Source organism: Verrucomicrobiia bacterium (genome assembly GCA_035765895.1).
In the GTDB taxonomy this organism is placed as follows: Bacteria; Verrucomicrobiota; Verrucomicrobiia; order Limisphaerales; family DSYF01; genus DSYF01.
Genome location: DASTWL010000053.1, coordinates 1 through 57671, shown reverse-complemented (window position 1 = coordinate 57671; position 57671 = coordinate 1). Strand labels below are relative to the sequence as shown.

The 57671-nt window shown below is 63.3% G+C and carries 49 protein-coding genes and 1 pseudogene (1 of these 50 running past the window's edge); 30 read left to right on the top strand and 20 right to left on the bottom strand.

The features are described 5' to 3' along the window. The 3 genes in view from VFV96_11240 to VFV96_11230 are tightly spaced (at most 7 nt apart) and all read left to right on the top strand, a layout consistent with a single transcriptional unit that may run on beyond the window. Positions 1-156, top strand: the 3' portion of a protein-coding gene (locus tag VFV96_11240; GenBank protein HEU5070969.1) for an ABC transporter permease. The gene continues 846 nt to the left of window position 1, outside the view; only the last 156 of its 1002 coding nucleotides appear in the window; the start codon falls outside the window, past its left edge; its stop codon occupies positions 154-156. A 7-nt stretch (positions 157-163) separates the two neighbouring features. Continuing rightward, the gene (locus VFV96_11235; GenBank protein HEU5070968.1) at positions 164-1090 is read left to right on the top strand and encodes an SCO family protein; all 927 of its coding nucleotides are present in this window, start codon (positions 164-166) and stop codon (positions 1088-1090) included. Next, positions 1087-1533 (top strand): putative zinc-binding protein, encoded by a 447-nt coding sequence (locus VFV96_11230; protein ID HEU5070967.1) that lies wholly within the window; start codon positions 1087-1089, stop codon positions 1531-1533. The genes VFV96_11235 and VFV96_11230 overlap by 4 nt, the downstream gene beginning before the upstream one ends. A gap of 94 nt (positions 1534-1627) precedes the next feature. On the opposite strand, the gene VFV96_11225 is transcribed toward VFV96_11230, so the two are convergent. Next, entirely contained in the window at positions 1628-3415 is a 1788-nt protein-coding gene (locus VFV96_11225) for a chloride channel protein (GenBank protein ID HEU5070966.1), read from the bottom strand. A gap of 107 nt (positions 3416-3522) precedes the next feature. Between VFV96_11225 and VFV96_11220 the strand changes: the two genes are divergently transcribed. From VFV96_11220 to VFV96_11180, 9 genes are all read left to right on the top strand, one after another. After that, positions 3523-3942 carry a MarR family transcriptional regulator gene (locus VFV96_11220; protein ID HEU5070965.1) on the top strand — a complete coding sequence of 140 codons (420 nt, stop codon included), beginning with the start codon at positions 3523-3525 and terminating at the stop codon, positions 3940-3942. Positions 3943-4017: 75 nt separating this feature from the next. Next, positions 4018-5256 (top strand): multiheme c-type cytochrome, encoded by a 1239-nt coding sequence (locus VFV96_11215; protein HEU5070964.1) that lies wholly within the window; start codon positions 4018-4020, stop codon positions 5254-5256. Further along, on the top strand, positions 5240-6058 hold the full coding sequence (locus tag VFV96_11210) for a hypothetical protein (protein HEU5070963.1): 819 nt from the start codon (positions 5240-5242) through the stop codon (positions 6056-6058). The genes VFV96_11215 and VFV96_11210 overlap by 17 nt, the downstream gene beginning before the upstream one ends. Before the next feature lie 495 nt (positions 6059-6553). Next, the gene (locus VFV96_11205; protein ID HEU5070962.1) at positions 6554-11350 is read left to right on the top strand and encodes a LamG-like jellyroll fold domain-containing protein; all 4797 of its coding nucleotides are present in this window, start codon (positions 6554-6556) and stop codon (positions 11348-11350) included. 86 nt (positions 11351-11436) lie between these two features. Continuing rightward, positions 11437-13884: a beta-galactosidase gene (locus tag VFV96_11200; protein ID HEU5070961.1), complete on the top strand. Its 2448-nt coding sequence runs from the start codon at positions 11437-11439 to the stop codon at positions 13882-13884. Between the two features lie 250 nt (positions 13885-14134). Then, entirely contained in the window at positions 14135-15103 is a 969-nt protein-coding gene (locus VFV96_11195; GenBank protein ID HEU5070960.1) for a glycoside hydrolase family protein, read from the top strand. A gap of 97 nt (positions 15104-15200) precedes the next feature. Further along, positions 15201-17150: an alginate lyase family protein gene (locus VFV96_11190; protein HEU5070959.1), complete on the top strand. Its 1950-nt coding sequence runs from the start codon at positions 15201-15203 to the stop codon at positions 17148-17150. A gap of 5 nt (positions 17151-17155) precedes the next feature. Next, entirely contained in the window at positions 17156-18790 is a 1635-nt protein-coding gene (locus tag VFV96_11185; GenBank protein ID HEU5070958.1) for a glycoside hydrolase 43 family protein, read from the top strand. Positions 18791-19120: 330 nt separating this feature from the next. Beyond that, positions 19121-19351: a hypothetical protein gene (locus VFV96_11180; protein HEU5070957.1), complete on the top strand. Its 231-nt coding sequence runs from the start codon at positions 19121-19123 to the stop codon at positions 19349-19351. 33 nt (positions 19352-19384) lie between these two features. On the opposite strand, the gene VFV96_11175 is transcribed toward VFV96_11180, so the two are convergent. Continuing rightward, on the bottom strand, positions 19385-19762 hold the full coding sequence (locus VFV96_11175) for a DUF2750 domain-containing protein (GenBank protein HEU5070956.1): 378 nt from the start codon (positions 19760-19762) through the stop codon (positions 19385-19387). Between the two features lie 490 nt (positions 19763-20252). Here VFV96_11175 and VFV96_11170 point away from each other — a divergent pair, with 490 nt between their 5' ends. The 3 genes from VFV96_11170 (at position 20253) to VFV96_11160 (ending at position 24765) form a co-directional block, all read left to right on the top strand. Beyond that, positions 20253-20672 (top strand): secondary thiamine-phosphate synthase enzyme YjbQ, encoded by a 420-nt coding sequence (locus VFV96_11170; protein ID HEU5070955.1) that lies wholly within the window; start codon positions 20253-20255, stop codon positions 20670-20672. Positions 20673-20787: 115 nt separating this feature from the next. Next, complete coding sequence (locus tag VFV96_11165) at positions 20788-21432, top strand: DUF2959 family protein (GenBank protein ID HEU5070954.1); 645 nt, start codon at positions 20788-20790, stop codon at positions 21430-21432. A 570-nt stretch (positions 21433-22002) separates the two neighbouring features. Then, positions 22003-24765, top strand: a complete 2763-nt coding sequence (locus VFV96_11160) for a beta-galactosidase (GenBank protein ID HEU5070953.1) — start codon at positions 22003-22005, stop codon at positions 24763-24765. On the opposite strand, the gene VFV96_11155 is transcribed toward VFV96_11160, so the two are convergent. Further along, positions 24740-25105, bottom strand: a complete 366-nt coding sequence (locus tag VFV96_11155) for a substrate-binding domain-containing protein (protein HEU5070952.1) — start codon at positions 25103-25105, stop codon at positions 24740-24742. The genes VFV96_11160 and VFV96_11155 overlap by 26 nt on opposite strands. A 109-nt stretch (positions 25106-25214) precedes the next feature. On the opposite strand from VFV96_11155, the gene VFV96_11150 reads away from it, so the two are divergent. After that, a complete protein-coding gene (locus VFV96_11150) occupies positions 25215-25946 on the top strand; it encodes a platelet-activating factor acetylhydrolase IB subunit (GenBank protein HEU5070951.1) in 732 nt (243 codons plus the stop codon). A gap of 49 nt (positions 25947-25995) precedes the next feature. Here the strand turns inward: VFV96_11150 and VFV96_11145 are convergent, their stop codons facing one another. Both VFV96_11145 and VFV96_11140 read right to left on the bottom strand, forming a co-directional pair. Next, positions 25996-26673 (bottom strand): response regulator transcription factor, encoded by a 678-nt coding sequence (locus VFV96_11145; GenBank protein ID HEU5070950.1) that lies wholly within the window; start codon positions 26671-26673, stop codon positions 25996-25998. 65 nt (positions 26674-26738) lie between these two features. Further along, positions 26739-29876, bottom strand: coding sequence for a two-component regulator propeller domain-containing protein (locus tag VFV96_11140; GenBank protein HEU5070949.1), 3138 nt, complete (start codon positions 29874-29876; stop codon positions 26739-26741). Between the two features lie 199 nt (positions 29877-30075). Between VFV96_11140 and VFV96_11135 the strand changes: the two genes are divergently transcribed. From VFV96_11135 to VFV96_11115, 5 genes are all read left to right on the top strand, one after another. Beyond that, the gene (locus VFV96_11135) at positions 30076-30441 is read left to right on the top strand and encodes a hypothetical protein (GenBank protein HEU5070948.1); all 366 of its coding nucleotides are present in this window, start codon (positions 30076-30078) and stop codon (positions 30439-30441) included. 9 nt (positions 30442-30450) lie between these two features. Then, a complete protein-coding gene (locus tag VFV96_11130; protein HEU5070947.1) occupies positions 30451-31338 on the top strand; it encodes a prepilin-type N-terminal cleavage/methylation domain-containing protein in 888 nt (295 codons plus the stop codon). A gap of 246 nt (positions 31339-31584) precedes the next feature. Further along, on the top strand, positions 31585-33615 hold the full coding sequence (locus tag VFV96_11125; GenBank protein HEU5070946.1) for a hypothetical protein: 2031 nt from the start codon (positions 31585-31587) through the stop codon (positions 33613-33615). A 108-nt stretch (positions 33616-33723) separates the two neighbouring features. Next, on the top strand, positions 33724-34635 hold the full coding sequence (locus VFV96_11120) for a prepilin-type N-terminal cleavage/methylation domain-containing protein (GenBank protein HEU5070945.1): 912 nt from the start codon (positions 33724-33726) through the stop codon (positions 34633-34635). A gap of 52 nt (positions 34636-34687) precedes the next feature. Continuing rightward, positions 34688-36850 carry an alpha-L-arabinofuranosidase gene (locus tag VFV96_11115; GenBank protein HEU5070944.1) on the top strand — a complete coding sequence of 721 codons (2163 nt, stop codon included), beginning with the start codon at positions 34688-34690 and terminating at the stop codon, positions 36848-36850. Here VFV96_11115 and VFV96_11110 read toward each other — a convergent pair whose 3' ends face one another. After that, a complete protein-coding gene (locus VFV96_11110) occupies positions 36851-38758 on the bottom strand; it encodes a glycosyl hydrolase (protein HEU5070943.1) in 1908 nt (635 codons plus the stop codon). It abuts the gene before it with no gap. A 226-nt stretch (positions 38759-38984) separates the two neighbouring features. Between VFV96_11110 and thiS the strand changes: the two genes are divergently transcribed. Both thiS and VFV96_11100 read left to right on the top strand, forming a co-directional pair. Then, a complete protein-coding gene (gene thiS, locus VFV96_11105; GenBank protein ID HEU5070942.1) occupies positions 38985-39188 on the top strand; it encodes a sulfur carrier protein ThiS in 204 nt (67 codons plus the stop codon). Between the two features lie 64 nt (positions 39189-39252). After that, positions 39253-40563, top strand: a complete 1311-nt coding sequence (locus VFV96_11100) for a mechanosensitive ion channel family protein (protein ID HEU5070941.1) — start codon at positions 39253-39255, stop codon at positions 40561-40563. A 50-nt stretch (positions 40564-40613) separates the two neighbouring features. Here the strand turns inward: VFV96_11100 and gatA are convergent, their stop codons facing one another. From gatA to kdsA, 10 genes are all read right to left on the bottom strand, one after another. Next, positions 40614-42080, bottom strand: a complete 1467-nt coding sequence (gene gatA, locus VFV96_11095) for an Asp-tRNA(Asn)/Glu-tRNA(Gln) amidotransferase subunit GatA (protein HEU5070940.1) — start codon at positions 42078-42080, stop codon at positions 40614-40616. Positions 42081-42104: 24 nt separating this feature from the next. Continuing rightward, the gene (gatC, locus tag VFV96_11090) at positions 42105-42392 is read right to left on the bottom strand and encodes an Asp-tRNA(Asn)/Glu-tRNA(Gln) amidotransferase subunit GatC (protein ID HEU5070939.1); all 288 of its coding nucleotides are present in this window, start codon (positions 42390-42392) and stop codon (positions 42105-42107) included. 95 nt (positions 42393-42487) lie between these two features. Continuing rightward, complete coding sequence (locus VFV96_11085) at positions 42488-42739, bottom strand: HPr family phosphocarrier protein (GenBank protein HEU5070938.1); 252 nt, start codon at positions 42737-42739, stop codon at positions 42488-42490. 84 nt (positions 42740-42823) lie between these two features. Continuing rightward, positions 42824-43777 carry an HPr(Ser) kinase/phosphatase gene (gene hprK, locus VFV96_11080; GenBank protein ID HEU5070937.1) on the bottom strand — a complete coding sequence of 318 codons (954 nt, stop codon included), beginning with the start codon at positions 43775-43777 and terminating at the stop codon, positions 42824-42826. 29 nt (positions 43778-43806) lie between these two features. Next, entirely contained in the window at positions 43807-44568 is a 762-nt protein-coding gene (gene lptB, locus VFV96_11075; GenBank protein HEU5070936.1) for an LPS export ABC transporter ATP-binding protein, read from the bottom strand. 26 nt (positions 44569-44594) lie between these two features. Further along, positions 44595-45146 carry an LptA/OstA family protein gene (locus tag VFV96_11070; protein ID HEU5070935.1) on the bottom strand — a complete coding sequence of 184 codons (552 nt, stop codon included), beginning with the start codon at positions 45144-45146 and terminating at the stop codon, positions 44595-44597. Beyond that, a complete protein-coding gene (locus VFV96_11065; GenBank protein ID HEU5070934.1) occupies positions 45143-45619 on the bottom strand; it encodes a hypothetical protein in 477 nt (158 codons plus the stop codon). The genes VFV96_11070 and VFV96_11065 overlap by 4 nt, the downstream gene beginning before the upstream one ends. Beyond that, complete coding sequence (locus VFV96_11060) at positions 45619-46155, bottom strand: HAD-IIIA family hydrolase (GenBank protein HEU5070933.1); 537 nt, start codon at positions 46153-46155, stop codon at positions 45619-45621. Before VFV96_11060 ends, VFV96_11065 begins: the two co-directional genes overlap by 1 nt. A gap of 8 nt (positions 46156-46163) precedes the next feature. After that, positions 46164-46508: a hypothetical protein gene (locus VFV96_11055; GenBank protein ID HEU5070932.1), complete on the bottom strand. Its 345-nt coding sequence runs from the start codon at positions 46506-46508 to the stop codon at positions 46164-46166. Between the two features lie 43 nt (positions 46509-46551). Next, on the bottom strand, positions 46552-47337 hold the full coding sequence (kdsA, locus tag VFV96_11050; GenBank protein HEU5070931.1) for a 3-deoxy-8-phosphooctulonate synthase: 786 nt from the start codon (positions 47335-47337) through the stop codon (positions 46552-46554). A 269-nt stretch (positions 47338-47606) separates the two neighbouring features. Here kdsA and VFV96_11045 point away from each other — a divergent pair, with 269 nt between their 5' ends. Next, entirely contained in the window at positions 47607-48659 is a 1053-nt protein-coding gene (locus VFV96_11045; protein ID HEU5070930.1) for a 3-deoxy-7-phosphoheptulonate synthase, read from the top strand. Here the strand turns inward: VFV96_11045 and VFV96_11040 are convergent, their stop codons facing one another. Further along, positions 48660-49652 (bottom strand): NADPH:quinone reductase, encoded by a 993-nt coding sequence (locus VFV96_11040; GenBank protein HEU5070929.1) that lies wholly within the window; start codon positions 49650-49652, stop codon positions 48660-48662. 181 nt (positions 49653-49833) lie between these two features. On the opposite strand from VFV96_11040, the gene lgt reads away from it, so the two are divergent. From lgt to hflX, 6 genes are all read left to right on the top strand, one after another. Then, positions 49834-50640, top strand: coding sequence for a prolipoprotein diacylglyceryl transferase (gene lgt / locus VFV96_11035; protein HEU5070928.1), 807 nt, complete (start codon positions 49834-49836; stop codon positions 50638-50640). 24 nt (positions 50641-50664) lie between these two features. Continuing rightward, positions 50665-51624, top strand: coding sequence for a tRNA (adenosine(37)-N6)-dimethylallyltransferase MiaA (miaA, locus tag VFV96_11030; protein HEU5070927.1), 960 nt, complete (start codon positions 50665-50667; stop codon positions 51622-51624). A 50-nt stretch (positions 51625-51674) separates the two neighbouring features. Further along, a complete protein-coding gene (locus VFV96_11025; protein HEU5070926.1) occupies positions 51675-52442 on the top strand; it encodes a TSUP family transporter in 768 nt (255 codons plus the stop codon). 79 nt (positions 52443-52521) lie between these two features. Then, positions 52522-52728 carry a 2-phospho-L-lactate guanylyltransferase gene (locus VFV96_11020; protein ID HEU5070925.1) on the top strand — a complete coding sequence of 69 codons (207 nt, stop codon included), beginning with the start codon at positions 52522-52524 and terminating at the stop codon, positions 52726-52728. A 32-nt stretch (positions 52729-52760) separates the two neighbouring features. Continuing rightward, positions 52761-52967, top strand: coding sequence for a type II toxin-antitoxin system HicA family toxin (locus VFV96_11015; GenBank protein ID HEU5070924.1), 207 nt, complete (start codon positions 52761-52763; stop codon positions 52965-52967). After that, the gene (gene hflX, locus VFV96_11010; GenBank protein ID HEU5070923.1) at positions 52964-54259 is read left to right on the top strand and encodes a GTPase HflX; all 1296 of its coding nucleotides are present in this window, start codon (positions 52964-52966) and stop codon (positions 54257-54259) included. Before VFV96_11015 ends, hflX begins: the two co-directional genes overlap by 4 nt. A gap of 378 nt (positions 54260-54637) precedes the next feature. Here hflX and VFV96_11005 read toward each other — a convergent pair whose 3' ends face one another. The 3 genes and pseudogenes from VFV96_11005 to VFV96_10995 form a co-directional block, all read right to left on the bottom strand. After that, on the bottom strand, positions 54638-55027 hold the full coding sequence (locus VFV96_11005) for a DUF559 domain-containing protein (protein ID HEU5070922.1): 390 nt from the start codon (positions 55025-55027) through the stop codon (positions 54638-54640). A gap of 496 nt (positions 55028-55523) precedes the next feature. Beyond that, the gene (locus VFV96_11000; protein ID HEU5070921.1) at positions 55524-56024 is read right to left on the bottom strand and encodes a BglII/BstYI family type II restriction endonuclease; all 501 of its coding nucleotides are present in this window, start codon (positions 56022-56024) and stop codon (positions 55524-55526) included. Between the two features lie 401 nt (positions 56025-56425). After that, positions 56426-57187 (bottom strand): annotated as a pseudogene (locus VFV96_10995) (site-specific DNA-methyltransferase). Positions 57188-57671 lie beyond the last annotated feature (484 nt).

The window sequence follows — 57671 nt, the reverse complement described above, 5'->3', positions numbered from 1 at the left end:
CTGGCGCTCAATCCGGTTGATGTGTTCCGTGCCATGAACCTGCCGCAGCCAACCGGCGTGCGCGTGCCCCGGCTGTTGCCGTGGCTGACGACGGCGCTGTGGTTGACGGTGGCCCTGGGCGGCAGTTTGTGGCGATTGCGCCGGGCCGATTTGTGATTCGCCTATGAAAACGAAAGTAATCCTCGCTGGACTGGGGCTGTTGACCCTCGTGGCCGTGTCGTCCGTGCTGGCGCTGCGCCATCAGCAATCAACCACCGCGGTGATGAACGCGGGCGTGAAGACGTTTGTGGTGCGGGGGCAGGTGCGCAGCCTCGACCTGACCAACCGCACGGTGCGCATCACGCACGAGGCCATTCCGGATTACATGCCGGCCATGACGATGCCGTTTGAGGTGAAGGATGTCGCGGTCCTCAACGGGTTGGCGCCGGGGGACGAGGTGCAGTTTGAACTGGCCGTGACGGATGATGATTCCTGGATCGCACGCGTGCAAAAGCTGGGCAGTGCCGCGCCCGCGGAAGCCGCTGCGGTGGATGCTTCCGCCGCGACATTGGCCGACCGTGAAGCGGAACGCGTGCAAGTGGGCGAAACCGTGCCGGACTTCCAACTGGTGGATCAGGACGGGCGCGCCGTCCGGCTCAGCGATTATCGCGGTCGGGCGGTCGTGCTGACGTTCATTTACACGCGCTGCCCGCTGCCGAATTTTTGCCCGCTCATGTCGAAGCATTTTGCCGAATTGGAGCAGCGTCTGAACAAGGAGCTGCCGGGCCGTTATCACTTGTTGAGCATCAGCATGGATCCGGAGTTCGATACGCCGGCCGTGCTCAAGGAGTATGCGTCGCGCTACGAGGCCCGCACGGCGGACTGGACCTTTGCGACGGGCGACGCCGGGCAGATTGACACGGTGGCGCAACTGCTCGGGCTTTATTACGTCCGCGAAAATGGCCTGATCTCGCACGACCTGCGCACGGCGCTCATCGGGCCGGACGGGCGGCTGGTGCATTTGTGGAAGAGCAACGTGTGGACGCCTTACGAGGTGCAGCGCAGGGTGCGTGAAACGTTGACCGGAAGTCAGGAGGTGGCGGTGCGATGAATCCGACAAATCCTCCCGCGACTTCGCCGGCGTCCGCGCCGCAGCCCGCGCTGCCCGCGAAACCGATTGTCTATGCCTGCTCCGGATGTTCGGATGCGGGTGAACTGGCCGACCGCATCGCGCGGCAGTTGAGCCGCGAAGGCGGCGGCGAAATGTCCTGCCTGGCCGGCATCGGCGGGCGCGTGAAGCCGTTGTTGAACAAGGGTGAAAAGGCGCAACGCATTCTCGTCATCGACGGCTGCCCGCTGAATTGCGCCCGGAAGACGCTCGAACTCGCCGGCCTGAACACGTTCGCGCATTTGCAATTGCACGAAATCGGCCTGCGCAAAGGAAACTGTCCGCCGAACGACGAGCGCATTGCCGCCGGCGTGGCGGCGGCCCGGCGCGTTCTGGATGCGCCGGGCCCCGCGCCCGCGCCGGCCGCCGGGGCGGCGGTGGGTTGAATTACAACAAGGCGAGAATGCCAAGGCCGAAGGTGACCGCGACGGCGAATTTCAAGCAGAGCATCATAGGTTCGGTGGGTGTTGGGCTGAAGGTTTAACCGGGAATCAATGAATGAAGCATGCGGCTGCGCTCCCGCACCTCTTCCTCGTCATGCTGGCGCAGGCGGGCGGCGAGAATGCACGAGCGGCCGAGATAACCCACCGCGTGCTCGGGATGGTCGCGCTCCACGACGGGCAGCCGGCCGATGTTGTGACGCAACATCCGGCCCAGCGCGTCGCGCAGCAGTTCGTCGGGGTGGGCGACGACCAGTTCGCGTTTGCCCACGGCCAGCACGGTGGTCGCGCCCGTGGGGTCGGCTTGCAGCGCCCGCACGACATCGCCACGGGTGATGATGCCCGCCAGGCGATTTTGCGGGTCCACGATGAGCGTTCCCTGCCGGCGGGACACGGACGTGTCGCCCCGGGCGATCAAATCCGACAGCCGGGCGATGGTGAGATCGCAGTGAATGGTCGGCGGCGACGGGTCCATGACATCCGCCACGCGCATCAGTTCAAAGGTGTCGACGCTGTATTCACGGGCGATGTGCTGGCCGCGCCGCGCCAGTTTTTCGGTCAGGATGGAGCGGCGCAGGAGCAGAATCGCGACGCCGAAGGCGGCGGTGCAGCCGATCAGCAGCACGGGCAGGGTGTTCAGATCGTGCGACAGTTCCAGGGCAAAAATCATCCCGGTCAGCGGGGCGTTCATCATGCCGGCCATCATTGCCGCCATGCCCGCCAGCGCCCACAGGCGCGGGTCGCCCGCGGGCAGCCATTGCCCCAGCAACGCACCCACCGCGCCGCCAATGATGAGCAATGGCGCCAGCACGCCGCCGGAAGTGCCCGAGCCCAGCGCCACGGACCAGACAATGGCCTTGGCAATCAGCAGGCCAATCAGCGCCGCGCCCAGAATTTCCCCGCGCATCAATGCGTGAATCGTGTTGTAGCCCACGCCCAGCACACGCGGATCGATGACGCCGCCGATGCCAACGACAACGGCGCCCAGTGCCGGCCACCACATCCAGTGAATGGAAAAGCGTTCGAACAGGTCTTCACACGCATACACCAGCAAAGTCAGCAGCGTGGCCACCAGCCCCACGATGATGCCGACGCCGCCGGCCATCAGCAGGGTCGAGCCGCTCAGGCTGTCATGCGGCAACACGGGGAAAATGGGACCTTCCCCGAGCAGTGGCACCCGCAACGCCGCGGCCACGACAGCGGCGACCGCCACCGGCACGAAGCTGCGTGGCTTCCATTCGAACAGCAGAAGCTCCACCGCGAGCAGCACGGCCGCCACGGGGGTGGCGAACACGGCCGCCATGCCGCCCGCCGCACCTGCGGCCAGCAGGGTTTTGCGCTCCGCTGCCGACAGGTGAAAGAACTGCGCGAACAGCGAGCCAAAGGCGCCGCCGGTCATGATGATCGGCCCCTCCGCACCGAACGGGCCGCCCGTGCCGATTGAGATGGCCGACGAAATGGGCTTCAGGATGGCGACGCGTGCCTGGATCAAACTTTTCCCCATCAGGATGGCCTCAATCGCTTCAGGGATGCCGTGGCCCCGGATTTTTTCCGAGCCATAACGCGCCATGAGCCCGATTATCAGGGCGCCGGCGACCGGCACCAGCACCACCCACCAGCCAAGGTGATGGTCCTGGGGCAGGGTGGGCGCGATCGACCAGCGGTGAAAGAAGGCGAGGTTGGTGATCAGCGCAATCAGCCACAGCAACGCTTTGGCAACGAGGGCGCTGATGGCGCCGATGGGCACGGCGAAACCGGCGAGCAACAACATGCGCCGGTCCGCGCGGAAATCCGACAGCCGATCCGGCGTAGCTTGAGAATGAGTCATGATGATGGCCGGGAGCACCCGGACGCCGGAAAAATATATCGTAGTGCGATATAAAACAACTGGATTTTGGACGGCCCGGATGGTTTGCTCGTTTGCTCACCGAAGCCATGCCGACGAAACCGACCCACATTTCCAAGGCGGAATATGAAACGCTGGCCGCCCTGCGGTATGCGCTGCGCCAGTTCCTCCACTTCAGCGAAGCGGCGGCCGGCGGCGCCGGGCTGACGCCGCAACAACATCAGGCCTTGCTCGCCATCAAGGGCTTTCCCGGGCGCGACCGTGTGACCATCAGCGAATTCGCCGAACGGCTGCAGCTCCGGCATCACAGCGCCGTGGGGCTGGCGAACCGGCTCGTGTCCGCCCGTCTGGCGCGGCGCGAACCGGACACGCAGGATCGCCGGCGCGTTTATCTGGCCCTGACCGTGCGCGGTGAGGCATTGCTGGAGCAGCTCTCGGCAGCGCACCGGGAACAGTTGCACCGCGTCGGACCGCAACTGGCGGATTTGCTGGCGCGCTTGCGCGGGTGACCGCTTCCGCGATGAAATGCGGCTCGCGGGGCAAAATGGCTTGACGCCATCAACGGGCGTCGTCAACTAAAGGTCATGCACTTCCGCGGCGTCTTCATCGCCATCGCCATGGCCACGGCCATGATCGTGGCGGCCTACCTGGTGAATTCCCGCCGGCCCCGCGTGGTGGTCGAACAGCCCAGCGCGGCGCTCATCCGGGCCAGCGGCAAATGCGCCGAATGCCACCGCAACGCGCAATACTCCATCGTCCACGAATTTGAGATGAGCGTGCATGCCCGGAAGGGTGTGAACTGCCTTGATTGCCACCAGGTGGCGGCAGGCCAGCAGGGCACCAACCACAATGGCTTTGTCATCAACACGGCGGTGACGCCGGCCAACTGCCGCACCTGCCACGAGGCCATCTACCAGCAATTCCTGCACAGCCGGCATGCGGCGGCATCGTGGGCCGCGGTGGCCGGTGACAAGGATTTCACGCCGGAGCAGGTGGCCTTTGGCGAACATTATCAACCGGGCGCTGTCAAGCGGCCGCCGAACGCGCTCACCACGCTGGAAGGCGCGGCCGCGACGACGAGCGGCTGCGCCAGTTGCCACAGCGTCGGGCGGCCCAACCCGGACGGAACCATCGGCAACTGCACGGCCTGTCACACGCGGCACACGTCCTCGGTGGAACTGGCCCGCCTGCCGTCCACCTGCGGCCAGTGCCATCTGGGGCCGGACCATTCGCAGATGGAAATTTACACCGAATCCAAGCACGGCGTGATGTTTGCGGCGCAGAGGCAGTTGCTCAATCTGTCCGCACCGCCGGACAAGCTGACGACGCATGACATGTTCGTTCCCACGTGCGCCACCTGCCACATGAGCGGCATCAATGGCACGGGCGTGACGCATGATCCCTCGGAACGCCTGTCCTACTATTTGTTTGCCGAAGTGACCAAGCCCCGGCCCGACGCCGCGCGGGCGCAGGCCAAGATGAAGAACATCTGCCTGCAATGCCACACGCCGGCGCTGGTGGACCGCGTCTATCGCGAGGCGGACGAAGTGGTCAAGTCAACGAACGAAAAAGTGCTGGCCGCCAAGGCCATCATGGACCAGTTGCAGCAGGACGGTCTGCTGAAGGGCGAACCTTACAGCCAGCCCATTGCGTTCAAGTATTTCGACCTCTGGCATTATTACGGCCGCACCGCCAAGCACGGTGCGTTCATGGGCGGCGCGGACTTCGTGCAGTGGCACGGCAATTACCCGATTTTGCAGCACCTCGTCGAAATCCGCGCGGAAGCGGAGCAACTGCGCCAGGAACATGCAGCCGGTCGTTAAGTGGTATCGCAGCCCGCGGATGTGGGTTGAATGCTTCGCGCTGTTCAACCTGGGCGGGCTCGCCCCGGACATCTTTCTGGCGCACAGCACCAACTTCTTCCGGCATCGCACGGAATACATCCCGCTGGTCTTCTCGGTCCTGTCGCCGCTGGTGCTGATTCCGGCCGTGGTCTGCCTGGCGCGCGGCAACCTGCGCTGGTGGCGGCGTCTGGGATTTGCGGTCGGCTGGGCCGCCATCTTGATCGGCATTACGGGTTTGGTGTGGCATCTCGAGAGCCAGTTCTTCCAGCGCTGGACGCTGGCGAGCCTGGTTTACGCGGCGCCGTTTGCCGCACCCCTCGCTTACACGGGCATTGGCCTGCTGCTCGTGATGAACCGCATGGTGGACGCGGAGGCGCTCGAGTGGCCGCAATGGGTCATCTTCCTGGCGCTGGGCGGATTCCTGGGCAACTTCGTTTTCAGCGTGACGGACCACGCGCAAAATGGGTTTTACCATGTCACCGAATGGATTCCCGTGGCCAGCAGCGCGCTGGCGGTCGGTTTCATGCTGGTGCCGCTGGTGATGCGCATCAACCGGTCCTATCTGCGGTTTTGTCTCGGCCTGATGCTGCTGCAGGCGCTGGTGGGCCTCGTGGGCTTCGGACTCCACTTGCACGCGGATGTGACGGGCGTGGGGCCGACGTTGTTTGACCGCGTTGTATATGGCGCGCCGGTGTTCGCGCCCATGCTGTTTCCCGACCTGGTGTTGCTCGCCGTGATTGGCATCTGGGGTCTCTACCGGCGGCTGCCGGAGGGATCGTGATTTAACCTGCCAACGGGTCAGCCGGTGGTCGCTACCAGCATTGCGCCCGGGCCGGACGGCTGGCCAACCTCCGCGCATGAACGCCGGCAAATCGGCCGCGTTTGCTTTCACACCACTTCGCTTCGCTGCGGCGGCAGTCTGGGCGTCGCCATGATGAGCAGCGTTTTATCATGATCCGTGCGTCCGCCTCTCGATTTGGGCAGGGCCTCTACTTTACAGCGTTAGTGGCGTGGTTGTTGTGGGCGTGGGGAGGTCGTGTGACGATGCCGCCACTGAAGCCATCGCCGTCACGCCCGTCGGACGGGTCGCCGTCTGACGGGCAGCGACTGGCTTTCCGAGAACCACGCACATCAAATGTCAGCCGTTTGCTGCAAACCAAGGCGCGTCCCGTCCTCCGTGCGGGCCTCCGAAGAGCGCGTGCGCACACCGCGCCGCAACACGGCCAGTCTGGCCAATGAATGTTTTGCCAGGCCCAAGTGCCGGCAAAGGGTGTTTGTGCCGCGTTCGGCATTGTCCGGGCTGTTGTTGATCGCTGCGTTGTTCATTGGGAACGTGTGTCCGGGAGCGGTCGCTTTGGTGGATTATTTCGATTTGCAGAGTTATGGCACGGTCGCCGGGGGACAGACGATCACGGATGCGCTGGGAAATGCCCAAGCCACGCTGAACCCGGATGCCAACACGTCCCTGACCAGCAGCGGCCTGACGATTTCCGGCGGCAATTCCCGCACCACCGGGCTGAATCTGGCGGCGGGCGCGCTCAACGGTTTCACCGGCAGCTTCACGATTCAGACTTGGGTCACCGTTCAGGGCGGGGGCGGCGTGGTCCTGTATGCCGCGAACAACGGCCCCGCCAATGGCTACATCGCGACTGGCTATGATGGCTACGCAGCCGTTTACGGTTTCAAATGGGGAAGCTGCCTCAGCGGTGGCGGAGCGGGCAATGCGACCGGCATAGCCTACAATCGTTACGGGCAGACGGCGGGATTGGCCTATTCAATGACGGCGGGAACGCTGTATGACATCGTTCTGACCTATGACGCCGGGACGCATATTTTCCGGCAGTATGTGAACGGGGCGTTGACGGGATCGCAGACGAATGATTTCAGCCAGAACAGCCTGGCCCAGGCGCAGAACTTCACCGTCGGCGGCGGCACGGCTACGCAAACGTGGGGGGATAATTCGGCCCTTTCCACGACCAAAAGTTTTCTGCTGTATCGCGGGGCGCTCTCGGCCTCGGAGGTGACGAATATTCATAACCTCGGAGTGGGTGCCAGCGTTGCAGCAATTCAAAGTCAGCTTCCGGCGGATAAGACTTTTGTTTGGAATGGCGCCGGCGCGGATAACCATTGGAGCACGGTGGAAAACTGGACTGCGACCAACGCGCCGGCTTACGACGACGTCGTGATTTTTGCGGGCAACACCCAAACGACGGTGAACCTGGATGCCGGCAGTTACGTTGGTTCGCTGACTTTCAGCAACAATGCGGGCAGTTACAACCTCACCAATGCGGCCAATACACTGGGACTGAATGGCGGGCTGACGAACAATTCGGCCAGTGCGCAAACCATCAATGTGCCGGTGACCTTGAGCACGACGCAGCCGATCAACGCGGCGGTCGGCAATTTGATCTTCGGGCAGAACATCAACAATAACGGCAACACCGTGACGTTCGCTGGCAGCGGCGACATTACGCTGAACGGCATGCTGACGGGTTCTGGCGGCGTGGTGCAGACGGGCACCGGCACGCTGACGATTTCGCTGCCATTCAATCCGCCGGCGTCTTACAGCGGCAACACCGTGATTCAATCGGGCGCGTTGCAACTGTTGAATGACAGTTTCCGACTCGTCACGAGCCCGTTTTCGGGCGCGGGCAATTTGGTTGTCTCTACGAACGGCGGGGTGGTTGGGCCAATGGTGCTCTGGGGCGCGAACAACCTGACCGGCACCACGACGGTGAGCAACGGGTCGCTGTTTGTCGCTTATGCGCCGAGTCAATCCATCGGCTCGACGATCTCGGTGCGGGACGGTGCGACGTTCGGTGTGCTGGCCCGGGCGGATACGAATTACGTGTCGCCGAATCATTTGATCATCGGCAGCAGCACAGGGGCGACGCTGCAGTTTGGCATGACGGGCATTTCCGAGCCGGGCCTGACGGGAACGAACCATGCGCCGATTGAAGCGGGCACGGTGACGATCCACGGCACGGCGACAATCAACATCGCCAACTGTCCGTTTGCGACGAACAGTTATCCGCTGTTCACCGGTTACAGTTCGGGAAATCTCGCGTTGGGCTCGCAGCCGCTTGGCTATTCGGGCCAGCTGACGGTGATTGGTTCGACGGTTTTTTACACGGTCACCAATTTGGATAGCCATTACGGGCCATTCGTGCATCCGGGCTGCATGAGCACGCAGGCGGACATTGATCGCATGAAGGCGAAAATTGCCGCCGGGGCCGAGCCGTGGGCGTCGGCTTATGCCGTGCTGACCAACAACGGCCATTCCTCGGCGTCCTACACGGCCAATCCCATTGCGTATCCCTCTCGCGGCGTCAACGACAACTACGCTCCCATGATGAACGACGCCGCGGCTGCCTATGAATGTGCATTGCGCTACCGCCTGACCGGGGACACGAACTTTGCCGAATGCGCGATGCGGAACATGGATTCGTATGCCAAAACGGTGGTGCAAATCCGGGGGAATTCCAATGCGCTGTTGTTGATGGGTGCGCAAGGATTTGATTTTGCCTGCGCGGCGGAATTGCTGCGGGATTACCAGCCGTGGGTGGACTCCGGCGGCTTTGCGCGGTTCCAAAATTTTCTGGTGTATCGGTTTTACACGGATGCGTTCAACGGCAACGGCATCTATTGGTTTCTGATGGCACACAATGGCACGTGCTGGTCGCATTACTGGCTGAACTGGGACGGGTTTGCGTTGAGCGCCGCGGCGGCGATTGGCGTGGTGTGTGACCGGAGGGACATTTACGACTTCGCCGTCAATTACTACAAGGGCAGCGGTGCGGGCAATGGCATGGTGACGAACGCGGTGTATTTCATGCATCCCGGCTATCTGGGGCAGAGCCAGGAAATGGGACGCGACATGGGGCATGCCTCGCTGGATCCGGTGTTGCTGGCGGAACTTTGCGAGGTGGCGTGGAACCAGGGCGACGACTTGTTCGGCTACGACAACAATGCCGTGCTGGCGATGAGCGAATACACCTGCCGGGCAATGACAACCAATGGCGTTCCCTGGGTGAATTACGCGGGCTGCGATGCCACCGCAACGGGGCCGGCCGTCGGCAGCAATTATCGCGCGGGCTTGGACATGATCTGGAATCACTACTTGAACATCAAAGGCTTGTCCGCGCCTTACACGATGGCCTCGGCCCTGGCCAATCGGCCCGAAGGCGGCGGCGGCAATTACGGCGGCAACAGCGGCGGCTTCGATCAAATCGGTTTCACGACCCTGACGCACGCGCTGGATCGCATCACGAATTCACCCGCGCCGAGCGCGTTGCAGGCGGATGCGCCGCTGGCCGGCACGGCAAGAGTCTGGTGGTATGGCAGCGCCTACGCCACCGGTTACAACGTCAAGCGCGCCACGAGCGTCGACGGACCTTACACGGTCATTGCTGCGAATCAATCCGCCACCGACTTTCTCTACACGGACACCAACCTGACGCCGGACACGGCGTATTATTATGTCGTTTCAGCGATCATTAACGGCGTGGAAACGACCAACAGTCTGCCGGTGAGCGTGACGGCGAATCAGCGGTTGACCGGAACGGTGATTGGCACGGACTCCGTCTTCGTCAACGGCCAGTGGAAAGATCAACTGTTCGACAACGCGCCGATCACCTGGTTCGACTGTTCCGCGCCGAGCGGCGGGTGGGCCGGATTGGACTTGGGCGCTTCGTATCGCATCACAAAGGTCGGGTATTATCCGCGCGCGAACTTTCCCGACCGGATGACCGGCGGCAGATTCCAGGGCTGCAACGTGGCCGACTTCAGCAGCGGCGTGGTGACGCTCTGCACGATTGGCAGCACGCCGGCGCCAGGAACGACCACGGTCCAGACGGTCACCAACACGGGCGGCTATCGTTATGTGCGCTACATCGGTCCGCCCAATGGCTATTGCAACACGGCGGAGTTGCAATTCGAGGGAATGCCCGCGCCGGCGGCCGCTCAGGTGCCACCCATGCTTCAAGCTTATTTGAAATTCGACGAAACCAGCGGCACGACCGCAGCCGACGCGACGGGTAACGGTTGGGACGGAACGCTGGTCAACTCCCCGACGCGCGTCGCTGGTTACAGCAACAATGCGGTGAACTTGAGCAGTAACTCCTTTCAATATGTGACCCTGCCCGGCGGCGTGGTCTCGAATCTGGATGCGGTCAGCATTGCCGCCTGGGTAAAGCTGACCAGCAGCAGCACGTGGTCGCGGATTTTCGACTTCGGCACGGGCCAGAGCGTTTACATGTTCCTCACCCCGCGCAACGGGACGACCAATAATGCCATTCGATTCGCCATCACCACCAGCGGGGGCGCCGGCGAGCAGATCATTGACGGCGCCAGCGAACTGCCCACCGGCGTCTGGAAACACGTCGCGGTGACCATCGGCGGCAACGGGGGTGTTCTCTACGTGGACGGCGTCCCCGTCGGCACGAACAGCGCGATGACTCTGGTCCCAAGCTTCCTCGGGACCACGACGCAGAATTACATCGGAAAATCGCAATACAACGATCCGTATTTGAACGGCCAAGTGGACGATTTCCGCATCTACAACGGCGCTTTGAGCGCGGCGGATGTGGCCACGTTCGTCACGCCGCTCGCCGCGCCGACCGGCCTGGCGGCGATGCCGGGCGACGGCCAGATCGTGTTGAGCTGGAATGGCGTCACGAGCGCCAGCAGCTACAGCCTCCTTCGCTCGCTTACGAATGGTGGACCTTACACGCAGATTACGAACGTGACGGCGACCACGTTCACGGATACTGCGCTGGCGAACGGTGTGATGTATTACTACGTCGTCCGCGCCGCGAATGTTGTGGGCGAAAGCCCCAGTTCGATTCAGGTCAGCGCCCGGCCGACATCGGCGGCGCGCCTGACGAGTTCCGCAACCTTGACTGGCAACCAACTTCAATTGAGCTGGCCGGCGGACCACACCGGCTGGCGTTTGCAGGTGAGCACCAATCTGAATACAACCAACTGGCAGGATATCGCCGGAACGGAGGCAACCAACGCGGTTTCGCTTCTGCCAACCAACGGCAACGCATTTTTCCGGCTTATTTATCCATGATCACTATGGGATCAGCGGTCGTGAGGCGATTGCGCAAGCCTTTTGGGATTCTGTGTGTTGTTGCATCGGCCACGAGCGCAAGCCTCATGGCACAAACAACGGCTGGGACGGCCAAATATTTTTCGCATCCGAATCGCATTCGTTATGACGGGCAATGTCTGACCATTGATGGCAGGGACACCTTCATCCGCAGCGCGGAGTTTCATTACTTCCGCACGCCCCGCGAGATGTGGCGCGACCGTTTCCAGAAAATTAAGGAAGCCGGTTTCAATACCGTGGACACCTATGTTCCGTGGAACTGGCACGAACGCGAAATGCCCGCCGGCTTGAACGATTTTTCCAAGGTGGACCTTTCCGAGTTCAAAGCGTGGCTGGACATGGCGCAAAATGAATTCGGATTTTACACCATCGTTCGTCCCGGCCCGTTCATCTGCGCCGAGTGGGCGGGCGGCGGTTATCCGCGCTGGCTCGCGAAGTTCGCACCGACTGCGGGCGATCATTTCTGGCTGCGCAGCCCGGAGGATTCCGACATTACTTGGAGCGTTCACTGGTATGACGCCGTGTGTAAGTTGATTGCCCGGGAACAGATCACCCGCAAGCCAAAGGGCGGCAAAGGCATCGTCCTGATGCAAATTGAAAACGAATACGACGCTTTCAAGTGCGGCCATAAACCGAAAATGCTGCGTGCCTTGTATGAGGCGGCGACCAATTCCGGCGTCAATGTTCCCATCTTCACCTGCCTAACCCGTGAATGTCGCCAGAGCAGCGATCCGGTGCTTTCGCAAGTGTTCGATTGCGACAATTATTACGTCGGCCTCACCGCCGCGCCGAGCTGCGCACAACGCATGATGTCGCTGCGCGCCAAGCAGCCGGATGCGCCGGGCTTTGTCACCGAATTGCAGGGCGGCTGGTTTTCGTTGGTCGGCGGCCAATTGAGCGAGGACAATTATTCCGATGCTCGCCATTACAATGCCATCAGTCTGATGTCGCTGCTGGGCGGCGCAACGGGGCTGAACACCTACATGTTTGTCGGCGGCACGCATTTTGGTGGCTGGCAGGCGCGCGGCCAGACGACCACTTACGATTACAATGCGCCGATTCGCGAGTGGGGCGCGCGCGGCGCGAAATACCTCGCGGCCGGGGGCGTGAACCAGTTCATTCGCGAAAACGAAACGCAATTGCTCCGCGCCAATGGCGGGCCGTGTGAACTGCAAGGCGCGCCGACGAATCTGTTCGGCGGTGTGCGCGTTGGCCCGGACGGCACGCGCTTTGTGTTTCTGGACAACAGCGATCCTAAAAATCCGGTCTCTGGCAAGGTTGCCGTGGTGCCGGGAAAAATCGTGAAGCCGACGGAGCCGATTTACAACATTGACCAGGACGGTAACCGCGTGATGATAAAAACAGCGGACGCTGTTGTGGCTTCCGCGATCATTCCGCCCTTTGATGTGGACTACGATCTTGCGCCGCTGGGCGCGAAGGTGCTGGTGATTGCGCCTGGGAAAACACCGGCGGAAGGCGTTTGGTATCCCAAGCAACAAGAACCGATTGCGCGTCCGGCCGCATTGCCCACGCCGGTGCGAATCGCCACGGCGCTCAAGCGGAACGATCCGCTCAACGGTCCGTGGCAGCCGTTGCCTTCCGGCAAATCGCTGCCGGAACTTGGCGTGAGCGACCAGCGTTACGTCATCTACCGTGCGCGGTTTGCGCTTGCCACTTCTCCGATCAACGAAGCGACGAATTTCACGAAGCTGCTGATCAACACATTCACCCGGGACATTGTTTCCGCTCAGGTGAACGGACGCATTGCGAAGCGCCTTTATCCATCGGATGAGTATGCTGCCGCTGCAACGCGCAACACGAAGAAATCCTTCGACCGCATCCTGCCAAACGAGTTCGACAACCGATTCGACGTCAGTGGACTGTTGCGCGCCGGAACGAACGAAATCGTGCTGCTCTACGAGAACATCGGATTCGAGCATGGCTACATTCCAATGGAGGAACTCAGCGGCATCCGGCGAGCGGGCCTGTCTGGCAATGACCAGGCCATCGCCGAACCGCTCGATTGGGAGGTCGCCACAAATCTTGGGGGCGTCACCGCCGGTTGGAACCAACCGAATCCGAATGTCTCCGCAGCTGATTGGGAAAAGATCCCGCTTGAAACGCAAACGCCGATTGCGCGCAGGGGAAATGACATTCAACCGAAGGGGCATCATGACGCGCTGCTGACCTGGTATCGCGTCGAATTTGAATTGCCGGCGACGCCGATGGACGAGTGGATTCCGTGGCGACTGCTGATCAACGCGTCGGGGAACGGCTTCATGTGGCTGAACGGCCATGACATTGGGAGGCATTGGGAGGCCGGGCCGCAGCGGGAATTCTATTTGCCGGAGTGCTGGCTGAAGTTTGGCAACGGTGAGAAGAACGTGCTGGTGTTCGCGCTGCGCCAGACGATCAACGGCGCGATCATTGGGGCGGCCGAGGTGTCACCTTATCCCGCCGCGGCGGAATTGGCATCGCGAGACTCGCGGCAATAGCGCATGTTTTCCATAACGCAGGACGAAACATAGAAATGAAAAGTTTTCCGCCTAATTTCCCGCGCTTGGCGTTCCAGCTCTGAAAGCCAAATGTATGGGGCGGCATTAATTCGCAAGTATAAATGTGACAATGATCAACCATCGAAAATTATGCTCCCTCGGAGCTGGTTTGGCTCTATTGGCCGCCAGCAACGGTGCTTGTGCTGCTGAACCAAAATCGGCGAAGACGTTCATCGACTATTTCCAGCCAATGCCGATTCTCAGTCTGTTGACTACTAATGTCTGGGGCGCGGCCAGCGTCGGGCCGCGGGACACGAAGAACGGACTCGAAGACGTGACGATGAAGCAATGGGATTATTGGGACGGAAAAATCATCAAGGGACCGGACGGAAAATATCATTTATTTGGCAGCCGTTGGGACCAGGCGCGCGGCCACAACGAATGGTGGAACTCCAAAGCCATTCACGCGGTCAGCGACAACCTTTACGGCCCGTATGTGGACAAGGGCCTTTGCTGGCCAGACAGCGAAGGCGGTCGAGGCCACAACGTCACGGCGTTGCAACTGGCCGACGGTCGTTACGCGATCGTCATCAGCGAAACACGGCCGGGAACAGTGTATGTTTCAAAATCGTTGGACGGCCCGTGGGAATTGCTCGGCAAAATTGCCGTGGCCGATAATCCCAAATGGCGCGCATCGAACGAAATCATTTTGCTTCGGCCGGACGGCAACTACGAAATGTTTGGACGCCCTGGCATTGTCATGATCAGCACCAACGGTGTGCTCGGACCGTATGTGGCCCAAGGCCCGAGTATTTACCCGGGCATCGCTGGAATGCCGCAACACGCCCGGCAAAATCTGGAAGATCCTGTGCTCTGGTTCAGCGGCGGTTTCTATCATGTTACCGTCAATAACTGGAGCGACCGCAAAGCGTATCACCTCACTTCCACCAACGGCATCGATGGCTGGATTTATCGCGGTCTTGCCTACACACCCGCGCAAGACTTTTTGCGCTACACCGATGGCACTGTCAACCGCTGGCCGAAGCTGGAGCGGCCTGGAGTTTACATTGAGAACGGTCATGTCGCGGCGATCACGCTGGCTGTGATCGATGTGGAGAAGGAGCAGGAACATGGCAATGATGGCCACGGCAGCAAAATCATCGTGATTCCGTTTGACGGTAAAGCGCTGGATCGTGATTTGAAAAATGCTTCAAAGTAGTCGAATCCAGGTGCGGCCAATCAATCGCATTTTCCTCAGCATGATCAAAATAATAGCGATATCGGCAGCATTATGCGTCGCTGGAAATCTCGCTGCCGTGCAGCCATTCGTGCATCCCGGCGGCTTGCACACGAGGGCGGATCTTGAGCGGATGCGCACCAACGTGCTGGCGGGGAATCATCCGTGGATTGACGACTGGCAGCAGCTCTTGCGCGATCCGCAAGCGCAAAGCAATTGGAAGCCCGCCGCGCAAGCCAATCTCGGTGTGAGTCGTCAGCGCGCCGACCGCGATGCCCACGCCGCTTATCTCAACGCGCTGCGCTGGGCCATTTCTGGCGACACCAACAACGCCGAGTGCGCCGTGCGGATTTGCAACGCGTGGTCGTCGTCGGTGGATCAAATTCCGCATGGCGCGGACATTCCCGGCTTGAGCGGCATTCCCATATTTGACTTCGCGATGGCCGGTGAATTGTTGCGCATTTATCCCGGGTGGCAGGCGAAGGATTTCAATGCGTTCACCAACATGATGGTGAAATACTTTTATCCCCAGTGCCACGGTTTCCTTTCCAATCATGCCGGACGATGCATCAGTTACTTCTGGGCGAACTGGGACGCCTGCAACATCGGCGCGCTGATCGCCATGGGCGTATTGTGTGACAGCACGAACATCTTCAATGAAGGCGTCGAATACTTCAAACACGGGCAGGGGAATGGCGCCATTTCCAACGCCGTGCCGTTTCTTTACTCGGAAAATTGCGGCCAGTGGCAGGAAAGCGGGCGCGATCAAGCCCACGCGCAACTTGGCGTGGGCCTGTTGGGCAGCGCGTGTCAGGTGGCGTGGAATCAGGGCGTGGATTTGTTTGGCTACGCGAACAATCGTTTGTTGGCCGGCGCGGAATACGTGGCCAAGTGCAACCTTTCGTATCCTGCCTCGGAAATTCCCTACACGTTTTACAACAACTGCGCCGATGCCCGGCAGTTTAATCTCACGATCAATGGGCGTGGCCGGATCGGCTGGCCTGTCTGGGAATTGATTTACAATCATTACGCGGTTTTGCGTGGCTTGCCCGCGCCTTACACCAAAAAAATGACGGAACTGGTCCGGCCTGAATTAGGCAGTTGGGATCATTTCGGTTACGGCACGCTGACGTTCACGCTGCGCGCCGACGCGTCGCCGCTGCCGCCCCATCCGGTGCCGCCGATTCCGGGGGGCTTGACCGCGACCGGCGGTGTCTCGCGGGTTTTCCTGCGTTGGGAGAAATCTCCCGACGACAGCGCCCAAGGTTACGTGGTCCAACGCGCGACGCGCGCGCGAGGCCCATTCGTTCCGGTCGCTGCGTGGAACAATAACACCGACCCGCAATACACCGACACCACAGTCTCGAACGGCACGGTTTATTACTACACTGTGGCGGCGACCAATCAGGCCGGCCTCGGCGGAAATTCCAAAGTCGTCGCCGCGCAACCGCTCGCCGCCGGGACGCTGCCGCCGGGCTGGACTTGTTCAACGATTGGCAAAACTGCGAAGGGCGTCGGCGCGACTTATTCCGCCGCAAGCGGGAATACATTCGTCACCGAAGTCACGGGCGGGGACATTGGAGGGAAATCGGATTCGCTTACTTTCGTTCATCGTAATGTAACCAACGATTTCGTGTTCATCGCGCGCTTGATCGAGGCGAAGTGGACCGGGCGCGACAAGGTCGGTCTGATGGTGCGCGACTCGTTGAAGCCCGAAGCGAAGGCGGTGGCGCTGACGCTCGGGGAAATCGGCGGACGCCAGTGCCGGTTTGGCGCGCGCTCAGAAACTTCCGCCAAAATGAACTGGCAGCCGGGTTGCGATTACACGTGGCTGCCCGTGTGGTTCAAGATCGAACGCAAGGGTGATACCTTCACCGGCTATCAATCCGTGGATGGCACGAATTGGTTCAAGGCAGGTTCAGCCGAGGCTGTGCTCTCGACGTCTTGCTCGGTTGGTTTTGCCGTGAGCACTGGAAGCGCGGAGAAGTCCATCAGCAACGTGTTCGATCATGTGAGTCTCGACCCATGAAGCAAATGAACCTTCTTATTTTCGCGTTGCTGTTCTCAGCCGGCGCTCTGGCCGCACCGATTCAATGGGGCGAATGGCAGCGTTGGGGCGACCAAGGCGACGGCACCTACCGCAATCCCGTGTTGCCGGCGGATTACAGCGACATTGACTGCATCCGCGTCGGCCCGGACTACTACGCCATTTCCTCCACGTTCCAATATTCGCCCGGCATGGTGGTTTTGCGGTCGAAGGATTTGGTGAATTGGAAAATTCTCGGGCACGTCATCGACGACGTGACGCAAATCGGGCCGGAGCTGAACTGGAACCGCATGAACCGCTACGGTCGCGGCGTGTGGGCGGGCGCGATTCGTTATCACGACGGAAGATTCTGGGTGTATTTCGGCACGCCGGACGAAGGTTATTTCATGAGCACGGCGACAGATCCGGCGGGCCCGTGGGCGCCCTTGCACTGTGTGCAACGTGAGGCGGGCTGGGATGATTGCTGTCCGTTCTGGGACGACGACGGGCAGGGATATTTCGTGGGCACCTGTTTCAAGGACGGCTACAAAACCTGGTTGTTCAAACTGACGGCGGACGGACGTGATCTCGTCCCCGGCTGGCGCGTATTACTGAATGAAGGTTCGGGGCGCGAGGCCAACAAGCTCTACAAGATCAACGGCACCTACTACCACCTTTACAGCGAACATCGGCCGGGCGTGGGCCGCTATGTGATGATGCAACGCGCGACCAACATTGCCGGACCCTATCTTGAGAAGCGTCAGCTCAGTCATGCGCAGCCCGAGGCGCACGAGCCGAATCAAGGCGGCATCGTGCAGACGGAGCAGGGCGGCTGGTATTTCCTCACGCATCATGGCGCGGGCGATTGGGAAGGCCGCTGCGCGAGTCTGTTGCCGGTGACGTGGGTGGACGGCTGGCCGATTCTCGGCGAAGTCGGCAGCGACGGCGTGGGCAACATGGTTTGGTCGGGGCGCAAACCGGTCGCGAACACGCCCATCCTCACGCCGCAGACGGATGATGATTTCAACGGTGCGAAACTCGGCGTGCAGTGGGAATGGAACTACCAGCCGCGCGCGGACAAGTGGTCGCTTACGGAGCGGCCCGGTTTTCTGCGTCTGCATGCCTTCAAGCCGCTGGAGCACGACAATCTCAAAAAGGCGGGCAACACCCTCACGCAACGCTCCCTTCGCACCAGCACCAACGTCGTCACGCTGGCGCTCGACTTGAGCGGCATGGCGGATGGCCAGGTCGCCGGGCTGTGTCATTACTCGAAGGACTACGGCACCATCGCCGTCCGGCGCGAAGGCGGCGTGTTGACGCTGGAAACCGCGCGCAATCAAGCCATCAAAAATGGGCCGGTATTGGCGACGCACAAGCTGTGGCTGCGCTCGACGTGGGGGCTCGATGGCCAAAGTCGCTATTCCTATAGCACCAACGGAACTGCCTTCACGCCGTTGGGCGAGCCGTATCAACTGGGCTGGGGCGATTATCGCGGCGACCGCATCGGCCTCTTCACCTACAACAACGACACCGAAGCGGGCCAGGTGGACTGCGATTCGTTTTCCTACCGCCACGACTCGCCCGCTGAATCGGGACAGGCCGTGCGCTCCGGCCGGGAACAGGGGAAACCGGCGGATCGTTAATGCAGCACTATTCAATTACGAAGCAAACGATGCACCGCCCAATGATGAACAACGGTTTTGGACGAGGGCTTTTCTCCGTGGCCGCCGGGCTTTCCGTTTTTGCGAGCCTTCCGTCCTTCGGGGCGGATTCCCGGCCGGCTCCGGTCGTTGAAGCGGCCGACCGGGTTCAGATTCGGGAAACGGTTGCGAACGGATTCGACCGCGGGGAGACGGCCCACGGGGCCGAATGAGCGGAAGCGAACGGGTCCAACTGGCATGCCTCTTGTGGCACCTGCTGAAGTTCAAACAGCCGTTCAACCCGGAAGTGTTCGCGAAGGAGTCATGGGTCGAATGGCCAATCAATCCATCTACCACTCCACCTGGGCCGGCGCGTTTTACACCCGCCAAAAAGCCCGCGGCAAACAACATCACGCCATCCTCCGTTCCCTCGCTTTCAAATGGATTCGGATCCTCTGGAAATGCTGGCAGGATCGCACCCCCTATGATGAAGCCCGCTACCTCAAACGCCTCGCCCTCAAAAACCCCTCGTTGCTCAAACTCACTTATGAAAAATCCAACTAGAAAATCGTTTGACGGCTCCCCTCAGATTTTGTGTTAGGCCATGTGTTCATCGTGACTCTCTAACTCCTGCTTCAAATCTGACGGATCGCTCTCGTGCCCGCAAAGCTGCGCGTTCCAGTTGGTGCCGACAAGACAGCCATCTGCCGTCATGCCGACCAACCAACGCTCAAGAAATAACTCCAACGGAATCGGCGTCGGCTCGTAATGCGCCCAATCTTCCTTGGCGCACTGCTTCGCGTAGGCTCGATCAGACCAGAATGGCATGACGCTCCGGCCTGCATGACCATCTGCCGTCGAAGTCGAAACCGCCCAACCATCTGCGCTCTTGAGTCCCCAAACTTCGCGCGAAGCAGTGACACGCTGAATAAAACGCTCGTGTCTCTCTTTCGATGCGATAGCGAGGTCGAACATATCAAGGCGCGGTCACAGGGCCTAACATCTAAGTGGATTGCAGTTTGCAATCTATCCCGGTGGTCATGATTTGACCGTAAGTCCGTCTTTCTTGCTGGTCAAGAGGGATTTGGACATCATGGCGGCATGAATATGCTTCCGGCAACTACGACACCCCTCGGCGGCTTGGTGCCCAATCCCCAGGTCGCGTTGCGGGATCCGTTTCGGGGGTGGCCCGCTAAGGGTTTTCGCGGCTGACCCGACGGCGGCGGGGTTGACACTGCGCATGCCCTGGCCAGCGGCGGGTCGAATATCCGGGCGCGATGGATCAGGTCGTGAAGCACGCGACCGGCGGAAACCCGTTTTCACCTGGTCATCGAGACGCTCCGGGTTCTTCGCGACCGACACCGTTGCTTTTTTCCGAGGTTCGTGCGCGTCTTGAATTTTCGGATGTGCGCAACGCCGTTCCGCAGGCTTGAGTGCGTGCCCGGGTGCGGGCATTTCTTCCGTCATGAAAAGTCTGACTGAACAGCTTTGGTTTGAGGTTCCGGGGCGCCGGGGTTTTGTGAACATCACGCCCACGGTCGAGTCGCTGGTGCGCCGGAGCGGCGTGCGCGAGGGGCTCTGCCTGGTCAACGCCATGCACATCACCGCGTCCGTCTTCATCAACGACGCCGAGGACGGGCTGCTGCAGGATTACGAGGTGTGGCTGGAAGGGCTGGCGCCGCACGCGCCCACGTCGCAATACCAGCACAACCGCACGGGCGAGGACAACGCGGATGCGCATCTCAAGCGGCAGGTCATGGGGCGGGAAGTCGTGGTGGCGATCACGAATGGCAAGCTGGATTTCGGCCCGTGGGAGCAAATCTTCTACGGGGAGTTTGACGGCCACCGCCGCAAGCGCGTGCTGGTGAAAATCATTGGCGAGTGAGTGTTGCACGGGGGCGGCACGGCGTGGGTCCATTTGACAAGCACCCGAAGCCGGGCACATTGAGGGCGGCGGGCCGGTCGTTGATGGAGACGGCGGCCGCCCTTTCCCTTTGACCATGAAAAACTGCAAAACGCTCATCGCATGTTTCGGTGCGGCCGCCCTGCTGGCCGGCTGCGCCACCAAAGGTTACAACCAGGCGGACCGCACGGCGGCCACGCTGCAGACGGCCGCGCAGCGCGTGGATCAAGGCACCGGACAGTTGAGCGCCACGCTGACCGCGCTGACCAATCTGGCCAACAACCCGGGCGGCGATTTGAAGACGCAGTTCGCAACGTTCGACCAGAACCTGCGGCAGCTCGCTTCGGTGACGAAGGACATCAGCGCGAAGGCGGCGGCGATGCAAAAGCGTGGCGCGGCGTATTTCCAGACGTGGGATGAGGAGCTGGCCAAGATCCAGAACGAGGACATCCGCCAGCGCAGCGCCCAGCGCCGGTCCGAAGTGATGGCCCAGTTCGAGGGCGTCAAGACGAGCTACATCGCGGCGCGCGACGCGCTGGGGCCGCTGGTTTCCGAATTGAACGACATCCGCACGGCGTTGAGCGCGGATCTCACTGCGCAAGGGCTGGCCGCCATTCAAGGCAGCGTGAGCAAGGCGCAAAGCGACGGCGCGACCGCCGGTGACGCGTTGACCAAGCTGGGCGCGGATTTCCGGAACCTCGGCGCCTCGCTGTCTTCCGGCACCCCGACGCCGGCGAAGTAATCTGCGCAACAAACACACTGACGGAACAATTTCAACAGGGCAGTGGAGCCGGTGCAACGCCGGCTCCACTTTGCTTTTTGGGAGGGCGGTCGTTCGTGTGCCGGCATCGTGCGCGGAGCCGTTTCACAAATTTTGCCGCCGTAAGGCAGCAGAACCCCCTCCCCCGAACCGGCGTAGTGGGACAGGCATCCTGCCTGTCCCACTAGAGCGGCCACCTCGCGGTTCGGGGGGCAATGCGCAAACCGTTCGGGCAATTCTCACCCCGTCCCTCCCTCTAGAGCGGTTTAGATAATGTCGTAGCCGTCGGGTTATTCGCCGGCCCCTCACCCGGCCTTCGGCCACCCTCTCCCCATCGGATGGGGAGAGGGACGGGGTGAGGGGCTGCTGCCGTCAGGACGGCTACAGTATTTATGAAACTGCTATATCCGATGGAGAGAGGGTGGCCGAAGGCCTTTGCCGATTCCGCGTTGACCGGGACGTTCGTTGGCGGGATGCTCGCGGGACGCACAGAACCAAAGCATGGCCGGCCGGCGGATGGGGCGGGCAGCAACTTCCAAGCATCACGTGAACATGAAAACGGAACCGGGCAGGGGCGGGAAACGCAACATCAACCGGCGCGCGGCGTGGTTCGCCTGCGCCATGGCCGGACTGCTCGGCGGCGCGGGAATCAGTTCGGTTCGGGGGGAGGCTGAGGCCCTGCCGGCGCGGACGTTTGCGCACCCCGACCGCATTCGCTACGACGGGCAATGTCTGACCATTGATGGCCGCGATGTCTTTATTTACAGCGGGGCGTTTCATTATTTCCGCTGCCCGAAACCGCTCTGGCGCGACCGCTTTCAAAAGATCAAGGACGCGGGCTTCAACGCCGTCGAAACCTACGCGGCGTGGAACTGGCACGAACGCGCGCAGCCCGCGGGCTTGGATGATTTTTCCCAGATGGACCTGACGGATTTGGAAGACTGGCTGAAGCTGGCGGAGTCCTTCGGGTTTTACATCATCGTGCGGCCCGGGCCCTACATCTGCGCGGAGTGGGACACCGGCGGCTATCCGCAGTGGCTGTTGACGAAACGGCCGGCCAGTGTGCCCGCGGGCCAGGCCTGGCTGCGGGGCGACGACCCCACGTATCTCGCCTGGTGCAAGCACTGGTATGATGCGGTCTGCCCGGTCATTGCCCGGCACCAGATCACCCGCAAGGCGCCCGGCCAGCCCGGCGTCATCCTCGTGCAGTTGGAAAACGAATACGACTACGCCGGCTTTTCCGACGACGTGAAGCGCAACCAGGTCCGGGCGCTCGGGCGCGCCGCGCTGGCCAACGGCATCGACGTGCCGTTGTTCACCTGCTGGACGCATTGCGTGCGCGGCCAGAGCGATCCACTGCTGCGGCAGGTTTTCGATTCCTGCAATTTTTATCCGCGCTGGGGCGTGGACGGCATCGCCAATGACATCGCAAAGCTGGGACGCGAACAGCCCGATGCCCCGCGCATGACCACGGAATTGCAGGGCGGCTGGTTTTCCCGCGTCGGCGGGCAGCTCAGCGACCAGCAGGACGGTTTGACGGCGGCACAGATCAACAACCTGACGTTGTTTGCCATCCAGAACGGCGACACCTTGTTGAACTACTACATGCTCTTTGGCGGCTCCAATCCGGGTGACTGGGGCGCGCGGGACATGACGACGACCTACGATTACAACGCGCCGATCCGCGAATGGGGCGGGGTGGGCGACCGTTATCAGCGCGTCTGGGCGTTGGGTCACCTGTTGCGCGAACACGGCGCGCGGCTCGCGCGGTCCAAAGTGGTCCCTTGCACGGTGACCGGCACACCGTCGGACGTCAGCGTCGTTCTCCGCCAGGCCGCAGACGGCGGGCGCTACTTTTTCATTCGCACTTCCCAACATGCGGAATCCCGCACCGGAACCGCCCGCGTCAAGGCCACCGCAGGAGACACGACGGAACTGGCCATTGCCTACACCCTTGAACCGTTCGGCGCCAAAGTTCTTTACCTGCCCGCGGGGGCGAATGAACCGGCGGCCGGCGAGTGGCTGCCCAAGCCGGCGCCGGAAGTGGTGCGCCCCGCCCGCGTCCCGGCGCCGGTGAAGCTTCTCACGGCGCGTCAGCAGCCGGATTCCGGGCCGGCTCACTGGCTGGCCCTTCGTCCGGGCGAAACGCTCGCCGAAGCGGGCCTCTACGACAGCCGCTTCATCTATTACCGGGCGGAAACGGACAGCGCCACGAAGACGAATCTGCTGATCGAGCATGCGCCGGGCGATGCGGTGCTGGCGGCGGTGGATGGCCGCGCGGCGGCCGGCGTCAACACGCGGGGCGGCTTGACGACAGTGGCCCTGCCGCCGGGACCGCACCCGTTGTTGCTGCTCTACGAAAACCGCGGTCATGCGAACGGCGGTCTCGACATGGAACGGGCCTCGGGCATTCAGCACGCGGAAGTCTCCGCCCGGCCGCTTGGCGGTGGCCGGCCGATCACGGGCTGGCGCATGCACGAAGTGCCGGAGGCAACGAACCGGCCGGAGGTGCAGCCGGATTTCAACGTGGACACGTGGCGCACCGTGAACGCGGATGACGTGGACGCCAATCAACTGCGTGCCGGGCGCACGGCGGTGTTCCGCGCGCTCGTGCCTGTGAGCACGGCCGAACTGCGCAGCGGCGGCCTGAACCTGCAATTCGGGCGCATCGACGATCACGGCTGGGTGTATGTCAACGGCCGGTTTGTCGGCGAAGCCACCGACTGGGCGCGCGCCTGCAAGTTTGACATCACCGCGCAGTTGCATGCAGGCACGAACTGCGTTGCGGTGATCGTGCAGAACACGGATGGCGCCGGTGGCCTGGGGCAGCCGAGTTTGGGCCAGAGCAGTGACGGCGCGCCGTTGTCACTTACGGCCTGCGGCAGCCCCGCCGGCGTCGAAGCGCAGTGGTTTGCGCCCGGGTTCGATGATCAATCGTGGACGGCGACGACGGTCGGCAGCACGGCAACGAACGGCGCATCCGCCTTGCTCACCTGGTATCGGCTGGCGTTTGCATTGCCCGCCCCGCAACCCGGTGAATGGGTGCCGTGGCGGCTGCATCTCGCTGCGGCGGGCAACGGCTTCCTCTACCTGAACGGGCACGCGTTGGGGCGTTATTGGCAGGTGGGACCGCAGCACGATTTCTTCCTGCCCGAGTGCTGGCTCAATTTCGGTCCTGGCCAGCGCAACGTGGTCACCCTTAGCCTGCGCCCGGACGGCCGGGGCACCGCCATCGAAGCCGCGTCGGTGGAGCCTTACGCGTCCTTTGCCGAAGTCCGTCCGGCGGGCGCTACTCCAGCGTTGCGCCCGCAATGAGCCGGGGAATGATGCGGTAATCCCGCGGCCGCGCATTGCCGCCGGAGGCCATTTCCCGCACGACGCGCGAGAGCTTGTGCGCAAACAAATTGGGGTCCGCCTGGTAACGCGCCATGGATGGCACCACGTGTTCGAGAAACGAATCGTGGTCGCGGGCGATCAACGCCGCTTCGCGCGGGAAGTGGATGCCGCGTTGCACCAGGTGCCCGAGCGCGGTCAGCGCATGGGTGGGGCGCGAGACGAGAAAGGCGGTGGGGCGCCGCGGCCGGGCCAGCAGCTGGTCCAGCCGGGCGCAGATGTTGGCCACCGTGCTGTCGTGCTGGGCAACGATGGTTTCCACCTCCGGCCCGGCGGCGTGGCCCGCTTCGCGAAAGCCCCCTTCGCTCTCGAGATCACCGGCCGGGGTTGTGACTTGGCAACGCCGGCGGGCTGGGGGAAGGTGACTTTTTATGAAAACATCACTCGCATCACTGATCACGGCACTGGCGCTCGGCGGACTGTTGGTTCCCTGGGCGGCGCGGGCGGAAAACACGGCCACCACGCCGGTGCCGCGCGACAAAAAATGGGTTGCCCGGCACGAGGGATTTGTCCGCGAGGCGAAACAAGGCGGCATCAACGTCCTGTTTCTGGGCGACTCCATCACCGACCACTGGCGCGATCGCGGGTCGAACGTCTGGAACCGTTATTACGCGCCGCTGCCTGCGGCCAACTTCGGCATCAGCGCGGACCGGACGCAGCATGTCTTGTGGCGGCTCGACCATGGCGAGCTGGACGGCATCCATCCGAAGGCCGTGGTGTTGATGATTGGCACCAACAACACCGGCAAGGAAAAGGACGGCAAGACGATCCGCAACACGACGCCCGAAATCATTGCGGGCGTCACGGCGGTTGTGAAGGAATTGCGCGCCAAGCTGCCCGACAGCAAAATTCTGTTGCTGGCCATCTTTCCCCGCGGGCAAAAAGGCAATCCCGTGCGCGACCAGATCGCCGAGGTCAACCGGGTGCTCGCGCAATTGGATGATGGCCGGAAGATCACCTACCTCGACATCGGTCCGAAATTTCTCGCTGCAGACGGCACCTTGTCACGCGACATCATGCCCGACCTCCTGCATCCGAATGAAAGGGGCTACCAAATCTGGGCGGACGCCATGGGCCCCACCTTGGACAAGTTGCTGAAGTAACCGGGCCGGGCTCCGCGCTTCTTTCAACGGCCTCCGGGTGCAAAGCCGCTCAATGCGGCGGGGCGGGTGGCAGTTCGCCGGCCCGCGGGATGCGCGCGTATTTCGCGATGGCCTGGGAACGCGAGTGGACGTGGAGCTTTTCGTAAATCCGCCGGATGTAGGTGTTCACCGTGGGCAGGCTGATGTTCAGGGAATCCGCAATCTCCTTGTAAAGGTAGCCGCGCGCCAGCAGCTCGAGCACTTCACGCTCGCGCGGCGAGGGCGTCAGATCCTCAGCGCCGGGCCGGGCGAGTGGCTGATGGAAGCATTGCACCACTTTGCGGGCAATGTTGGCCGTCATCGGTGAGCCGCCGGCATGCACGTCGCGCAGGGCGGAGATGAGTTCGCCGCGCTGCGTTTGCTTGAGCAGGTAACCGGACGCGCCTGCCTGCAACGCCTGAAAAATGTGGTCCGAGTCCTCATACACGGTCAGCATGACGAACTGCGTTTGCGGCAGCCGCGGCTTGAGGCGGCGGACGCATTCGGGGCCGTTCATGCCGGGAAGGTTGATGTCCATGAGCACCACATCCGGCGCCCCGGCGGGCAGGGACTCCACGGCGTCCTCACCGGAGCCGTGGCTGCTCACGCAGCGGAAGCCCTCGGCGCGATTGATCCAGTCCACCAGGATCTCGCGGGCCTTGGGATCATCCTCGACAATGGACACCTTGATGGCCATCCGCCTACTCATAGCACCATTTGCTCCGGTTGCATTGTAATCAGTTTTGACGACATCGTGAAACTCGCCGGCCCGTTTCAGCTGGTTGGCGCGGTGGGCGGGGCCGGCCGGGGGCCGGTTCGTTTCATGGGCACGTAAAACTCCACCTGCGTGCCTTCGCCCGGCCGGCTGCGCAATTCCATGCGGCCGCCAATCTGTTCGAGGCGCGCCTGGATGCCGGTCACGCCATAGCCCGATACCACGCGGTTGCCGGTCCGTGCCGTGGTGACGCGGGCGGGGTCGAAGCCGGCGCCGTTGTCGGCCACGGCCACGCGCAGGCGGTCGGGCAGCAGTTCAACGGTCACCCGCACCTCCGTGGCGCCGGAATGTTTGACGGCGTTGTTGAGGGTTTCCTTGAAGGCGAGAAAGAGGTTGTGGCGCACTTCCGAGCGCACGACAAGGTCCGGCAATTCCACCGGCGCGTCCAGGCGGCAGCGGATGCCGGCCGCGCTCAGAAAGTCATGCGCAAAGCGTGTGAGGTAGTTGGTGAGACTTTCCAGCGTGTCGTGCCGTGGGTTCACCGCCCACACGATTTCATCCATCGCGCGGGTCAGGTCGCGGGCCGTGGCGTAGATGTGGTTCAGGTTCGCCGCGGCGCGCGGGGGATCATTCAAATCACCCGCGGCCGACTGGCTCAACATGCCGATGCGGGTCAGGCTGGCGCCGAGGTCGTCATGAATGTCCTGCGCGATGCGGGCGCGTTCGCGTTCGAGTTCGCGTTCCCGGGCGATGCGTTCGAGCTTGAACCGGTGCCGGCGCCGGGCGTTGAGGTGCACCAGCCCGCCGACCGCAGCGAAGCCCGCGATGACGAGCCCGGTTTTGAACCACCACGTCTGCCAGACGTGGGGCAGCACGACGATGCCCACCGCGTCGCCGGTTTCGTTCCACAAGCCATCGCTGTTGCAGGCGCGCACGCGAAAGGTGTATTGACCCGGCGGCAGAAACGGGTAGGTGACGCGCCGCCGGGAGCTGACTTCGCTCCAGTCCGCGTCCAGGCCCTCGAGTTGGTAACGGAACTGCACGCGCTCGGGCGAGGTGAAGCTGATGCCCGTGAAGAGCAGGTCCAGATGACGCTGGCCGGGGCTCAGGGTCACCGACCGCAACGCCGGGGCTTCGGTGTGGGAATGCGTTTCGGTGTTCGCGGTGAACGCGGCCGGCTGGCCTTCCACCAGCACCTCCTCGATCCAGACCGGTGGCGGCACGTCGTTGCGCCGGACCGAACGGGGATCGACCACGGCGATGCCGTGCGCGGTGGGAAACCACAATCGGCCGTCCGGCGAACGGAATCCCGAAGGCGTGAAGCCGCTCGAGCCCGCGGGGGTGATCAGGCCTTCGGCCTTGCCGAACACCAGCGCGCGCAGCGTGGGGATCTTGCCGTCGGCGCAGTCGTTCAAGTCCTGCCGGCTCACGCGAAACAAACCCTGCTGCGAGTTGAACCACAAGTTGCCGAGCTGATCATCCTCGATGTGGCCGATCACGTTGTTGGGCAGGCCCTGGTCGGTCGTGATGGAGGCAAACTGCCCGTTGCGAAACCGGCACAGGCCGCGGTCCAAGGTGCCAATCCACAGGGTGCCATCCGGCTCCTCGTAAAGAGAAAGAATGTAGTCGCGGGGCAGACCCTCCGCGCGCCGGTAGGTGCGCAGTTTGCCGTCCTTAATCAGACCCAGACCGCTGCCCTGCGTGCCGATCCATAAGGCGCCGCCGTGCCCGGCGGCCAGCGCGCGCACGTCGCCGGCCGCGGCGCCACCCAGCGCGGCGAAGCGCTCCAACCGGCTTCCATCCCAGCGGATCAAGCCCGCCGCCGTCCCAATCCAAAGCGTGCCGGGCGGATTTTCGAGCAGGGCGGTGACGGGTTCGCCGTGTTCGGCGAGGTCGAATTGCCGCACGAACCGGCCGCCTTCAAACCGGAACAAACCGCCGCCCCAGGTGCCCGCCCAAATCTGTTCGCGGCTGTCTTCCATGACGGACCAGGCAAACTCGTTGGATAATCCCGCGCTGGCGTCGAAGTGCGTCCATGATTGGCCGGCCAGCCGATACACGCCCGCGCCTTCGGTGGCGGCCCAGACGGCGCCGTCATGCGCCTGCGCAATGGCCTGCACCGGCCAGCCCTGCCAGCCATCCGGCGGACTCTGCATCACCACCTGACGCGGCCGCAGAACGACCAGGCCGCCGCTGTTGCCGACCCAGAGGTTTTGTTCCCGGTCCTCCGCGAGCGAACGCACCCAGTCCTGCGGCAGCCCGTTGCTGCGGTTCAAATTCATCCAGCCGAGCTGCGGGTCGTGAATGAACAATCCCCGTTCCAACGTCCCCACCAGCACGCGCCCGGAGGACGATTCCATCAGCGTGGTGACGAACGCGTCGCCCCACGGGAACGCCCCCAAATCCTCCTGCCACGCGTGATTGGCCCAACGCCGCACCCGGCCGTCGCCCGTCACCCACCAACCCCCGGCCCGTGCGGGGGCGACGCGCGCGAAATACGGCGGTGTCGAGGTGCTTTGGAAATCAATCTTGTGACTGCCCGCAGGAGTGATTTCCGCCACGCCGCCGTTGCGGACGACCAGCAGATGGTGCGCCTGGTCCGCGGCCAGTTGCGGCACGACGGATGGGTCCGCCGACAGTTCGGGCGGCGGGGCGATGACTCGTCCGTCCCGCAGCCGCAGGGCTTCGCCGCGGATGTCCAGTGCCCAGATGTCGCCCGCGGCATCGGCGCTGATGCCGCTGATGGTGCCGCCGCTCCAATGCGCATGAATGGGCACGGGCTGGAAAATGCCGTGCGCGTAGCGGGTGATGTCGCCCGTGTCGTGGCCGATCCAGATGTCGCCCTGGGCGTCCTCGAAAAGGCTGGTAATGCGGCTGTTGGGCAGGCCCTTGGTGTTTGCGGAATCGAACACCGTGAAGCGCACGCCGTCAAACTGGGCGATGCCGTTGTAGGTGCTGGCCCAGATGTAACCGGCGCGCGTCTGGAGCAGGGCGGTGATGCTGTTTTGCGGCAGCCCGTGTTCGGTTGTCCACGTTTCGATGGCGAACCGGCTCGCCGGGTCGGGGGCTGGTGCCGCGCGGGCCCCGGCGCCAAACGCCAGCCCCAGCGCTGTCGCGAGTGTCAGCGTTCGACCGGCCCGGCGGAAGCCGCGCCGGGCGGTGGCCAGCAGCGAGCGAGTTTGGCCGAAGCCGTTCATGGGTTGAGCGCACAGTAGCGAAGGCGGGCAGCCGCCTCCAGCGAACTTTCGGCCGTTGTTCGCCCGCGCCCACGCCCGGCGATGTCCTCTGTTTTGATGACGTGAAGGGGCGCGCGGGCGGGGCTATTTTCCGTTGATCCCTGACCGCCACGCGGACGACGCAACGTGCTGGTGGCGCACAGTGAGGCCTCATACAACCATGCGGATAAAGCTGAACGACGCGAGCTGGCTGGCGCTTGGCGGCCTGCTGTGGCTGGGGGTGAGTTGCGGCAAAAAGCCGGGCCCGGCCACGGCCGCCGGACCCGAAACGAATGTCCGTCCGGTGGTCAGTGCGGCTCCGGCCAATCCGGTCGTCGTGCCCGCCACGGCGGCGGCCGATTCTGCGGCGGTTTTGGAGGCGCTGACGCAGGCCGTCCGGCGATATGCCGTCGAGCGGCAGGTCCGGCCCCGGTCGCTCGCCGAAGTGGTGGCCGCGGGTTACGTCAGCAACCTGCCGGCCGCCCCGGCGGGCCGGCGATTTGAAATCGACCAGCGCACCAGCCGCGTGGTGCTGGTCAACCAGTGAGATGTCTTGATGAAGCGGAACCAGACACGTTGGCGCTGCCGCGCGGCGGCTTTCACCCTGATTGAACTGCTGGTGGTCATTGCCATCATCGCGATTCTCGCGGCGCTGCTGCTGCCGGCGTTGTCCGCGGCCAAGGCGCGGGCGTGGCGCATTCAGTGCACCTCACAAATGAAGCAGCTGGGGCTGGGCTTCACCCTGTTCGCCTCGGACCATGACGATCAATATCCGCCGGCGGCCTATTCGACGGGCGCGTATCAATATCAATTGAGCTGGGACGATTATCTGCATCGCTACATTGGCGGCACGGACTCGGATGCCGATTTGCTGGTGGGCATTTCCGGGGCGTTGAGCGATCCCAAGTTCACGCCGCGGATTCTCAAGTGCCCGGCGGACCGTATTGAAATCAGCATTTCCTACATCAAGGACTTCGCGGTGCGGCGCACTTACGCGATGAACTTCGCCGGCTCGGTGAGCGCGGCGCCCCGGCAGGTGTTGCCGGCCGCGACGCATGGCGTGGGCGTTTACATTTACAAGAGCGACGGCTCGCTGCCGCCGTGGGATCCGCCCGGCTATAAATCCAGCGTCGTCCAGGCGCCGTCCGACACCATTCTGCTGGCGGAGGAGCCCAACGGCCGCAATGCGGCAGGCAATGACTGGCCCTCGTTCTGCGCGGGGCCGGTTTACAGCAGCGCGGTGTTTTCCGGGCTGACGGCGGATTGCTTTCAAATCGCCAGCACGACGTGGGGTTACGGCGCCGCCGCCTACGGCCTGCATGGCAAACGGTTCAATTACCTGTTCCATGACGGGCACGTGAGCACGCTGCCCATTACGGCCACCGTGGGAACGGGCACGACCAACGCGCCGAAGGGCATGTGGACCATGACCGCGGGTGATTGATGGCCCGGTTGCCGGCATGTCATCGGCACCTTCGCAGTTGTCATGTTTTTTGACGACATGAGCCGGCGGGCCTGAATGCTAGGATGTCGCCGTGAACCCCTTCCGCGTGATTGCGATTCGTTCGAGGCTTTCCGTTTGCCTGCCCTGGTCACGGTGGTCCTTCGGGAACGGGGCGGGCGGACGTAAACGGGAAGCCGGGCGTCGGGCGACTTCACTGCGGACTCACGCAATCCAACAAAGCCAAATATGAAGATCAAACTAGCCAACCACATTGCCTTCGCGGCGGTCTTCGCGGCGTCGGCGTTTTTTGCCGGCGCGCAAACGCCCGACCGGACCATCAACACTTTTGACACGGGCACGCAGGCCGTGCAGCCGGACGGATGCGGCTTTTGGTATGGCACCGGCACCGCGGGATGGGATGCCGCGGAAGATGCCACGGGCAATGGCGGCGGCTCGCTTTACATCCAGACGACCTGGGGTGGGGGCGATACGCCGCTGACGGAATACGTGTGCCTGCCGGGCAACAATCTGTGGTGGCAGGGCGCGGGCACCTACAATCTCTCGGAATACAAATCCATCCAGTTCGACCTCAAGTGGGACACCAACTCGGATGTCACCATCGCCCAGTGGAACGATCCTTCGACCTTCCCGAACGGCAGCCTGGGCGGGAGCATTCCCGGACTGGAGATTGACGCGGCGGCGGGTGACGGCAGCGTGACCGCGGTCGTGACCACGAACATTCCGGCGGCGGCCGCCAGCGGCTGGGTGCACATGACCATCCCCATCAACCCCACGCAGTCCGGCATCGATCCCAGCGTGGGCATCATGTTCAAAAAATGGTTGAACAACAACAGCTCCATCACCGGCACCCACACGGCCAACTTCTGGGTGGACAACGTCATTTTGGAAGGCACGGCCGGTCCGCCGCCGCCGCCCACGGTGAAGCCGCTGGCCAGGGCGGTTCAGGGGTTGAACGTTTTCGCCAGCACGCAGGGTAACAGCTATTACGACCGGCAGGAAATCATGTCGCGCCAGACCTCCGGCCTGAGCTGGATTGGCAACGCGACGGCGGGGAACCCGGTCACCTACAGCTTCACCGTTACCAATTTTCCGACCGACCCGGCGACCTATGGCTGCATCGCCTACCTCTTCTTCAGCCCCAATGCGGGCTGGAATCCATCCGCGCCCGACTGGAACAACACCAACTGTGCGATGGCCGTGCTGCAGTTCGGCGGGGACGGCGCCACGCTGCGGTTCCAATACAAGGTGAATGAAGACAACCAGAATGCGATGTATGGCGGCGGCACCGAACCCCGGGGCGCCTACACCAATGCGCCCGGCAGTTGGGATGGCGTCACGGCCAATTATCTCGAAAGCGGCAACCTCGGGGCCGTCACTTGTCCCACCCTGCTGGGCACGTGGTCCATCAAGTTCACGTCCGACACCAACATCACCCTGATCGCGCCGGACAACACCTCCACGAACCTGGTCATTCCGCCCTACAACGCCGGCAAGCTGGCGCCGACGGATGCGGGCTTCAATCTCTACCTCGGCTTCCAGGCCAACAACCAGGCCTCGCTCAACCGGGCGGCGGTCTTCTCAAGCTTCGCCGTCGAAGGGGCGCCTTCCGCCTTCAACGAGGACTTCATGGCGGAGAGCGCGTTGGACACCGTCAGCACCTGGGACACCAGCGTATCCAGCGGCCCGAACGGCGTCCGCATCGTTCCGGCGGGTTCGGCCTACTGGCTGAACTGGAGCCTGCCGGACACCGGGTTCGCCGCCGAGGCCGCGGGGACGCTCACCAATTCCGCCGGCTGGACGCCCTTGGCCGGGCCGGTCGTGGGCCTGGTCAACCAGCGGGCACAGTTGGTCGCAAGCAGCGAACTGCCCGCGGGCAACAGCGCGTTCTTCCGGCTCATCAAGCGCGCCTTCACCAAACTTCAGGTATTGCTGCCCGGCGAAAGCCCGGCGCCCAACACGCCCACCGGCAAAACCGGCACGCCTGATCCCGTCAGCCTGGGCGCGGGCGGTCTGGTGAACGTGACCATCCGGGCCGTGGACGACAATTGGAATCTCATTTCGACCGTGCGCGACGTGGTGCACGTCACCACCGACGATCTGAGCGCCGTGACCCCGCTCGACGGCGCGCTCGTGGGCGGCACGAACTCCTTCTACGTGCAATTTGGCGCCGAAGGAAACTGGACGATCACCGTCTCGGACGTGTCCGACGGCACGAAGACGCCGGGGACCAGCGCCCCCGTGACGGTGGGACCTTGAGGTGCCAATCGATGGTGGGTTGGGGGTTGTGCGGGTGCCAGGAAGGGCTGGCACCCGCTGTTCGATCCGACCGGCCCGCCGCCGCTGAACGTTTAAGCATTGAGTGTCATGAACGGACGTTGCGAAAACCGGGGCCCCGGAAGGCGGCGGTCGGCCTTTACGCTGATCGAACTGCTCGTGGTCATCGCGATCATTGCCATCCTCGCCGCGATGCTGCTGCCCGCCTTGTCGAAAGCGAAGGCCAAGGCGCAGGGCATCAAGTGCATGAACAACACCCGCCAGCTCATGCTGGCCTGGCGCATGTATGCCGACGACAATGAAGACCGGCTGGCCCCGAATGATTATCCCTACCTGACCGTGTTCACGACGGCTTCCGCCGCGGACAAGGAGAAGATGCGGAACTGGGTGGTGGGCACCATGTCCACGCTGGCCCAGCCGTTTGATTCCTACAACACCGCGATCCTCACGGACGGACACTTTTCGATGCTCGGCGAATACGTCAAATCCGCCGAGCTGTTCAAATGCCCGGCCGACACCAGCATGACCCAGGGCCGGCCGCGCGCGCGCAGCGTGTCCATGAACGCCGCCGTCGGCACCCGGTGGTATTCCAGTGTGGCGGGGGCCGGCTCGTATCCCGTCGGCGCCGCTGTCGGGGGCGGTTGGTTGTCCGGCACCTACCTGGATCCCGATCCCAACTACCGCACTTACGGCAAGCTTTCCGCCTTCAACAATCCCGGACCGGCCAACACGTGGGTGCTGATGGATGAAAACTCCGTCTCCATCAACGATGCGTTGCTCGCCGTCAGCATGGACATCCACAAAGTCGTGGACTTTCCGGCCCGCTATCACAACAACGCGGCCGGCATCGCGTTCGCCGACGGCCATTCGATCATTCAAAAGTGGCACGATGCCTTCACCAGCGACCCGCCGGCCGGGACGATTGGCAGCAGCAGTTCGATGGCGGCCAATGGCACGATCGACACCTCGCTGCTCGCGTCCTGGACTTCCGCCCATTATTGACGTGCGTTGCCATCGCCTTTGGCGCCGATTTTGCTCATCCTCAGGCGTGATCATGCGCAGGCAAATCGTGTTGCTGGCCGGACTGGCGACGGCCGGACTGTTGACCTCGAACGGGAGGTCCCAGTCGGCGCTCGATGTTTACCGGGATTCCCTGACCAATTCATTCGACGATTGGAGCTGGGCGTCGCACAACCTGGCCAACACCACGCCCGTCCACGGCGGCAGCCATTCCATCAGCGTGTCGGCCAACGCATGGGAGGCCATCTCATTTCATCACGCGCCGTTCGACACCGCGCCCTACACGAACTTCACATTCTGGGCCAACGGCGGCGCAGCGGGCGGGCAGCGGCTGCAGATTTACGCCGAATACGGCACGAATGCGGCGCCCGCCTACACCCTGCCCGGCACCCTGCCGGCCGGCACTTGGCAGCAGTATGCCATTCCATTGACCACGCTCGGCATCGCGAACCGGCCCGATTTCAACCGCATCAGCCTCCAACTGCGGAGCGACGGTGCCACAGGCACGTTTTACGTGGATGACCTTTCGTTTCAGCCCAATCCCGTGCCGGCGATGGTCAACGTGGCGGTCGTCGCCACGCAAACGGTGGCGACCGTCGATGAACGGCACTTCGGAGTGAACCTGGCCGTGTGGGATGGTTACTACGATCCGCCGAACGACACGACGACCACGGCGTTGTTGCAGGAAATGGGCTGCACGCTGGTGCGGCTGCCGGGCGGCTCGTTGTCGGATGAATATCACTGGGCAACCGGCACCACGCTGACCAACACGTGGCAATGGGCGGCGTCCTTCGCCGACTTGGTCCGGGTCTGCACCAACGCGGGCGTGCAGGCCTGCGTCACCGTCAACTACGGCACCGGCACGCCCGAAGAAGCGGCCGCCTGGGTGCGCCACGCCAACGTCACCAACCAGCTCGGCTACAAGTATTGGGAAATCGGCAACGAATGCTACGGCACGTGGGAAACCGACGCGAACACGAATCCGCACGACCCCTACACCTACGCTGTGCGGGCGGCGGCCTACCTGGCGCAAATGCGCGCGGCCGATCCCAGCATCAAGATCGGCGTGGTTTCCGTGCCCGGCGAGAACACCTATTCGAACCAGTTCAGCGTGCTGCACCCGGCCTACAACGCCCGCACGGGCCGGACCAGTTACGGCTGGACGCCGGTGCTGCTGGCCACGCTGAAGAGCCTCGGGGTCACGCCGGATTTTCTGGTGCATCATGTTTATCCCGAGTGGACCGATCCCAACAACCCGGCGGGTTCGCCGGACAACGACACGACGCTCCTGCAATCCACCGGCAACTGGGCCGCGGACGCGGCGGATTTGCGGCAACAAATCACCGATTACTTCGGCGCGGGCGGAACCAACATTGAGCTGGTCTGCACGGAGAACAACAGCGATGCCGGCGCCCAGGGCCGTCAGTCCACCAGCCTCGTCAATGGCGTGTATTACGCCGACAGTCTCGCCCAGTTGCTGAAGACCGAATTCAAAGGGTTCATCTGGTGGGATTTTCGCAACGGCACGGACCACGGCGGTTACTTCGGCGACGGGGTTTACGGCTGGCGCAGCTACGGCGACCTCGGGATGGTCAATGGCTTGAACACGCGGCACCCCACCTTTTACATGGCCAAGTTGATGCAATGGTTCGCCCGGCCCGGCGATGCGGTTTTGAACGCTACGACGGATTATCCCTGGCTCTCGGTCGGTGCGGCCCGCCACGCCGACGGCTCCCTCGCGCTGTTGGTGATCAACAAATCGCTGGTCACGGATCTCAACGCGCAAATCGGCCTGGACGGTTTTCTGCCGGCCGAAGCGGCCACCGTGCGCTCCTACGGAATTCCCAACGACGAAGCGGCGCGCACCAACGGCCCGGCCGTCGCCCAGGATGTTTCCATGCAGGCCATCACCAATGCCGCGGCGCAGTTTGCCCTCAACTTCCCGAAGTTGTCGGCCTCCGTGGTGACGCTCACGCCGGCCGCGCCGGAACTCGCGGTCGTTGGCCCGTCGCCGCCGGGCCAGTTCATCTTTCAGATTCGGGGCCAGCCGCACGTGCGTTACGTCGTGCAATCCTCTGACGACTTGAACGATTGGGTCTCGGTTTCCACGAACATCTTGGTGGGCTCCACGCTGAACGTGACCAATCCCAGCACGGCGCCGCCCCGGAAATACTGGCGGGCGGCGTGGCAACCTTGATTACGGCGCGGTGTTGTGGTCCGCGGTCGCTGCATCCGCAATGCTCGCCAGCCGGCTGCCGGGAATCGGTCCTTCCATGCGGCCGTCGGGCAGCCGCCAACGGACGCACAGATGCGTTGAACCCGCTGGCTGGCGTTGCACGATTTCAAGATAATAACGCCGGTCCGCCTCCAGATGAACCGCCCGTGACTGCGCTTCATTCGTGTGCGGCCACTTCGCGTAGGGCGTGCGGCCGTTGATCTCCACAATCACGGATTTGTTCGTCGTCGTGGCGTCCGTGCCCAGCCAAAACTGGACGGCACTCGCGCTGGCGACCTGGAAAACGTAGTCGCCCGTTGCGGGCGGCAGCACGTAACCACGGTAACGCGCGACAAAGTTGGTGGCCAGCGCCACCGGCGTCTCCAACGCCCGGCCCAGGCGGGTGACGTTTGCCGGGTGCGAGGCCAGCGCGGCCATGGCCGGCAGTTGCGTGCCGCCATATGCCCACGATTCACGCACGATGCCGTCGCCGGGCCCGACGCGAAACGCGGGGCTGGTGGCGCCGGGCAAACCCTCCACGGAAGCCTCCAGCGTGTAATGTTCCCCGGCCCGGTTGATGGCCAGATCGGAAAACACGGCGATCCCGTTCGTGGAAGTGACGGTGGTGGTGCCCCGGAGCCCGGCTTTGTTGGGATGCGCGCCCAAGGTCAGTCGCACGCGGTGGTGCCCCTCACGAACGGTCTGACCGGCCGCATCCTGCACCGCCACCACCAATGGACGCCGGGCGGGGCTGTCGATGGCGAAATCAGGCGGCGGACGAAATGCCAGTCGGGCGGGCTGGCCCACGACGGCAACCGGATAACGTTTCAAGTCGGGCAGGTCTTCCAGCGTGAGCACGTCGGGCGCGGCGTAGGTTTCCCGGATCTGGTCCGCCGTGTTGTTGTCGTTGAAGGTTTGGCCGGACCAGGCGATGAAAAACAGCCAGCCCGCCTTTTCCTGCGTCAGCGAAAACGGCGCCGGCAGCGGACCGTTCTCGCCGAAGCCAACGGGTTTGACGCCACCCGTCAGCGCCACCATCTCGGTGAAGATGTCGCGTGCCGGACCATGATTGTGATCAAGCGGATAATGGTCCGGCGCGACGAGGTCCACGAAGGCGTCGCCCGGATACCAGTCGGCCAGGTCGATGCCCGCGCCCGGGGAGAAGACCCAGATCAGGTTGGTGAGGTGATGCTGCTCCGTAAGACGCGCGAACAGGAGCTGCCAGAGCTGTTTGAAGGGTTCCGGTCCGCCGGCCCCCCACCAGAACCAGCGGCCGTTGGCTTCGTGCAACGGCCGCCACAGCACCGGGACGTGTGCATCGCGCAGGCGCTCCAGTTCGCCGGCGATCCGGTCGATGTCGCGCAGCGTGGCCGCGTATTCCGGCGTGCCCGGCGTCACGGCCCGGGCCACGTCGAATGCCGTGTCCTTGGTGTAAAAGGCCGGTTCGTTCATGGGCGCCGTCCAATGCCAGCACAACGACACGAGGCCGTGGCGGTTCACCGACCAGTCGATCGCGTGGTCCGTGATGTCGGGCCGCTCCGGCCGGCGGGCGGTGCGCCCCCGTGTGTAAGGGGCGAGATCCAACGACAGCAGGGCGGGCAGGCGTCCGCTGACCTGCTGGATACGGCGCAATTCGGGCCCGAGTTCGTTCGTGCCACGCCATCCTTCATGCTGGCCGGCGATGATGTTTCGGCCGTAGGTGTGTTCCAAAAAGGCGAACAGGGCTTGTGCTTCCGGCGAGGCTCCCGGGGTGATGGGCGTGTCGGCCAGCAACGGGGCCAGCCCAAACAGCAACAGCATCCCGCCGCCGCACCGCGTCCGCCAGCCGGTGCCGGCGCACGAAAACAGGCGGGCGAATCCACCGGACGCAGGACCACCAAGGGTGCGCATTTGCCGTTCAATCTAGGTTGTGCCCGTCGGGGCCGGCATGTCGTCAAAACATGCGACACCGGTAATTGTGGCGTGGAGCGGGCGGGCGACAGTCGTCACTTTGCAAAGCCGGCCGGCAACGGTATCGTCAGGGCAGCCGCAGGTGACGGACGGACGGCAAAGCCGGTTGATCTTCACGCCAGCGGTCGTCGGTTGGGAATTTCGTCGAGTCAATCTTGTGAATGTCATGAGTCAGATTACCGCCAACGGCAAACCCGTTGAGACGCAGTTTCCCTGCACGGTGGAGCAGTTCCTGGTCGCGCAGAATCTGCGTCCCCGCAGTGTGGTCGTCGAGCATAACGGCGAGGCCGTGGCGCCGTCAGAATTCGCACGCCGGCCGTTGCAGGCCGGTGACCGGCTGGAAATCGTGAAGATTGTGGCCGGCGGTTGAGCCCGCCGCGGGTGGCGCAAAAAACCTTGTCGGCCGCGGCCTGCCGCCAATAATCCCGCCCGCCATGAAATGGAAGCTGGAAAACGTTTTTCGCAGTTTTGTCATCGTCTTGCTGGCCATCCTGCTCTGGTCCGTCTGGGTTGCGGAAGGGCAGACCAATCGTGCCGCGGCGACCAATGCCGCCGCCAGCGGGGCGGTTTCGACAGCCGACGCGAGCGGTGGCCGCAGCCCTTCCGTCGCGGAGACGAACGCCGTGCCACCGACGCCCGAGTGGGTGGAGTATTTGATTTCGGACGTGCCCGCGCTCAAGCATCCATTCCTCGGCAACCCCCTGTGGAAGTATCTCTTCTCGCTCATCTACGTCTTCCTCGCATTCTACGTTTCCAAGGTGCTCGACTATTTGACGCGCGTCTGGCTCAAGCGCTGGGCGGAGCGGACGGCCACGCAGTTTGATGACCTGCTGCTGCAACTGCTCAACGGGCCGACCAAAATCGTTTCCTTCGTCATTTTTCTGCGCGTCGGGCTGGAGGTGTTTGCCTGGCCGCCGCTGGTGCAGTCGGTCATCAACAAGGGCTTCGCCGTCATCGTGGCGGTCACCATCACCTACACCGTCCTCAAGGTGGTGGATTTGTTCATGGGCTTCTGGCACCTGCGCAGTGCGGCGGATGCCGACAAGGAGTTCAACGAGCAGTTGTTTCCCATCATCCGGAAAACCCTGAAGGTGTTCGTGGTCATCGTGGCGACGTTGGTGACGCTTTCCAACATCGGGGTTAACGTGACGGCGGCCATCGCGTCGCTGTCCGTCGGCGGCCTGGCGCTGGGGCTCGCGGCACAGGACACGGTGGCCAACGTCTTTGGTGCGGTGTCCATTCTGCTGGACAAGCCCTTCCGCATCGGCGACCGCGTGCAACTGGACGCCGTGGACGGCACGGTGGAATCCATCGGCCTCCGCAGCACGCGCGTCCGCAATCTCGACGGGCACCTGATCACGATTCCGAACAAGACGATGGGCAACGCCACCATCACCAACGTGACCCGCCGGCCGAACATCAAGACCGTGATGAACATCGGCGTGACCTACGACACCTCGACCGAGAAACTGCGGCGGGCCGTCGCGCTGTTGACCGAGATTTACAAGGCACATCCCCGGACCGCGGATCTGATCGTCAGCTTCAATCAATTCGCTGACAGTTCGTTGAACATTCTGGTGGTGCACTGGTGGAATTCCACCGACTACAAGGAATACCTGGCGGGCATGCAGGAGCTGAACCTGGTCGTCAAGGAACGCTTCGATGCCGAGGGCATCAGTTTCGCCTTCCCGTCGCGAACGCTCTACGTGAAGCAGGACTCCGAGTGGAAGCTGGGCGGAAAGTAAGCGGCCGGTTTACGCGTCGGCCGGGCGCCGCCCCTTGAATCCGCTCTCCTTCAACCCGCCGGTGGCGGCTCGCGATGCCACGGTGTGGCCTGCTCGTAGGCGTGGGCAATTTTCAGAATCGTTTCTTCGCCGAACGGCTTGCCGAGCAACTGCAAGCCGAGGGGCAGCTTCGGATTGGTCGTGAAACCGCAGGGCACGCTGAGGCCGCAGATGCCGGCGAGGTTGCAGGGAATCGTGAAGATGTCCTGCAAATACATCTGGAGCGGATCATCGGCCTTTTCGCCGGCGCGGAAGGCGGCCGTGGGTGTGGTGGGCGTCACGATGGCGTCCACGCGTTCGAAGGCCTTGAGAAAATCCTGCCGGATGAGGGTGCGGACCTTCTGGGCGCGCAGGTAGTAGGCGTCGTAGTAACCGCTGCTCAGCACGTAGGTGCCCAGAATGATGCGGCGCTTCACCTCGGCGCCAAAGCCCGCGCCGCGGGTGTTGGCGTAAAGCTCGACCGGATCGGCCCCCGCCACGCGCCGGCCATAGCGGATGCCATCAAAGCGCGCGAGGTTCGCCGAGGCTTCGGCTGTGGCGATGATGTAATAGGTGGCGAGCGCGTATTCCGTGTGTGGCAACGACACTTCCTCCACTGCCGCCCCCAGGCGGGTGAGTTCCTTCACCGCCGCTTCAATGGCCTGCTTCACCACGGCGTCGAGCCCGCCCACGAGGTATTCGCGGGCGAGGCCGATCTTGAGCCCCTTCAAATCGCCGGTCAGCGCCGCGGCATAGTCGGGCACGACCTGCGGCACGCTGGTTGAATCGCGCCCGTCGTGGCCGGCAATCGCCTGCAGCACCGTGGCGGCGTCGCGGGTGTCCCGGGTGAAACAGCCGATCTGGTCGAGGGACGAGGCGTAGGCCACCAGGCCAAAGCGCGAAACCCGGCCGTAGGTGGGCTTCAATCCGACACAGCCGCAGAAGGCGGCCGGCTGCCGGATGGAACCGCCGGTGTCGGAGCCGAGTGCGGCGGGAGCCATCCGCGCGGCCACCGCGACGGCGGAGCCGCCGGATGAACCGCCCGGCACGCGCGTCGGATCCCATGGATTGCACGAGCGGCCGAAGGCGGAGTTTTCCGTCGAACTGCCCATGGCAAATTCATCGGTGTTGCACCGGCCGAGCAGGATGGCGCCCGCGGCGCGGAGCTTTTCCGTCACGGTGGCATCGTAGGGCGAAATGAAGTTCTCGAGAATTTTCGAGGCGCAGGTCAGGGGCTGACCTTTGACGGCAATGACGTCCTTGATGGCCACGGGCACGCCGAGCAGCGGCTGTTGTGCGTGCGTGGTGCCGGCGGCCAGCGCCTGGTCCGCGGCGTCCGCCTGGGCCAGGGCATCCGCGATATCACAGTTCAGAAACGCATGCAGTTGCCCGTCCTGCCGCTGGATTTGATCGAGGCAGGCCTGCGTAATGTCGCGCGAGCTGGTTTCGCGGCGCGCCAGTGCCGCCGTGAGTTCAGCAATGGAGGAAGCGTTCAGCATTGGGGGAAGGGATGACGGGCCGCTTTACTCGACAATCTTCGGCACCACGAACAGGCCGCCGGCCTGCTGGGGCGCATTGCGGAGCGCCGCTTCGTGCGGCAGGGAGGGGCGGGCCTCGTCGGGGCGGGTGACGTTGACGAGCGGAAACGGATGCGCCGTCGGCTCGACGCCGGCGACGTCCACCTGCTTGAGTTTTTCGATGTAGCCGAGGATGTCGCCAAGCTGGGCGCCAATCTTCTGCTCCTCTTCCGGGGTCAGTTTCAGCCGCGCGAGGTGCGCCACGTAGGGGACATCGAAATCACCGCTTGCCATGCGCCCAGACTAAGATTCGCCGGCGGTGGTTCAAGGTTCAAAGTGGCTCCGTTGCGAAAACGCGCACCTCGGGAGCGATGAACCGGAGCGGCGGGCTACTCCTCGCCGAACTTGCTTTGCACAACTTCCTCGATGGCTTTGACCGCCTCGGCTGCATCCGGTCCCTGGGCGATGATGAGGAGTTTGCTGCCCGGACCGGCCGCCAGCATCATGAGGCCCATGATGCTCTTGGCATTGATGGTTTCGCCGTCCTTTTCGACGAAGACGTCGGACTTGAAGCGGTTGGCCGTCTTGGCGAAAAGCGCGGCGGGGCGGGCATGGATGCCCAGCTTGTTCAAGACCACCACGTGTTTCGAAACTTTTCCGTCAGATGCCGTCTTGGCGCTCATCGCTGACAGGGTGAGTAACCCAGATGCGGGGATTTGGCAATGTTATAGCCGGTTGCCGGCGGACATCCGGGCCAGGAGCCGGTCGTTGAGATCCTTGGCCGGGTTGAGGCCGGACATGCGCAGCTTGGTGTGAAAGGCGGCCACTTCAATCAGCCGGGCGAGGTCGCGGCCGGGCCGGACCGGGATGACCATGTGCGGCACGTCCACGCCCAGAATCTTCGTGTAAGCCTGCTCCATCCCGAGGCGGTCCACATCCTCCTTCGGATCCCAGACGCGCAGCGAAACCACGAGATCAACGCGCTTGTCCTTGCGGATGCTTTTCACGCCGAACATCGAGGCGACGTCCACGATGCCGATGCCGCGCACCTCCATGAGATTGCGGGTGAGTTCCTTGCTGGTGCCCATCACCTTCTGGCCGTCCACCAGCATGACGAGCGTGACGTCGTCGGACACGAGGCTGTAACCGCGTTCCACCAGGGCCAGCACGCTCTCGCTTTTGCCGATGCCGCTTTCGCCCTTGATGATCACCCCGACGCCGAGGATGTCCACCATGCTGCCCATCTCGGTGCCGCGCGGCGCAAACATCGTGTCGAGCGCGATGGTGGCCGTGTTGATGAACTTCATCGTGATCAACGAGGTTTGAAACACGGGCACGTCCGCCTTTTCCGCCGCCTGCAGGAACAGCCGGTCCGGTTTCAGGTCGCGGCTGAACACGACGCAGGGCACGGCGTAGTGGAAGAAATATTCGTAACGCCGGATGCGCTCGGCCTTGGGCAGCGAGCGCAGGTAATAGAATTCGGCGTTGCCAAACACCTGCACCCGCTTCATCGCGAAATACTTGGTGAAGCCGGTCAGCGCCAGGCCGGGCCGGTTGACGGTGGATTCGCGGATGATGCGTTTGAGCCCGCTGGCGCCCGCAATGAGCCGGAGCTGCAGGGGGGAGGCGTTCCGGGTGTAGAAGCTCTCCACGGTGACGGTTTCGCGTTGGGTGGCCATGTTCGGATGCGGTTCGGCGCGGCGCCGGGTTACATGTTGAATTCGGGTCCGAGATAAATTTCGCGGGCCTTCGGGTCGTTGACCAGCGCCTCGGCGGCGCCTTCGTAAACGACTTCGCCCTTGTGAATCAAATACGCGCGGTCCACGAGCTTCAGCATCTCGCGGGCGGAATGGTCCGTGATCAAAATCCCGAGCCCGCGGTCCTTCAGCCGGCGCACGATCTTGCTGACCTCGTATTGGGCAATCGGGTCAATGCCGGCCAGCGGCTCGTCAAGCAGCAGCAGCTTCGGGCTCGTCACCAGGGCGCGGGTGATTTCCAGCCGCCGCTTCTCGCCGCCGCTGAGCGTGTAGGCCTTGCTTTTGGCCAGCCGGGCCAGGTCGAGTTCCTCCAGGTGATACTTCAGGCGCACCGCGCGCTCGGCGCGCTTCATGACGCAGGTTTCGAGGATGGCGAGAATGTTCTGCTCCACCGTCAGCTTGCGGAACACGCTGGGCTCCTGCGTGAGGTAGCCGATGCCCAGCCGCGCGCGGCGGTGCATGGGCAGCCGCGTGATGTCGCGGCCGTTGAACCGCACGGCGCCGGCGTCGGGCTTGACCACGCCGACCACCATGTTGAACGAAGTCGTCTTGCCCGCGCCGTTCGGGCCGAGCAGGCCGACGATTTCACCGGCGCCGACCGTGATGGACACGCCATTCACCACGCGGCGGCCCTTGTATTCCTTGACCAGCTTGTCGGTGGCGAGGAGAACCTGCCCGGTCGCCTGCGCCGTGGGATCGCCGGGATCGGTCATTTGCGGTTGGGCGAGCGTTTCGAGGCTCATGGCTGGGCCGGCGCGGGGGCGTTGGTGGTCGCGGACGCCGCGTTGGTGGACACGGTGTCCGTGCGGAAAATCATGTGCTGGTTCACGGCGCGAATGACGTTGGCCGTCCGGTCCCAGGTGATCGGGTCGCCGGTCAGCGTTCCCTGCGGCGTTTCAATCGCCGGCGAGCCGGTCAGTTCGAGCACCTCGTTGGTCCGTCCATCACGGATCGAGTAGGTGTAGGTGGCCTTGTCGGCGGTCGCCCGGTTGGTGGCGCCCTTCTCGGGAATCAGCAGCACGACCTTGTCCTCGGCCACGATTTTGTCCACGCGGGTCCCCTCGGTCGGGATTGTGACTGTCAACCGCTCGCAGGTCAGGCTCACGCGCGGATCGGTCACCTTCACGTCGCCGTGGTAAAAGGCTTCACGGGATTTCAGGTCGAAATCCACACTGTGCGAGGTGATTTGCGTTTCCACGTTCGTCGCGGTGGCGAACGAGGGCAGGCCCGCCACGCCGGCGTGGAGCGACGCGGCGGCACCGGCGAGCAGGGCGAACAGGATCAGCTTCATGGTTTCGGGGTTGGCCGGCCGAGGTCGCGGATGACCGTGCGGACGTTGTTGGAAATGGTCAATGTTTTGTTCGTCATGACGAGGAGAAATCCGGTGCCTTCGATCTGCAGCCGGCCGTCGCCGGTCTGACCCTTGATCGGCCCGGCCGAACTGGCCTCGCGCGTCTTGGTATCGTAAAGGCATTCAGGCGCTTCGACGAGCATTTCGCGCTCGCCCGTTTCCCGGAAGGTTTCGGCCTTCAGGTTGTGAATGCGGATGCGGCCATCCGCTTCCGGCACCGCATCACTGCTGCGCAGCACCGCCTTCAACTGGCTCTGGTGTGGAGCGTCGTAATATTCCCGGATCTTGAATTCATTGATGCTCGCGACGGGCAGGGTTTGGGCGCCCACCATCAACGCCAGCGCCATCCCGGCACCCGCCAGCCATCCCCGGCCGGACCGCCGCGACTTCCATGGAGCAGGGGGCGGAGTCATCAGTTTCCGAACATGGCCAGGGTGGTTCGCCATTTGCCTTGGGCTTTCAGTATTTGGTCCGTGATTTCGCGCACCGCGCCGTGGCCGCCCGCGGCCCGCGTAATGAGATGCGCGGCGGCCCGGGCTTCGGGCCGGGCGTTGGCCACGGCCACCGCCAGCCCCACGCGCCGGAACACGCCAATGTCCACGACGTCGTCGCCCACGAAGCACGCTTCGCTCCAGGTCAGACCGCATTGCGCCAGGATTTGTTCGACCGCGGCCACTTTGCCGTCGGTGGGCTGGGCGAGGAAATCAATTTTCAAATCTTCGGCGCGGGCGCGGGTGGCCGCCGAGGGCCGGGCCGAAACCCAGCCGACCTTGATGCCGTTCCGCCGCAGCATGACGAGCCCCAGGCCGTCCTGGATGTCATACCGCTTCAACTCCAGGCCCGGCCCCATGATGACGGTGCCGTCGGTCATGACGCCGTCCACGTCGGTGAGGAACAGCTTTACACGGCGGAGGCGGGCGGTAAGAGAAATGGGTTTGGGGTTGGGCATTGGCGTCTTTATTGGCCAAGAACTTTTGGATTTAGGACTACCAAGTTTGTTTGCACATCGCGCGCGATTTGGCGCGCCTCTGCAAAACTGGAACGGAACGAATCAGAGATGCCTGCCTCTGAGACCAAATCTTCATAAACTTTGACGTGCCCTAACAAATACATTCGGCATTCGTTGGTTATCTTTGCCATGTCGCCAGCCTGCGCTTCATGGAGAATGCGCAATGAACGACGAATGTTAAACTCGGTGTCTTTCTTCTTTTGGATGCGATAAGCCTCACGGTAGCCAACTAGATAACAGAGAAATGCAAGTCCAAGTAACGGTAGTATGATGACCAAGTCACGTTTTGTCATGAGAACCTGATTTTTACTGAGGTTCGTTGTTCGATTTAGATCTTCACCTCACCGCCTCATACACCTTCAACAAGCCCTTCAGCACACCTGTCATTTCGCCGAGCGGAATCATGTTTGGGCCGTCGCTCAGAGCCCTGTCTGGCTCGGGGTGCGTTTCGATGAACAGGCCGTCGGCGCCGGCCGCCAGCGCGCAACGAGCGAGGAGCGGGGCGAATTCGCGCTGGCCGGCGGATTTGTCGCCGCCGCCGCCGGGCAGTTGCACGGAGTGCGTCGCATCGAAAATCACCGGGCAGCCCGTGCGCTTCAGGATCGGAATGGACCGCATGTCGGCCACCAGGTTGTGGTAGCCGAAGCTCGCGCCCCGTTCCGTGAGCAGCAGGTGTTCGCCGCCGGCGGCGCGCGCCTTGTTGACCACGTTGGCCATGTCGCCCGGCGCAAGGAACTGGCCCTTCTTGATGTTCACGATTTTGCCGGTGGCCACGGCGGCTTCGATCAGGTCGGTCTGCCGGCACAGGAAGGCCGGAATTTGCAGGATGTCCACGACCTCCCCCGCGGCCCGCGCCTGTTCGGCGGTGTGAATGTCCGTGACGACCGGCAGGCCGAACTTCGCTTTGACGCGCGCGAGCGTCGCCAAGCCCGCCGCGATGCCCGGGCCGCGAAAAGCCTTGCCTGACGTGCGGTTGGCCTTGTCGAAACTGGCCTTGAACACGTAGGTGAGGCCGAGCTTGGCGCACGTCCGTTGCAGGGACGCGGCGACTTTGAAGCACAGGGCCTCGCTTTCGATGACGCACGGGCCGGCGAGGAGGAACAGCCGGTTCGGCCGGGTCAGCGATTTCCAGAGGGCGGCGACGTTGTTTGGCACCCGCCAGAAGTAGCAGCCGGACGGCGCAAAGTAAATCTGCGGTGCCGGGGCGGGGTTGGCTCGGGCGGGCGGCAAGCCGGAGGGGTCATTGGCCGGTGGGGCCGGGGCTGCCGTTGGGGCTGCTCACGGCAACCTTGGCGCTGCGCCGGTCACGCTGGCAGGCCTTGCCCGGACGCCCGTTTCGGCGCCAAATTCGCTTCCGTTTCGCGGCCAAATCCGGGTATGCTGCCCGTCCGATGTTTGAGACACAGGATTTGCGCGTGCGGGAAATTGTGCGGCTGATTTCGCCGCGCGCCCTGAAGGCCGAGCTGCCTACGCCCGAGGCGGCCAATCGCACCGTCGCGTCCAGCCGCGAACGTGTGACGCGCATCCTCCAGCAGCAAGACCCGCGCATGCTGGTCGTCGTCGGGCCGTGCTCGATTCACGATGTCCGCAGCGCCTTCGAATACGCCCGGCGCCTGGCCGCCATCCGGCAGGAGGTGGCCGACCGCATGGAAATCGTCATGCGCGTTTATTTCGAGAAGCCGCGCACGACCATCGGTTGGAAGGGCCTGATCAACGATCCGCATCTCGACGGCACGCAGGACATCGAAACCGGCCTGCGCATGGCGCGCCAGCTCCTGCTCGACATCACCGGCCTCGGGCTGCCCACCGCAACGGAATTCCTGGATCCCATCGTGCCGCAATACATCGCCGATCTCATCACGTGGGCGGCCATCGGCGCGCGCACCACCGAATCCCAGACGCACCGCGAAATGGCCAGCGGCCTTTCCATGCCCGTCGGTTTCAAGAACGGCACGGACGGCAGCCTGCAGGTGGCCGTGGACGCCATGACGTCGGCGCGCACGTCGCACAGTTTTCTGGGCATTGACCAGGATGGCTTCACGAGCATTGTCCGCACGAACGGCAATCCCGCGGGCCATGTGGTGTTGCGCGGCGGCCGGGCCCGGACCAATTACGACGCCGCCAGCATCCGCGACGCCGAGGGGGTGCTGGTGAAGGCAAAGCTGCCCACGGGCCTGATGGTGGATTGCAGCCACGCCAATTCGGGCAAGGTGCCGGCGCGGCAGGAGGACGTCTGGCGCAGCGTCATCGAGCAACGCGTTGGCGGCACGCCATGCCTGATCGGCCTGATGGTGGAAAGCTTTCTGAGCGAAGGCGCGCAACCGTTCCCGAAGCCGGCGAACGAACTGGCCTACGGCGTCTCCATCACCGACGCGTGCATCTCGTGGGAAACCACCGAACGCATGTTGCGGCAGGGTTACGAGATGCTGGCGAAGCTCAAGTAACTACGGCTTCAAGACAATCTTCCCTGCCAGCACGCCGGTTTTCTGCACGGTGCTTTCCTCCTGCAGCCGGTGTGCCTGTGCGGCCTCGGCCAGCGGCAGCACACGGTCGATGCGCGCCTTGAGCTTGCCCTTCGCCATCCAGTCGTTGATGGCATCGGCTGCGGGCCGCTGCTCCTCGGCCCCGGCGTTGAACATGGCAAAGCCATGCAAGGCGCAGTCCTTGACGTAGAACGGCCCCACAGGGAAGGCCGGCCGCGCCTCGCGCCCGGCCATCAAAACCATCCGGCCGCGTTTGGCGAGCAACGCCACCACGCGATCGAAGTCGGGTTCGCGCAAGGTCTCCCACCAGACGTTCACGCCATCCGGCGCAAACTCCCGCACGGCGGCGTCCACGTCCTGCGTTTGGTAGTTCAACACGAGGTCCGCGCCCAGTTCGCGGCAAATCGCCGCCTTCGCCTCGCTGCCCGCCGTGGTGATGACGCGGGCGCCAAGGATTTTGGCCATCTGCACCACGCAGGAGCCAACGCCGCCGGAGCCACCGTTGACGAACAACGTCTCGCCGGCCTTGAGCTGGGCGCGGCTGACGAGGCCGAGGTGCGTGGTGATGCCGCTCAACGCGTTGGCCACGATGTCCTCGTCGCGCACTGACGGCGGGATGAGATGCAGCCATTCCTCGTCCACGGCGGCGAATTGGGCAAAGCTGCCCGGCCGTCCGGCGAAACCAAGGTTCGAGCACCACACGCGGTCGCCCACCTGGAAATGCCGCACCTGTTCGCCGCATTCCACGACCACGCCCGCGAGGTCGCGGCCCAGGATGAACGGGAAGGGCATCTGCGCGGACACCGCGCCGCTGCGCCAGTAAACGTCAATCGGGTTCACGTCCACGGCGCGGACCTGGATGCGGCACTGCGTGGGCGTCGGCACGGGATCGGGCAGATCGCCAAATTCGATGACTTCCGGCGGGCCGGTGCGGGTGATGTAGGCAGCCTTCATGAGGGTGAGTTTAGCCGGCGCATCGGCAGGGAAAACTGTTTTTAACCCGCGCCGGATTGGTGATGCTCGCCCCGTCGGAGCACGGCGGTTTTGGATTTTCCTCCGCCTGGTATTGAACGCCGTGGCCCGTGCGCCGTCTCTTTTTCGTGTGTTTCGTGTGTTTCGTGGTTAACTAATCGCCGTGCATCCGGTTGCATTCTATCTCGGTTCGGTGCCGATCTATTGGTATGGCATCATGATCGCGCTGGCGTTTCTCGTCGGCGTGTGGACGGCCGGCCGGCGTGGCCTGCGCGACGGTCTCGCGCCGGAACGCATTTCCGATCTCGCCGTCTGGATTTTGGTGGGCGCCTTGATTGGCGCGCGAACCCTGCACGTGGTCGAGTATTGGGAGGAATTTCGGGGCCGGCCAATTTGGGACATCTTCATGATCCGCAACGGCGGCCTGGTGTTTTACGGCGGGTTCATCGGCGCGGCGCTGGCGGCCATCATCTTCATCCGCTGGAAACGGCTGCCGCTGTTCAAAATGGCCGATGCGCTGGCGCCCAGCATCGCGCTGGGCAGTGCGTTTGGGCGCGTGGGCTGCCTGATGACCGGGTGCTGTTTTGGCCGCGTCTGCACGCTTCCCTGGGCGATCCACTTTCCGATGGGCTCGCTGGCCTGGGAGGAACAGCAGCGCGAACATCTTATCGGGCCCGGCGACGCCGCGTTGCCGGTGCATCCAACGCAAATCTACGACCTGCTGGCCAACCTGCTGCTGTATGGCCTCCTCGCGTGGTGGTATCGCCGCAAGAAATTCGACGGACAAATCTTCGCGATCTGGCTGGTCGGTTACGCCGTGCTGCGTTCGCTCGTGGAAATCTTCCGCGGTGATTACGGCGAACACCAGTTCGGCGTGTTCACCCCGGCGCAACTGGTCGGCGTGGCCATCCTCGCGGCCGGCATTGCGCTGCTCGTCTGGCTGCCGCGGGCGGCGGCAAAACGAGGATAGCAGCGGGAAAACGGAGGATGGAAAATGGCCGGGGCGCGCGAAATCAGATCTCCATCGGCCACTCATCATTCCCCCGCCGCGCCCCTGTTCCTCGCCGGCCCCACGGCGGTCGGCAAATCCGAGGTTGCTCTGTGGCTGGCGGAACACCTGGGCGGCGAAATCATCTCGGTGGATTCGATGCAGGTGTATCGCGGGCTGGACATCGGCACGGCGAAACCCACGGCCGCCGAGCGCGCCCGTGTGCCGCATCATTTGCTCGACGTCGTCGAACTCACGGAGCCGTTTGACGCGGCCCGGTTTTGCGCCCTCGCGGCCGCGGCGGTGGCGGACATTCAGGCGCGGGGCCGCGTGCCGATTTTTTGCGGCGGCACGGGGCTTTATTTCAAGGCCCACCTCGAAGGTCTGGGCGAGGCGCCGCCAGCCGACGCCGCACTCCGCGCGGCTTTGGAAGCGACACCGCTCGACGCATTGCTCCGCGAGCTGGCGGAACGCGATCCGACCACGTTCGCCCAGATTGACCGCCAAAATCCGCGCCGCGTGATTCGCGCCGTGGAAGTCATCCGCCTGACCGGGCGGCCCTTCTCCGCGCAGCGCTCGGCGTGGCAGGACGCAACGCGCAATACACAGCACGCGACACAGCTCTTTGTTCTCTCCCGCCTCAAGCCGGACCTCGACGCCCGCATCAATGCCCGCGTGGACGCGATGTTTGCGGCGGGTTTGGTCGCGGAGACGCAGTCATTGCTTGCGCGCGGTTTGGAAAAGAATCCCACCGCGCTGCAGGCCATTGGCTACCGTCAGGTGGTGGAGCATTTGCGCGGCGAGCGTTCGCTGGCCGAAACCATTGAACTGGTCAAACTCCGCACCCGCCAGTTCGCGAAACGGCAAGCGACGTGGTTCCGTCGCCAGCCGGCCGTCTGGCTGGAAATTGGCGCGACCGAAAGCGTAGCGGAAACGGCGCAACGCATTCACGCTGCCCGGCGATAACCGGGCTTTCGCCGGCTTGTCTGGGACGCACTTCCTGCCTAGCGTGCCGCGTGCTTCAACCCTGGCAATGGCCGTTGCTGTTCGCGACCGGGCTGGCTGCGGGCTTCGTGGATGCCATCGCCGGCGGCGGCGGGCTGATCACGTTGCCGGTGTTGCTGGGCCTGGGGCTGGCGCCCCGCGCGGCGCTCGGCACCAACAAACTCCAAAGCTCGTTCGGTTCGGCCAGCGCCACGTGGCATTACTCCCGTGCGGGCACAGTGGCGCTCCGGGATTGCGTCCGCGGATTCAGCTGCACGTTTCTCGGCGCTTTGCTGGGCGTGCTTGCCGTCCAACAACTGGACCCGTCGTTGCTGCGCAAAATCATTCCCGTGATGCTGGGCGCCACGGCCCTGCTCGTCTGGTTGCGGCCCAGGCTGGGTGAATGGGATGCGCATCCCCGTGTGCCCCGCGGCGGATTTGATGTCCTCGCCGGGCTGGCCCTGGGCTTTTACGACGGTTTTTTTGGTCCGGGCACGGGCACGTTCTGGGCCATGGCGTTCGTGCTGGGACTGGGGTTCAATCTGACCAAGGCGACCGGCTACACGAAGGTAATGAACTTCGCGAGCAACGCGGCGTCACTGATGCTGTTCGCGGCGCTGGGGCACGTGGTTCTGGCGGCCGGACTGGTCATGGGTGCGGGGCAGTTGCTCGGGGCACGGCTGGGCTCGCAAATGGTCGTCAAACGCGGGGCGCGGTTCATCCGGCCCATCTTTCTCACGGTGGTCCTCGTCATCACGGCCAAACTGATTTACGACGCTTATCTGCGGCGGCCGGCTTAGGCAAACGGGCTGCATTCTCCGGTTTTCCGCGGGTGCAACCCCTCTTGTCACCCCGGCAAATACCTGCCAGATTATCGATGTGGAAATTGTCTTTAGTGTAACGCAAAAAAGTGATGGCGGTTACGTCGCCGAATGCCTTTCCCATGACATTTACACGCAGGGCGATGATTGGGATGGCTTGCGGCAGAACGTGCGCGAGGCGGTCGAAGCCTACTTTTTCGACCAGCCGAAGCCCGCGCAGGTGCGTTTGCACCTCGTCCGCGACGAGGTGTTGGTGTCGCAATGAAATTACCGCGCGATCTGAGTGGGTCTGAATTGGTGAAATTGCTCGTCCGTGACTTCGGGTATTTGAAGATTCATCAGGTGGGGAGCCATATCATCCTGCAACATCCCGGGCCGCCAACGCACCGCCTGGCGATTCCAAACCACGCTCCGCTGCGCATTGGAACGCTCAATGCCATCCCGCGCTCGGTTGCCACGGCGCGGGGTGTTTCGCGGGAGGACATTCTTCAGCGGCTGGCATGAGAGCTTTAATCGAAACCCGCACACAGCGAACCGAACGCGTCTTTCTCGTCGGTGTCGAATTGAAAAGCCACACCGGCGGTTCCACCCGCGAAACGCTCACGGAACTCGCCGAGCTGGTCCAAACCGCCGGCGGCACCGTGGTGGGCGAGGGCGTGCAGAAGACCGACACGCCCAACCCCGGCACCTACATCGGCAAGGGCAAGGCCGCCGAGTTCGCCGCCTGGTGCAAGGAAAACCAGGTGGACACGATCGTCTTTGACGACGAACTCACGGCGGCGCAAAGCCGCAACCTCGAAAAAATCTTCGAGTGCAAAGTGCTCGACCGCACGGCGCTCATCCTCGACATCTTCGCCCAACGCGCCCGCACCCGCGAAGGCAAGCTCCAGATCGAGCTTGCGCAGCTGGAACATCTGCTGCCGCGGCTGACGCGTTACTGGACGCACTTGTCGCGGCAAAAGGGCGGCATCGGCATGCGGGGTGGCGAAGGCGAATCGCAGCTTGAAGCCGACCGCCGCAAGACCCAGGAGCGCATCGACAAAATCATCGAGGAGCTCGAAATCGTCCGGCGTCAGCGCTCCACGCAACGTCTTTCCCGGCAGCGCCAGCAATGGCCGCTCGCCTCCATTGTCGGCTACACCAACGCCGGCAAGTCCACGCTGCTCAACCAGCTGACCGGCGCCGCAGTGCTCGCCGAGGACAAGCTGTTCGCCACGCTCGATCCCACCACGCGCCGGCTGCGCCTGCCCACCAACCAGAACGTGCTGCTCACCGACACGGTGGGCTTCATCCGCAAGCTGCCGCACGACCTCGTGGAAGCCTTCAAGGCCACGCTCGAAGAAGTCGTGCGGGCCGACCTGCTCGTGCACGTGGCGGACGCCAGTCATCCGCAGGCCGAGGAGCACATCGAGGCCGTGAATGCCGTGCTCGGCGAGATTGGCGCCGCGGGCAAGCCCACGCTCATGGTCTTCAACAAGGTGGACCTCATTCCGCCCGGCGACGTGCTGAGCCGCTTTCTCGAACGGCATCCGCATGCGGCGTTGATTTCCGCCAAAACGGGGCAGGGCGTGCCGGAATTGCTGGCCGAACTGGGCGCCGCACTCCGGCCCATCCGCGAATTCCTCGAACTCGCCGTGCCGCACGAACGCTCGGACGTCATTGCGCGCCTGCACGAAGTCGGGCAGGTGGTGGAACGCGACTACGCCGGCGAAACCGCGCGCTTCAAAGCCCGCATCCCGCCGCACTTCCACCACGAATTTCAGAAGTTTGTGGTGAAGGAATTGCAGACAGCGTAACGGCGTCGGACCGCGCGAACGCCGATGCAGGTGATACGCGACCAAGCCGGCCGAAGGTTTCCCCCTCTCCATGGGGAGAGGGCTGGGGTGAGGGAGGACGTGAAACGCTATTTCAACTTACGGCCAGCGCCACGCTTCGCGTTTGCCGTGCTTCAACAACGCGACATCGCACAGGACTTGGACATGTTGCGGGGTGGTGATTGGTCAACACCCGCCCTCACCCTGACCCTCTCCCCCGGGGAGAGGGGATGGCGACGTCCATCGAAGGTGGCTTGTGAGCAGGCCATGCGAATGCCGGTGCAGGTGATGCGCGCGGGCGCCGGCCGAGCGTTTCTCCCTCTCCTTGGGGAGAGGGCTGGGGTGAGGGAGGACGTAAACTTACTTCTTCGACTTTGTCGTTCGCGTGTAGTCCGGCAATGGATGCGGCGCCCGTGCCTGCAATTCGTTGAAGATGGTGTCACGAATGCCCTGTGCATTCCGACGCAGATGCGAATTCCAAAACCGCAGCGTCTTGATGCCCAGTGATTGGAGAAACTGCTCCCGCTCCAAATCCTTTTGTCGTTGCTCGGGAAAACCGTGCTGGCCCCCGTCGAGTTCGATGTTCAAATCGGCCTCCTCGCAGAAAAAATCGAGAGTATAACGGCCCAGGGGATGTTGGCGGCGGAATTTGTAGCCGCTGAATCGCCGGTCCCGCAGCCAGCGCCACATGAGCTTCTCAGCCCACGTCTGGTCGCGGCGCAACTGCCGGGCGCGGTCGATGTCGGCCATGGCACGAGCGTGCAAAGGAAATGCCATTTGTCAACGCCTGCCCTGTTGGTCAACACCCGCCCTCACCCTAACCCTCTCCCCCGGGAGAGGGAATGGCGGCGGATGTCGGTGGTGGATGGCACGGCTGCCGCGCGAATGCCGATGCCGGTAAGATGCGCCGGTGCCGGCCGAAGGTTTCCCCCTCTCCATGGGGAGAGGGTTGGGGTGAGGGAGGACGTGAAACGCTATTTCAACTTACGGCAAACGCCACACGCCGCGTTCGCCGTGCTTCAACAACGCGACATCACACAGGACTTGGACGTGTTGCGGGTAGTGATTGGTCAACACCCGCCCTCACCCTGGCCCTCTCCCCCGGGGAGAGGGAATGGCGGCGGCTGTCGGTGGTGGATGGCACGGCTGCCGTGCGAACGCCGATGCCGGCAAGGCGCGCGGGTGCCGGCCGAAGGTTTCCCCCTCTCCATGGGGAGAGGGTTGGGGTGAGGGAGGACGTGAAACGCTATTTCAGCCCGATGACCCAGAGCGGGACGGTGAGCGTGGGGCGGAGCCAGTCAAGTTCATCACAGACGCGCTCGAAGTTCGGGCCGGAGGATTTGTATTTGATGCGGTTCAAGCCCTCACGCGTGTTGGTGATGATGACACCGACATCAATCTTGTTGGCATTGTAGGCGGCCAGGAAACGGATGAAGTCGCGGTAGATGAACTCGTAGCGGGAAAACTCAATTTCGATGGCGACGCGTGATTTGAAGAAATCGAAATACTGCGTGTGGTGCTTGCCTTCAACGACTGGAACCTCGCCATTCCAGCCCGAGACGCGAAAGGCCTCTGATAACTTGGCGGTCAATCCTTCTTCCCCCTGCTTAACGGGGACGGATTCGGTTGCGCCCAAAACTTTCTGGATCTCCTTTTTAACGGAGAGATTGGCATTGAGGATTTCGTCAGCGTGGCGATAACTGAAGCTCTCGAATTGCACATCGAGATTAGATCTGGCTCGGATCATGTGTTCAACTTCTATTTCACCCGGAGAATCTCTGTCACGCATCTGACAATGTGCGTTGTCTCGCGCAGCTTTCCGGTCGGCGTTTTGGCCCAGGCTTCTTGCAGGCTCACGTCCACGGTCGTGTGAACCACGCTCGCCGCTGACACCGAAGCGCACGAGAGAAACACGTATTTCGTCTCGTGGAAGATGCATTCGGTCTTGGGCTCGCCGTCTTTCACTCCGTTGATCCGATCCATTTTTCGGCCCTGTGGATCAAGATCATTTTGCAAAAAGATCGCGACGGCAAAGCTCACGCGAAATTCACGCAGCCAGAGGAGCATGGTTTCGCCATCCGTGCGTTTCACGGCGAGCTGGGCGTGCCGGGCATCGGCTTCGATGCCGACGCAGCGGCGTTTGATGCTTAACGCGGCCACGGCGGTGGTGCCGCCGCCGAGAAAGGGGTCGAGCACCAGGTCGCCTTCCTGCGTGGCCGCGCGCAGGCAGCGCTCAATCAGGGCCACGGGCTTTTGCGTGGGGTGCTTGCCGTGTTGCTTTTCCGCATTGCCGGGTGCGGTCAGGGTCCAGATGGGGTCCAGGTAGGGCGCGCAGTCCCCTGCGCGCCGTTCGTCCGCATCGGAGTCTGCGGCGGGCAGAGGACTGCCCGCCCCACCTCCAAATTCTTCTCTCCGCCAGACGGTCTTCATTTGTTTGCCGGTGACTTTGCGCATCTCCTGATAGTTGAAGACGTGCTTGGATTTCTCGTTCTTGGCGGCCCAGAGCAGGGTCTCGGTGCTGTGGGTGAAGTAGCGGCAACTGAGGTTGGGCGGGGGATTGGGCTTTTCCCAGGTGATGTCGTTGAGGATTTTGTAGCCGAGTTGTTGCATCGCGTAGCCAATGCTGAAGATGACGTGTTGCGTGCCGCTGACCCAGAGGGTGCCGTTGGGCTTGAGGACGCGCTGGCAGCGGCGGAGCCATTCGAGGTTGAATTCGTGGTTGAGCTCGGGGCCGCGGGATTTGTCCCAGTCGCCCTTGTCCACCTTCACCATCTTGCCGGCGTGGCAGGTGATGCCGCCGTTGGAGAGGAAGTAGGGCGGGTCGGCAAAGATGCAGTCGAACCGGCCTTCGGGATATTTGGCGGCAATGGCGTCGAGGAGTTCGAGGCTGTTGCCGTGGTAAAGCCAGAGGCCGTGCGCGGCGTCGTGGTGGAGGAGCCGGGGCGGGGAGGGCGGTTGATGGTTCGGGGTTGAGGGTTGAGGGTCGGAGCCCGAGGCTTCGATGCTGCCATCCTCGCGCAGGGTGAAGTGCGCCGGGGCGACGGGATGGTAATGGGTTTCCTGAGGGACGCGGACTTCAGGCCGCCTCGCGGCCGCAGCCGGCTTGTGCTTGCGGGGGCGCTGCGGGTCAGCAGGAGACCTGCGTTCCGCCGGAGGCTGGGGCGGTTTGGTGCGGTAAAGAGGCTTGGGTTTGCGTGGCGTCTTGGGCTTCGGCACGCAGGATCAATTGATCAGATCAGCCGGTCGGATCAAGGATCGTTTGGCTCTGAGTGGCGCGCCGCCGTGGCGAGGCGCCACCGGGCACGGAACCGCCGGCCGCCGGGGTCAGCTTTGCGCCCTCGAGCGCTGCTGTTTGCGCACCTTGCGCAGGTGGCCGTAGCCGACGAGCCTGCGG

Coding starts and splice junctions, on each gene's coding strand:
- VFV96_11100 (HEU5070941.1), top strand. CDS start 39,253: ATGAAATGGAAGCTGGAAAACGTTTTTCGCAGTTTTGTCATCGTCTTG.
- VFV96_11065 (HEU5070934.1), bottom strand. CDS start 45,619: ATGACTCCGCCCCCTGCTCCATGGAAGTCGCGGCGGTCCGGCCGGGGA.
- VFV96_11215 (HEU5070964.1), top strand. CDS start 4,018: ATGCACTTCCGCGGCGTCTTCATCGCCATCGCCATGGCCACGGCCATG.
- VFV96_11210 (HEU5070963.1), top strand. CDS start 5,240: ATGCAGCCGGTCGTTAAGTGGTATCGCAGCCCGCGGATGTGGGTTGAA.
- VFV96_11000 (HEU5070921.1), bottom strand. CDS start 56,024: ATGATCCGAGCCAGATCTAATCTCGATGTGCAATTCGAGAGCTTCAGT.
- VFV96_11235 (HEU5070968.1), top strand. CDS start 164: ATGAAAACGAAAGTAATCCTCGCTGGACTGGGGCTGTTGACCCTCGTG.
- VFV96_11185 (HEU5070958.1), top strand. CDS start 17,156: ATGAACCTTCTTATTTTCGCGTTGCTGTTCTCAGCCGGCGCTCTGGCC.
- VFV96_11220 (HEU5070965.1), top strand. CDS start 3,523: ATGCCGACGAAACCGACCCACATTTCCAAGGCGGAATATGAAACGCTG.
- VFV96_11135 (HEU5070948.1), top strand. CDS start 30,076: ATGCGGATAAAGCTGAACGACGCGAGCTGGCTGGCGCTTGGCGGCCTG.
- miaA (HEU5070927.1), top strand. CDS start 50,665: ATGGCCGGGGCGCGCGAAATCAGATCTCCATCGGCCACTCATCATTCC.
- VFV96_11060 (HEU5070933.1), bottom strand. CDS start 46,155: ATGCCCAACCCCAAACCCATTTCTCTTACCGCCCGCCTCCGCCGTGTA.
- VFV96_11125 (HEU5070946.1), top strand. CDS start 31,585: ATGAAGATCAAACTAGCCAACCACATTGCCTTCGCGGCGGTCTTCGCG.
- lptB (HEU5070936.1), bottom strand. CDS start 44,568: ATGACCGATCCCGGCGATCCCACGGCGCAGGCGACCGGGCAGGTTCTC.
- VFV96_11120 (HEU5070945.1), top strand. CDS start 33,724: ATGAACGGACGTTGCGAAAACCGGGGCCCCGGAAGGCGGCGGTCGGCC.
- VFV96_11140 (HEU5070949.1), bottom strand. CDS start 29,876: ATGAACGGCTTCGGCCAAACTCGCTCGCTGCTGGCCACCGCCCGGCGC.
- VFV96_11005 (HEU5070922.1), bottom strand. CDS start 55,027: ATGGCCGACATCGACCGCGCCCGGCAGTTGCGCCGCGACCAGACGTGG.
- hprK (HEU5070937.1), bottom strand. CDS start 43,777: ATGGCCACCCAACGCGAAACCGTCACCGTGGAGAGCTTCTACACCCGG.
- VFV96_11170 (HEU5070955.1), top strand. CDS start 20,253: ATGAAAAGTCTGACTGAACAGCTTTGGTTTGAGGTTCCGGGGCGCCGG.
- VFV96_11045 (HEU5070930.1), top strand. CDS start 47,607: ATGTTTGAGACACAGGATTTGCGCGTGCGGGAAATTGTGCGGCTGATT.
- VFV96_11200 (HEU5070961.1), top strand. CDS start 11,437: ATGGCACAAACAACGGCTGGGACGGCCAAATATTTTTCGCATCCGAAT.
- VFV96_11115 (HEU5070944.1), top strand. CDS start 34,688: ATGCGCAGGCAAATCGTGTTGCTGGCCGGACTGGCGACGGCCGGACTG.
- VFV96_11070 (HEU5070935.1), bottom strand. CDS start 45,146: ATGAAGCTGATCCTGTTCGCCCTGCTCGCCGGTGCCGCCGCGTCGCTC.
- VFV96_11130 (HEU5070947.1), top strand. CDS start 30,451: ATGAAGCGGAACCAGACACGTTGGCGCTGCCGCGCGGCGGCTTTCACC.
- VFV96_11175 (HEU5070956.1), bottom strand. CDS start 19,762: ATGTTCGACCTCGCTATCGCATCGAAAGAGAGACACGAGCGTTTTATT.
- VFV96_11150 (HEU5070951.1), top strand. CDS start 25,215: ATGAAAACATCACTCGCATCACTGATCACGGCACTGGCGCTCGGCGGA.
- VFV96_11225 (HEU5070966.1), bottom strand. CDS start 3,415: ATGACTCATTCTCAAGCTACGCCGGATCGGCTGTCGGATTTCCGCGCG.
- VFV96_11165 (HEU5070954.1), top strand. CDS start 20,788: ATGAAAAACTGCAAAACGCTCATCGCATGTTTCGGTGCGGCCGCCCTG.
- hflX (HEU5070923.1), top strand. CDS start 52,964: ATGAGAGCTTTAATCGAAACCCGCACACAGCGAACCGAACGCGTCTTT.
- VFV96_11110 (HEU5070943.1), bottom strand. CDS start 38,758: ATGCGCACCCTTGGTGGTCCTGCGTCCGGTGGATTCGCCCGCCTGTTT.
- VFV96_11230 (HEU5070967.1), top strand. CDS start 1,087: ATGAATCCGACAAATCCTCCCGCGACTTCGCCGGCGTCCGCGCCGCAG.
- thiS (HEU5070942.1), top strand. CDS start 38,985: ATGAGTCAGATTACCGCCAACGGCAAACCCGTTGAGACGCAGTTTCCC.
- VFV96_11055 (HEU5070932.1), bottom strand. CDS start 46,508: ATGACAAAACGTGACTTGGTCATCATACTACCGTTACTTGGACTTGCA.
- VFV96_11040 (HEU5070929.1), bottom strand. CDS start 49,652: ATGAAGGCTGCCTACATCACCCGCACCGGCCCGCCGGAAGTCATCGAA.
- VFV96_11180 (HEU5070957.1), top strand. CDS start 19,121: ATGGCCAATCAATCCATCTACCACTCCACCTGGGCCGGCGCGTTTTAC.
- VFV96_11160 (HEU5070953.1), top strand. CDS start 22,003: ATGAAAACGGAACCGGGCAGGGGCGGGAAACGCAACATCAACCGGCGC.
- gatC (HEU5070939.1), bottom strand. CDS start 42,392: ATGGCAAGCGGTGATTTCGATGTCCCCTACGTGGCGCACCTCGCGCGG.
- VFV96_11195 (HEU5070960.1), top strand. CDS start 14,135: ATGCCGATTCTCAGTCTGTTGACTACTAATGTCTGGGGCGCGGCCAGC.
- gatA (HEU5070940.1), bottom strand. CDS start 42,080: ATGCTGAACGCTTCCTCCATTGCTGAACTCACGGCGGCACTGGCGCGC.
- VFV96_11145 (HEU5070950.1), bottom strand. CDS start 26,673: ATGAGTAGGCGGATGGCCATCAAGGTGTCCATTGTCGAGGATGATCCC.